50 protein-coding genes and 1 tRNA gene (2 of these 51 only partly in view) are annotated in these 57,671 nt (G+C 73.6%); 20 read left to right on the top strand and 31 right to left on the bottom strand.

The window, feature by feature from the left end; translation table 11 throughout:
* Window positions 1–389: the 5' portion of a DUF2231 domain-containing protein gene (locus O7628_RS14815; RefSeq protein ID WP_074475296.1), read on the bottom strand. It extends 118 nt beyond the left edge of the window; 389 of the gene's 507 nt are visible here — the first part of the coding sequence; the start codon lies at window positions 387–389; its stop codon lies beyond the left edge, outside the window.
* A gap of 209 nt (window positions 390–598) precedes the next feature.
* Between O7628_RS14815 and O7628_RS14810 the strand changes: the two genes are divergently transcribed.
* Window positions 599–1,216 (top strand): pyridoxamine 5'-phosphate oxidase family protein, encoded by a 618-nt coding sequence (locus tag O7628_RS14810; RefSeq protein WP_278131158.1) that lies wholly within the window; start codon window positions 599–601, stop codon window positions 1,214–1,216.
* 66 nt (window positions 1,217–1,282) lie between these two features.
* On the opposite strand, the gene O7628_RS14805 is transcribed toward O7628_RS14810, so the two are convergent.
* Entirely contained in the window at window positions 1,283–2,551 is a 1,269-nt protein-coding gene (locus tag O7628_RS14805; protein WP_278131155.1) for a serine hydrolase domain-containing protein, read from the bottom strand.
* 125 nt (window positions 2,552–2,676) lie between these two features.
* Between O7628_RS14805 and O7628_RS14800 the strand changes: the two genes are divergently transcribed.
* Window positions 2,677–3,162: a GNAT family N-acetyltransferase gene (locus O7628_RS14800; protein WP_178063021.1), complete on the top strand. Its 486-nt coding sequence runs from the start codon at window positions 2,677–2,679 to the stop codon at window positions 3,160–3,162.
* Between the two features lie 94 nt (window positions 3,163–3,256).
* Here the strand turns inward: O7628_RS14800 and O7628_RS14795 are convergent, their stop codons facing one another.
* The 10 genes from O7628_RS14795 to O7628_RS14750 form a co-directional block, all read right to left on the bottom strand.
* Window positions 3,257–3,763 (bottom strand): pyridoxamine 5'-phosphate oxidase family protein, encoded by a 507-nt coding sequence (locus O7628_RS14795; protein ID WP_278131152.1) that lies wholly within the window; start codon window positions 3,761–3,763, stop codon window positions 3,257–3,259.
* Window positions 3,747–4,871, bottom strand: a complete 1,125-nt coding sequence (locus O7628_RS14790) for a histidinol-phosphate transaminase (RefSeq protein ID WP_278131150.1) — start codon at window positions 4,869–4,871, stop codon at window positions 3,747–3,749. Before O7628_RS14790 ends, O7628_RS14795 begins: the two co-directional genes overlap by 17 nt.
* Before the next feature lie 20 nt (window positions 4,872–4,891).
* On the bottom strand, window positions 4,892–5,707 hold the full coding sequence (locus O7628_RS14785) for an SDR family oxidoreductase (protein WP_278131148.1): 816 nt from the start codon (window positions 5,705–5,707) through the stop codon (window positions 4,892–4,894).
* 54 nt (window positions 5,708–5,761) lie between these two features.
* Window positions 5,762–7,477: a tryptophan 2-C-methyltransferase gene (gene tsrT, locus O7628_RS14780; protein WP_278131146.1), complete on the bottom strand. Its 1,716-nt coding sequence runs from the start codon at window positions 7,475–7,477 to the stop codon at window positions 5,762–5,764.
* 45 nt (window positions 7,478–7,522) lie between these two features.
* Window positions 7,523–9,220: a hypothetical protein gene (locus O7628_RS14775; protein WP_278131145.1), complete on the bottom strand. Its 1,698-nt coding sequence runs from the start codon at window positions 9,218–9,220 to the stop codon at window positions 7,523–7,525.
* Window positions 9,217–10,860, bottom strand: a complete 1,644-nt coding sequence (locus O7628_RS14770) for a hypothetical protein (RefSeq protein WP_278131143.1) — start codon at window positions 10,858–10,860, stop codon at window positions 9,217–9,219. The genes O7628_RS14775 and O7628_RS14770 overlap by 4 nt, the downstream gene beginning before the upstream one ends.
* Window positions 10,860–11,960, bottom strand: a complete 1,101-nt coding sequence (locus O7628_RS14765) for a lantibiotic dehydratase C-terminal domain-containing protein (RefSeq protein WP_278131141.1) — start codon at window positions 11,958–11,960, stop codon at window positions 10,860–10,862. The genes O7628_RS14770 and O7628_RS14765 overlap by 1 nt, the downstream gene beginning before the upstream one ends.
* Before the next feature lie 2 nt (window positions 11,961–11,962).
* Window positions 11,963–12,961: a lantibiotic dehydratase C-terminal domain-containing protein gene (locus tag O7628_RS14760; protein ID WP_278131139.1), complete on the bottom strand. Its 999-nt coding sequence runs from the start codon at window positions 12,959–12,961 to the stop codon at window positions 11,963–11,965.
* Complete coding sequence (locus O7628_RS14755; protein ID WP_278131138.1) at window positions 12,958–16,497, bottom strand: hypothetical protein; 3,540 nt, start codon at window positions 16,495–16,497, stop codon at window positions 12,958–12,960. Before O7628_RS14755 ends, O7628_RS14760 begins: the two co-directional genes overlap by 4 nt.
* A gap of 184 nt (window positions 16,498–16,681) precedes the next feature.
* Window positions 16,682–16,867 (bottom strand): thiocillin/thiostrepton family thiazolyl peptide, encoded by a 186-nt coding sequence (locus tag O7628_RS14750; RefSeq protein WP_083302709.1) that lies wholly within the window; start codon window positions 16,865–16,867, stop codon window positions 16,682–16,684.
* Window positions 16,868–17,326: 459 nt separating this feature from the next.
* On the opposite strand from O7628_RS14750, the gene O7628_RS14745 reads away from it, so the two are divergent.
* The 14 genes from O7628_RS14745 (at window position 17,327) to O7628_RS14680 (ending at window position 35,753) form a co-directional block, all read left to right on the top strand.
* Window positions 17,327–17,893, top strand: a complete 567-nt coding sequence (locus tag O7628_RS14745; protein ID WP_278131136.1) for a DUF2867 domain-containing protein — start codon at window positions 17,327–17,329, stop codon at window positions 17,891–17,893.
* A gap of 67 nt (window positions 17,894–17,960) precedes the next feature.
* Window positions 17,961–18,824: an SAM-dependent methyltransferase gene (locus tag O7628_RS14740; protein WP_278131135.1), complete on the top strand. Its 864-nt coding sequence runs from the start codon at window positions 17,961–17,963 to the stop codon at window positions 18,822–18,824.
* A gap of 38 nt (window positions 18,825–18,862) precedes the next feature.
* Entirely contained in the window at window positions 18,863–20,053 is a 1,191-nt protein-coding gene (locus O7628_RS14735) for an acyl-CoA dehydrogenase family protein (RefSeq protein WP_278131133.1), read from the top strand.
* Window positions 20,054–20,070: 17 nt separating this feature from the next.
* Window positions 20,071–20,502, top strand: a complete 432-nt coding sequence (locus O7628_RS14730; RefSeq protein ID WP_278131131.1) for an ester cyclase — start codon at window positions 20,071–20,073, stop codon at window positions 20,500–20,502.
* Window positions 20,503–20,532: 30 nt separating this feature from the next.
* Complete coding sequence (locus tag O7628_RS14725) at window positions 20,533–22,107, top strand: hypothetical protein (protein ID WP_278131129.1); 1,575 nt, start codon at window positions 20,533–20,535, stop codon at window positions 22,105–22,107.
* Window positions 22,104–24,041: a TOMM precursor leader peptide-binding protein gene (locus O7628_RS14720; protein ID WP_278131127.1), complete on the top strand. Its 1,938-nt coding sequence runs from the start codon at window positions 22,104–22,106 to the stop codon at window positions 24,039–24,041. Before O7628_RS14725 ends, O7628_RS14720 begins: the two co-directional genes overlap by 4 nt.
* Window positions 24,019–25,338 carry a hypothetical protein gene (locus O7628_RS14715; protein ID WP_278131125.1) on the top strand — a complete coding sequence of 440 codons (1,320 nt, stop codon included), beginning with the start codon at window positions 24,019–24,021 and terminating at the stop codon, window positions 25,336–25,338. Before O7628_RS14720 ends, O7628_RS14715 begins: the two co-directional genes overlap by 23 nt.
* Window positions 25,314–26,612 carry a class I adenylate-forming enzyme family protein gene (locus O7628_RS14710; protein WP_278131123.1) on the top strand — a complete coding sequence of 433 codons (1,299 nt, stop codon included), beginning with the start codon at window positions 25,314–25,316 and terminating at the stop codon, window positions 26,610–26,612. The genes O7628_RS14715 and O7628_RS14710 overlap by 25 nt, the downstream gene beginning before the upstream one ends.
* Window positions 26,609–27,808, top strand: a complete 1,200-nt coding sequence (locus O7628_RS14705) for a hypothetical protein (protein ID WP_278131121.1) — start codon at window positions 26,609–26,611, stop codon at window positions 27,806–27,808. Before O7628_RS14710 ends, O7628_RS14705 begins: the two co-directional genes overlap by 4 nt.
* Window positions 27,799–30,336, top strand: coding sequence for a lantibiotic dehydratase (locus tag O7628_RS14700; protein ID WP_278131119.1), 2,538 nt, complete (start codon window positions 27,799–27,801; stop codon window positions 30,334–30,336). The genes O7628_RS14705 and O7628_RS14700 overlap by 10 nt, the downstream gene beginning before the upstream one ends.
* Window positions 30,333–31,553, top strand: a complete 1,221-nt coding sequence (locus O7628_RS14695) for a YcaO-like family protein (protein WP_278131116.1) — start codon at window positions 30,333–30,335, stop codon at window positions 31,551–31,553. The genes O7628_RS14700 and O7628_RS14695 overlap by 4 nt, the downstream gene beginning before the upstream one ends.
* Window positions 31,554–31,558: 5 nt before the next feature.
* Window positions 31,559–33,031: a TfuA-like protein gene (locus tag O7628_RS14690; protein ID WP_278131114.1), complete on the top strand. Its 1,473-nt coding sequence runs from the start codon at window positions 31,559–31,561 to the stop codon at window positions 33,029–33,031.
* Window positions 33,032–33,038: 7 nt separating this feature from the next.
* The gene (gene asnB, locus O7628_RS14685; RefSeq protein WP_278131112.1) at window positions 33,039–34,877 is read left to right on the top strand and encodes an asparagine synthase (glutamine-hydrolyzing); all 1,839 of its coding nucleotides are present in this window, start codon (window positions 33,039–33,041) and stop codon (window positions 34,875–34,877) included.
* Between the two features lie 51 nt (window positions 34,878–34,928).
* Window positions 34,929–35,753, top strand: coding sequence for an alpha/beta hydrolase (locus tag O7628_RS14680; protein WP_278131110.1), 825 nt, complete (start codon window positions 34,929–34,931; stop codon window positions 35,751–35,753).
* A gap of 286 nt (window positions 35,754–36,039) precedes the next feature.
* On the opposite strand, the gene O7628_RS14675 is transcribed toward O7628_RS14680, so the two are convergent.
* From O7628_RS14675 to O7628_RS14645, 7 genes are all read right to left on the bottom strand, one after another.
* Window positions 36,040–36,579, bottom strand: a complete 540-nt coding sequence (locus O7628_RS14675; protein ID WP_074475324.1) for a DUF4240 domain-containing protein — start codon at window positions 36,577–36,579, stop codon at window positions 36,040–36,042.
* A gap of 75 nt (window positions 36,580–36,654) precedes the next feature.
* The gene (locus O7628_RS14670; protein WP_074475325.1) at window positions 36,655–36,915 is read right to left on the bottom strand and encodes a hypothetical protein; all 261 of its coding nucleotides are present in this window, start codon (window positions 36,913–36,915) and stop codon (window positions 36,655–36,657) included.
* Window positions 36,916–36,957: 42 nt separating this feature from the next.
* Window positions 36,958–37,581 carry a hypothetical protein gene (locus O7628_RS14665; RefSeq protein WP_278131107.1) on the bottom strand — a complete coding sequence of 208 codons (624 nt, stop codon included), beginning with the start codon at window positions 37,579–37,581 and terminating at the stop codon, window positions 36,958–36,960.
* A complete protein-coding gene (locus O7628_RS14660; RefSeq protein WP_178063019.1) occupies window positions 37,578–37,892 on the bottom strand; it encodes a hypothetical protein in 315 nt (104 codons plus the stop codon). Before O7628_RS14660 ends, O7628_RS14665 begins: the two co-directional genes overlap by 4 nt.
* 6 nt (window positions 37,893–37,898) lie before the next feature.
* Entirely contained in the window at window positions 37,899–38,822 is a 924-nt protein-coding gene (locus tag O7628_RS14655; protein WP_278131103.1) for a hypothetical protein, read from the bottom strand.
* A 300-nt stretch (window positions 38,823–39,122) separates the two neighbouring features.
* Window positions 39,123–39,401 (bottom strand): hypothetical protein, encoded by a 279-nt coding sequence (locus O7628_RS14650; protein WP_278131101.1) that lies wholly within the window; start codon window positions 39,399–39,401, stop codon window positions 39,123–39,125.
* Window positions 39,402–39,427: 26 nt separating this feature from the next.
* The gene (locus O7628_RS14645; RefSeq protein ID WP_278131099.1) at window positions 39,428–39,805 is read right to left on the bottom strand and encodes a MerR family transcriptional regulator; all 378 of its coding nucleotides are present in this window, start codon (window positions 39,803–39,805) and stop codon (window positions 39,428–39,430) included.
* 72 nt (window positions 39,806–39,877) lie between these two features.
* Here O7628_RS14645 and O7628_RS14640 point away from each other — a divergent pair, with 72 nt between their 5' ends.
* Window positions 39,878–40,654, top strand: a complete 777-nt coding sequence (locus tag O7628_RS14640) for an SDR family NAD(P)-dependent oxidoreductase (protein ID WP_278131098.1) — start codon at window positions 39,878–39,880, stop codon at window positions 40,652–40,654.
* A gap of 93 nt (window positions 40,655–40,747) precedes the next feature.
* Here the strand turns inward: O7628_RS14640 and O7628_RS14635 are convergent.
* Window positions 40,748–40,824 (bottom strand) — tRNA-Thr (locus tag O7628_RS14635).
* A 118-nt stretch (window positions 40,825–40,942) separates the two neighbouring features.
* On the opposite strand from O7628_RS14635, the gene O7628_RS14630 reads away from it, so the two are divergent.
* Window positions 40,943–42,769: a metallophosphoesterase gene (locus O7628_RS14630; protein ID WP_278136314.1), complete on the top strand. Its 1,827-nt coding sequence runs from the start codon at window positions 40,943–40,945 to the stop codon at window positions 42,767–42,769.
* A 6-nt stretch (window positions 42,770–42,775) separates the two neighbouring features.
* On the opposite strand, the gene ricT is transcribed toward O7628_RS14630, so the two are convergent.
* The 6 genes from ricT to tmk form a co-directional block, all read right to left on the bottom strand.
* Window positions 42,776–43,615 carry a regulatory iron-sulfur-containing complex subunit RicT gene (gene ricT, locus O7628_RS14625; protein ID WP_074475333.1) on the bottom strand — a complete coding sequence of 280 codons (840 nt, stop codon included), beginning with the start codon at window positions 43,613–43,615 and terminating at the stop codon, window positions 42,776–42,778.
* Window positions 43,616–43,670: 55 nt separating this feature from the next.
* Window positions 43,671–44,348 carry a hypothetical protein gene (locus tag O7628_RS14620; RefSeq protein ID WP_278131096.1) on the bottom strand — a complete coding sequence of 226 codons (678 nt, stop codon included), beginning with the start codon at window positions 44,346–44,348 and terminating at the stop codon, window positions 43,671–43,673.
* Window positions 44,348–44,653 carry a hypothetical protein gene (locus O7628_RS14615; protein WP_074475335.1) on the bottom strand — a complete coding sequence of 102 codons (306 nt, stop codon included), beginning with the start codon at window positions 44,651–44,653 and terminating at the stop codon, window positions 44,348–44,350. The genes O7628_RS14620 and O7628_RS14615 overlap by 1 nt, the downstream gene beginning before the upstream one ends.
* A 1-nt stretch (window position 44,654) precedes the next feature.
* Window positions 44,655–44,984: a YbaB/EbfC family nucleoid-associated protein gene (locus tag O7628_RS14610; protein ID WP_074475336.1), complete on the bottom strand. Its 330-nt coding sequence runs from the start codon at window positions 44,982–44,984 to the stop codon at window positions 44,655–44,657.
* A gap of 122 nt (window positions 44,985–45,106) precedes the next feature.
* Entirely contained in the window at window positions 45,107–46,372 is a 1,266-nt protein-coding gene (locus O7628_RS14605; protein WP_278131094.1) for a DNA polymerase III subunit delta', read from the bottom strand.
* Window positions 46,372–48,657: a dTMP kinase gene (gene tmk / locus O7628_RS14600; RefSeq protein ID WP_278131092.1), complete on the bottom strand. Its 2,286-nt coding sequence runs from the start codon at window positions 48,655–48,657 to the stop codon at window positions 46,372–46,374. Before tmk ends, O7628_RS14605 begins: the two co-directional genes overlap by 1 nt.
* 180 nt (window positions 48,658–48,837) lie before the next feature.
* On the opposite strand from tmk, the gene O7628_RS14595 reads away from it, so the two are divergent.
* Window positions 48,838–50,046 (top strand): amino acid deaminase/aldolase, encoded by a 1,209-nt coding sequence (locus O7628_RS14595; protein ID WP_074475337.1) that lies wholly within the window; start codon window positions 48,838–48,840, stop codon window positions 50,044–50,046.
* 16 nt (window positions 50,047–50,062) lie between these two features.
* Here the strand turns inward: O7628_RS14595 and O7628_RS14590 are convergent, their stop codons facing one another.
* On the bottom strand, window positions 50,063–50,665 hold the full coding sequence (locus O7628_RS14590) for a TetR/AcrR family transcriptional regulator (RefSeq protein WP_074475338.1): 603 nt from the start codon (window positions 50,663–50,665) through the stop codon (window positions 50,063–50,065).
* 225 nt (window positions 50,666–50,890) lie between these two features.
* Between O7628_RS14590 and O7628_RS14585 the strand changes: the two genes are divergently transcribed.
* Entirely contained in the window at window positions 50,891–52,207 is a 1,317-nt protein-coding gene (locus tag O7628_RS14585; RefSeq protein ID WP_278131090.1) for a D-arabinono-1,4-lactone oxidase, read from the top strand.
* 75 nt (window positions 52,208–52,282) lie between these two features.
* Here O7628_RS14585 and O7628_RS14580 read toward each other — a convergent pair whose 3' ends face one another.
* The 4 genes from O7628_RS14580 to O7628_RS14565 form a co-directional block, all read right to left on the bottom strand.
* Window positions 52,283–53,248: a DUF559 domain-containing protein gene (locus O7628_RS14580; protein ID WP_278131089.1), complete on the bottom strand. Its 966-nt coding sequence runs from the start codon at window positions 53,246–53,248 to the stop codon at window positions 52,283–52,285.
* Between the two features lie 104 nt (window positions 53,249–53,352).
* Window positions 53,353–56,199 carry a type I DNA topoisomerase gene (gene topA, locus O7628_RS14575; protein WP_278131087.1) on the bottom strand — a complete coding sequence of 949 codons (2,847 nt, stop codon included), beginning with the start codon at window positions 56,197–56,199 and terminating at the stop codon, window positions 53,353–53,355.
* Window positions 56,200–56,640: 441 nt separating this feature from the next.
* Window positions 56,641–57,282: a hypothetical protein gene (locus O7628_RS14570; protein WP_278131085.1), complete on the bottom strand. Its 642-nt coding sequence runs from the start codon at window positions 57,280–57,282 to the stop codon at window positions 56,641–56,643.
* Window positions 57,273–57,671, bottom strand: the 3' portion of a protein-coding gene (locus O7628_RS14565; RefSeq protein WP_278131083.1) for a hypothetical protein. Its footprint extends 144 nt past the window's final position; 399 of the gene's 543 nt are visible here — the last part of the coding sequence; its start codon lies off the right edge, out of view; it ends in the stop codon at window positions 57,273–57,275. Before O7628_RS14565 ends, O7628_RS14570 begins: the two co-directional genes overlap by 10 nt.

Genomic DNA, 57,671 nt, shown 5'->3' with positions numbered 1-57,671 from the left:
CAGGCGCTCGCGCCGAGGATGGCCAGCGCGACGACCTCGATGGCGATCAGCGCGCCGCCGGCGGCCCGCGACTCGGCGTTGAGCCGGACGACCCAGACGGCGGCGAAGAGGAGGATCACCGCGAGGTTGGCGGCGGCGTGGGTGAGGCCCACCCGCTTGGCGCGGGTGCCGGTGGGGATGGCCAGCAGGTCGAACGCGCCGGCCGCCGCGGCCAGCAGGCCGCCGATCAGGCCGACGGTGATGTTCCAGTACGCCACCTCGCCGAGGAAGGCCGGGCCGCCGACGGTGTCGACGACGTCGAAGATCACGGCGGTGACCAGCAGGCCGACCGGGAACGTGATCAGCATCGGGTGCACGGGGTGCCCGAGCACCTTGAGTCGGCTCTCCATCGCGGCCTCCGTTGGTCGTCCGTGCACGGTTGCGGGCTGGCTGCTGGTTCTCGGCTGGACTGCTGTTCCGGCTCGGCTGCGCTGCGTGGGGCCGTACCCGGGACGGCCGGTGACAAACCTCGCGCTCGCGGCGCTCGCTAGGCTCGACCCGACGGCCGGGCAGCGCCGCCGGGGCCGCCACCGGGATCAACGGTTACGGGGAGGCTGACGTGACGGTGGAGATCACCTCGCACGAGGAACTGCGCGAGCTGCTGGGCGCGCCGCTGCCCCGGGCGGTGACCAAGGAGCGGCGGGCCCTGCACGAGCGGGACCGGCAGTGGCTGGCGGCCTCGCCGTTCTGCCTGGTCGCCACGGCCGGCGCGGACGGGGCCTGCGACGTCTCGCCGAAGGGCGACCCGCCCGGCTTCGCCCTGGTGCTGGACGACACGACGATCGCGATCCCGGAGCGCCCGGGCAACCGGCGGGCGGACGGCTACCACAACATCGTGGCGAACCCGCACGTCGGGTTGATCTTCATGATCCCCGGCCGGACGGACACGCTGCGGATCAACGGCCGGGCCCGCCTGGTGCGCGACGCCCCGTTCTTCGACGACATGGTGGTCCGGGGCCACCGGCCCGTCCTGGCGATCGTCGTGGAGATCGAGCAGATCTTCTTCCACTGCGGGAAGGCGTTCCTCCGCTCGGAGCTGTGGCGGCCGGAGACCTGGCAGCCCGACGCGCTGCCGTCGCGGGCCCGGCTGGCCAAGGAGCTCGAAGTCCCGACGGAGAGCCTGGCCGACCTGGAGGCCTACTACGGCCCGGCCTACGAGCGCAAGATCTACGGCTGACGCGAGCGACGGGGCGGCGGCGGCATCCCCGTTTCCGGATGCCGCCACCGCCCCGACCCGACCGGGTTACCCGACCACGCTGTGCAGGTCCTTGAGCACGGAGGCCGGCACCGGCTTGCCGAGCATGGCGCAGACGGACGCGTCGGTGGCGGCCATGGCCACGGTGTAGTAGCGGTCCCAGCCGGCGTTGGGCTCGGCGTCGAACGGCTCGGCGTTGGCGACGCTGACCACGGTGCGCCGGCCGTCGGCGGTCGCCAGGGCGATGCTGTGGTGGCCGAGGGTGTCGCCGCCGTGGCCCCACACCGTGCCGCACGCCGAGTCGAGCCTGATCAGCCCGAGTCCGTAGCCGCCCTTCATGGGGAAGTCCGCCGGCAGTTCGACCGTGGTCGTCATCTGCCTGAGCTGCGCGGCCGAGAACAGCTCGCCCCGCAGCACGGCGGAGAAGAACCGGGCGAGGTCGTCGGTGGTGGAGATGACGGCCCCGGCGGCACCGCCCCAGCCGCCGATCGGCCAGGTGGCCGTGTCGACGTAGCGGGGCTGCGGGCCGGCGAGCTTCACCCCGTAGCCGTGGGCGTAGCCGGGGCCGGTGCGGACCGCGCGCGGGTCGGCGAAGTAGGTGTGCCGCAGGCCCAGCGGCGCGGCGATGCGCTGCCGCACCAGCTCCGGCAGGCCCTTGCCGGTCAGCTTCTCGATGATCATCCCGAGCAGCGTGTAGTTGGTGTTGGAGTAGGACCAGCCCGCACCCGGGGCGAAGTTCGGCTCGTGCGCGAACGCCACGGCGAGCAGCTCCCGTGGGGTCCACACCCGCTGCGGGTCGCTCGCCAGGCCGGCCATGAAAGCCTCGTCGCCGGTGTAGCTGAACAGGCCGCTGGTGTGGTTGAGCAGCATCCGGACGGTGACGTTCCGGCCGTTCGGCACGACGCCCGGCAGATACCGGGAGACCGGCGCGTCCAGCTTGAGCTGCCCACGGTCCACCAGTTGCAGGGCGAGCACCGCCGTGAACGTCTTCGTGTTGCTGCCCGCCTCGAACTGGTCGCGGGCGGACATGCGTCGCCCGGTGGCGATGTCGGCGAGGCCGGCGGCCGTCCGGGTCACCCGGTGGCCGTCGCCGATCCGGGCCGCGTACCCGGGCGGGCCGACCGCCAGCATCCGGCGGGCGACGTCCTCCAGCACGGCGTCGCCGCCCGGCCGGGCGGCGGTGGACGCCACCGGGCGCCCGTCGGCCCCGGCCGTGGCGACCCCGGGGGCGGCCAGCACGGCTGCGGCGGTCGCCAGGATCGCGGTGGCACGCACCAGGCGGGACTGCTTGGGGGTGGTTCTCCGCGTCGTCGTCATGCATTCGAGCATGTCGACCTTTCCGGGCCGGGTCATTGCCGCCCACTGCCCGACCGTCGTCCAGGGCACACCACCGCCCATGGTGGTGCCAGCACCACCAGCCCCGCTTCCGGTAGCGTCGCGGCGTGCTGATCCGGGAGTTCACCGACACCGACTGGCCCCGGGTGTGGGAGATCGTCGCCGGGGTCGTCCGGGCCGGGGACACCTTCACCTACGACCCGGCGATGACCAGGGAACAGGCGTACGACGTCTGGGTGGAACGCCCGCCCGGGCGGACCGTCGTGGCGGTCGACGGCGACCGGGTGCTCGGCACGGCCAAGATGGGCACCAACCGGCCGGGGCCGGGATCGCACGTGGCCACCGCGAGCTTCATGGTGGCGGCCGACGCGCGGGGGCGCGGGGTCGGCACGGCCCTGTGCCGGCACGCGCTGGACTGGGCGCGCGGGCGCGGCTACGCCGGGATGCAGTTCAACGCGGTGGCCGAAAGCAACCGCGCGGCGGTCGGGATCTACCGCCGGCTCGGCTTCGAGGTGGTCGGCACCGTGCCCGGCGCGTTCGCGCACCCGGCCCTGGGCCGGGTCGGCCTGCACGTCATGTACTGCGCGTTCTGACTGTTCCCGCCAGCCGTCGGGGTCGTTGAACGACTCCCGGCAGATGCCCGACCCGGTGCGCGGCCAGTCGCCGAACCGCTTGTCGTGCGCGGGTCTACCCGGGTACGGCATCGGCGTCCGCCGCCAACGACGAGCGAGACAGCGCCACCGAGCCGTCGTCGGCGAACGTCCAGCGCGACGAGGCGAAGGCGCCGCCGGCCTGCCAACTGCGCGCCGCCGTCGGCCGCACGGCCCAGACCGTCATCCCCATGCCGTGGGCGGCGACGAGGTCGTACGCTCCGCCGCCGAGCGCGCGGTACTTCGTCGTGAAGCACTCGCCGAGCTCGACCAGGGCCTCCCGGTCGGTGACCTCGGTGGCGTGGCCGTCCAGGATCACCACGCTGCTCGCGCTCTCCAGGTGCACCGACACCCGGTCGTTGTGCCGGAGGTTGCGCACCTTGACACTGGCGCCCACCGAGGAGAACGCCAGGGTGCCCCGCCACCACACCCCCCAGACGGGCACGGCGTGCGGTCGCAGGTCCGCCCGCACGGTACACACCCAGTAGCTGGTGGCGGCGGCGAACCGCCGCTCGACCTCCGTCCAGTCAGCCGACGTCTCCATGCTGGTCCCTCCTGCTCGTCCGGCCGGCCGTGCCGACCGGCTGCTCCCCGTAGGCCCGCGCGGCGGCGACGAAGGCGTCGTTCTCCGCCGTGGTGCCGATGGTCATCCGTACCCCGTCTGCCCCGAAGGCCCGTACGGCGATGCCGTGGTCGCGGCAGTGGGCGGCGAAACGGGCGGACCGGGCGCCGATCGGCAGCCACAGGAAGTTGCCGTGGCTCGGCGGCACCTGATACCCGGCGTCGACGAGCAGCCGGCGCACGCGGTCCCGCTCGCGGACGATCGTCCGGCACCGTTCGACGACCTCGTCCTCCGCGTCGAGCGAGGCGAGCGCGGCGGCCTGGGCCACGGTGCTCGCCCCGAACGGCACCTGGACCCTGCCGAGGGCCGCCGTGACCGTCTCGGCGCCGACCAGGTAGCCGAGCCGCAGGCCGGCCAGGCCGTGCGCCTTGGAGAAGGTGCGCAGGACCGCCACGTTGTCCCGCCCCTGACGCCACAGTTCCCGGGCCAGCGCCACCCCGTCGGGAACGTCGGGTCCGACGGCGAACTCCCGGTACGCCTCATCGATGATCACCAGCACCGAGGGCGGAACCGCGGCCAGGAAGTCCCGCAGGGCGTCGGCCCCCGGTTGCGCGCCGGTCGGGTTGTTGGGGGCGCACAGGAAGACGACCCGGGTCGCCGGCCCGATGGCCGCCAGCAGCGCCGGCAGGTCGGGCGACCAGTCCTCGGCCAGCGGCACCGGTCGCGGGGTGGCCCCGACGATGCGGGCGATCACCGGATACGCCTCGAACGACACCCAGGGGAACAGCACCTCCTCGCCGGCCGCGCAGGTGGCCTGCACCGCCTGGTGGCAGAGCGTCACCGAGCCGCAGCCGACCACGACGTTCCGCGTGGCGACGTCGAGCCGCTCGGCCAGCCGGGCCACCAGGGCTGACGCCGTCGGGTCGGGATACCGTCCGCTGCGCGTCGCCGCGTCGCCGATCGCCTTGAGGACGCTGTCGGGCAGCTCGGCCCGGACCTCGTTGCCGGCGAGGTTGATCGCGACGGGCGGCATCGTGCCGGGCGCGTAGGGCGGCAGGGCCGCCAGGTCGGGCCGAAGGCGGATGGGCACGCCGAACCTCCAGGTGAGTGTCAGGCCAACGGGTCGTCGACGCCGTGGGGAACGAGGCGCAGCGTCCGGATGCCGTCCGGGAGGCCGGCGCGGGCGCGGGCCGCGAGCTCGGCCAGGTCGTCGACCCCGACGTGCAGGTACCTGCCGCTGAGCGGGTCGAGTTCGCCGCGGGCCACCGCGATGACGGCGCCGACGACGAGGTCGACGCTCACCCACTGGTTGCGCTCCAGGCAGGCCGTCATCCGTGCGGACATGTCGGTGAGGACCATGCCCGGGCTGATGTCGAAGATCGACACCCCGTGGGGGCGGAGCGGCCCGGCGAGGGTGTCCGAGAGCGCGAGCAGGGCCGCCTTGGAGGTACCGTACGCCGAGTACCGGATGTCCCGCTTCGTGGCCACGTTCGAGTTGATGTTGACGATCCGGCCGGCGCCGGCTTCGATCATCGCCGGCAGCACCGCCCGGCAGAGGTTGAACGAACCCCGCAGGTTCGTCTCCAGCACGTCCCACCAGCGGTCCGGATCGACCTCCCATGGCGGCTTCTCGTCGTGGTCGGCGATACCGGCGTTGTTGACCACGAGGTCGATCCCGCCCAGCCGGTCCGCCACCTCGTCGACCACCGCCCGGACGGCGGCGGGCTGCCGGACGTCGACCGGGCACGTGCGGGTCCGCACTCCGAACCGGGCACACTCCCGCGCGGTGTCCGCCAGTCCCGCCGGCCGCCGGCCGAGCAGCGCCACGTCCATGCCGGCGCGGGCCAGACCGAGCGCCAGGTGCCGCCCGATTCCGCGCCCGGCCCCGCTCACCACCGCCAACCGTCCACCCAGGTCTCCGGTCATCGGCTCGTCCTCCTCTCTTGCGGCCCGTCCGCCCCGACGCTCGGTCGCCCCGGATCAGCCGGTCGCTGCTTCGAGCACGCCCCGGTCATGGGCCTCCTGGAGGATCGACCGACGCTCCCGCCAGTGCGACCAGAAGGCGCCGGAGTAGCCCAGTCGGCACAGGCTGAGCAGGAACGGGTTGTCGGCGTAGTTGTTGTCGTGTTCGCTCATGCCCGCGACGGTGGGCAGCATGACCCGGTAGTGCTCCCGGGCGGGTATCTGGTCCCAGAGGAACTGCACCGACTGCCGCCAGCGCCCCGCCGGGTCCGACACCCGGGCCGGGTCTTCAGGCAGGTCCGGTGAGAAGTAGCAGACCAGGCGGAAGCCACCGTCGTCGTCGAACATGAACTGCCGCTCGTACTCGACGGGGCCCGAACACATGGCGAGCGGCTTCAGCACGATCGGCTCCCGGGCGTTGTTCGACTGCAACCCGGGCACCGTCCGCACCCCCGCGCACTGCTCGGCCATCCGGATGCCGAGCGCCGTGTACGGGAAGAGCCGCAGCCCGAGGCTGAACCCGGTGACGTGGGCGTCGAGCGCCATGAACTCGTCCACGCACCGCCGCATCGTCTCGCGGGTCTCGCCGGGCATACCGAAGAGCGCCTCGACCATGGTCCGCATGCCGTAGCGGTGACTGAGTTCCACCAGGCGCACGGTGTCCTCGAAGGCGTAGAACTGCGAGCCACCGGCGGTGACCTTCCAGCCGTCGAGGAGGTCCCGGCGGACGTGGTCGGCACCGACGTTCACTCCGGCACAACCCGCGGCGGCCAGCAGTTCGGCGAACTCCTCGTCGAACGGGGCCGGCTGGCAGTAGATCCACAACCGCAGGTCGTGCAGGGGCCCGGAGTGGTCGGTGTTCCTGCGGCGGACGATCTCCCTGAGCAGCGCCTTGCTGTGGCCGATGGCGAGGTTGAACTCGCTGTCGGTGGTGTGCAGGTCGTGCACGCCCTGAGCGACCAGGGACTCGATCTCGTCCACCACCGCCGGAATGCCCCGCCGGGCGAACTGGGTGCCCTTCGCATCCGGCTCGACGCAGTGCGAGCAGCGGTAGACGCACCCGTTCTTGGTCAGGATGCTGCCGATCCCGCTCTGCCGGTAGTAGGCGAGGTTGTCCACCTTCAACGGGTCTCCGGAGCGACGGTGGTAGCTGTCGCGGCGGTTGACCTGCCAGAGGCGGCTCTCGTTGTGCCCGGCCCGGGCCAGCGGACCCGCGCCGGCGACCGGCGGCCGGGCGGGGACCGACACGACCCGTCCGCCGCCCTCGTTGACGAGCAGGCCACCGACCGACCGCGGGTCGCGTCCCTCGGCCAGCGCATCGGCGAGGTCGCAGATGATCACCTCGCCCGGCCCCTTGACGCCGAAGTCGACCCCGAAGTAGTCGACCAGGGCGAAGGGCATGGTCGAGAAGCCGATCCCGCCCGCCACGAGCGGCGCGTTCGTCCGCTGCCGGACCGCGCGGATGATCTCCCTGTGCTCGTCGACGAAGGGACGCTGCTCCAGCGCGTACGTGGTGTCGGTGTTCCGCACCGTCACCCCCACGAGCAGTGGTTGCCGCACCGAGAAGTACTCGGCGACAACGACCTGCCAGTCGTCGCGGCGGAAGGTCAGATCGACCACCTCGACGGTATAGCCGGAGTGCTCCAGCGCGGTGGTGAGCACGTCCAGGGCGTACGGCGCGATCGGTGGATGAACCTTGTTCGGGTTCACCAGGGTGACCAAGCCCCTAGTCACAGGTACACCATCCATCCTTGGTTCGAGGATCGCTATGCGCGCCGGTCATGTCCCCGCCGGTGGAGGCGGGGCGACGGCGCGGTCCGGGGCCACGGCGACGCCGACCACGTGCGGGGTCACCAGCGGTGGGAGCGCCTCCTCCCACCAGCGCAGGCCGAGCCGTTCGGCGCAGTCCCGCACGAACCGGTCCCCGGCGGGCCGGCCACCTGCCGCCGGGACGAGCGCGCCCGGGTCCACGGACGGCAGCTGGCGGCACGCCTGCGCCAACAACCACGCCCGCCCGGCGGCATCGTCACGGTCGGTCCCGACCGTCCAGCGGTCGCCGTCGCCGACCAGCGCACGCCACAGCCCGCTGGGATGTCGCTGGCACCGCACGACGCCCCGCGCGAGGACGTCGGGCGCGGGCCCGTCGGCATCGGCGGCGATGTCCTCCGACCACCCGTCGGTCAGCCGGTCGGCTGCCCATCGGCACAGCGCCCGGGCCAGCGCCGCCGTGACGGTGGGGCCGACCCCGAGCACCGCCGGTCCGGGCATCGGCGCCGTCGTCTCCACCGCAAGCAGGGCCGCCTCGTCGCGCGCCGCCTGCTCGGCCGACGCGACCACCACCGCGCGCTCCTCGCCCTGGGCGGCCGGGGCCGGGCGACCGGCCGGGTTGACCCACAGCCGCAGCGCCACCAGGGGGCCCTGGTCCAGCCCGCGCGGGGAACAGCTGATCAGTGGCCCGAAGCAGCGGGCGGCGGAGACCACGCCAGGGAACGGCTGCCGGCGGGCCGGCACCACCGGCGCAGCCGGGTCGGTCGCGTGCGGCGCGGCCGGGCACGACGGGTCGGGATCCACCGCGGTACGCCAGATGCTGAGCCGGGTCAGGTCGACCACCACCCCCTCGGCCAGGCGGGCCTGGTCCCCGGCACCCACCTGCTGGAAGAGCTCCTGGGCGATCACCGCCGCACCGACCGCGGTGGGTACGTGCCCGAGGCTCGCGTTCTCGGGCAGTCCGACGGCCGGATGGACCAGCCGACGCCAGGCACACCGGACGCAGGCCAGCCCGGAGCCGGGGACCTGGCCCTTGAGCAGCATCGCCTGCCCACGTACGACGCCCACCCACGCCGGGGCCCCGGCCCGGTCGAGGAAACGCCACGCGGCGTCGAGCTCCGCGGCGGAGAACAGGCCCACGAGACGCATCCGGTCGGCCGGCGGGCCGGCCGGCCCCCGCAACCGGACCGACAACCCGGCGGCCCGGTGGTCGTCGACGAGTTCCCGCAGTTCTGCGGTCGGCTCGGCGTCACGCAGGACGATGTCGCCGAAGCCCGTCTCGATCATGGCGGCGGCGATGAGCGAGGCGCGTTCCGACGGCCCCGCGACGGACACGGGGCAGCTGCGGACCCGGGCCAGCGCGGCCGCCGGGTCCGGGACGACGTGCCGGAGGTACTCGATCTGCTGGCCGAACGCCCGGGTCACGGGCGAGTCTTCGGTCAGCTCGTCGATGCGGTGCCGCCGCACCACCTGGCGCTCCTCCAGAACTCCGATCAGCTTGCGGACGTAGGTGGCCTGTTCCGGCCGGAGCGCCCCGAACAGGTGCTCGGCCGGGATCCCGCGGTCCAGCAACGGGGCGATCCGCTCCACCCACCGGGCCACCGCCGAGCCGCGCAGGGTGAAGGAGCCGTCGGTGGTGCGAACCCACACCCCGTCGCGCACCGATACGTAGTAGGCATCCGCCCGCAGGCGCAGCAGCGTGTTCGTCATGAGTCGCCTCCGCCGCCCGTGGCCACCGGGTGCGTGCTGCTCTCCAGGTAGAGCGCCCGCCGGTACTGGCCGATCCCGACCAGCAGCAGGGAGGTCAGCCCTCGCGCCGCCAGGCCCAGGGCGTCGTCCAGCGGACCGGTGACGAAGCCGAGCACCGGGTGCGCCGACAGCCCGTCCCTGGTCGCGGCCACCGACAGCCGTTGGGCGAGCAGGCCGGCGAGCAGGTGCTGTGCCCGGTAGGCGAGGGCACCGCCCGGGCCCCGGTGGACGTCCGCCGCGCCGACCATGATGACGATCAGGGGCACCTGGGCGAAGTTCATGTAGGACCCGAACAGGCACTGCTGCACGAGGGCGCCCCAGTCGCCCCCGGCGGTGCGGGTGAGTCCGCGGCCGTCGCCGTGCAGCAGGTACGCACCGGCCGACAGCCCGGTGACCGACCGGGCGATCAGCAGGCACCGGGGGTGGGCGGGAACGCCGGCGGATTCGGTGGGGACCGCCCCGTCCAGCGGGGCGAGCACCTCGGCGCACCAGGTCGCCACCGCTGCGATGCTCACCGGGGAGCCCCGGTACTGCTCGCCGAGAGCCGTGCGGGCCCAGGCGTCCGCGACCGTGGGGGGAGCGCTCGCCGTGGCGGGCAGTTGGGCGTCGGCCGGTAGCCCGTCCAGCGGGACCGGCGGCAGGTCGATTGCTTCTCCGGCCGCGGCCAGGCAGGCGGCGTGCATCCGCCGAGCCCCCGAGCGGTGGTCCGGCATCCCCATCGCCCCGCGCCACGGCAGGTCCGGCACCATCGCGGTCCGGATGCCCGTGCCCGGCGCGGGCCCGCCGTCCTCCACCGTGTCGGGCGCACCGCCGATCGGCGCGGGCCGGACGTCGAGCACGACCGGCGCCGCTTCGACAGACGGGTCCAGGCCCAGGCCACGCAGCAGGGTCGGCTCGGCACCGACGAGCGACACCCCGCAGGACCAGCCCCACCGCCGGGCCGTCAGCGCGAACTGGCCCACCACCGTGCCGCTGTCCAGTGCGGCCAGCCGGTAGGAGAAGTCCCCGTACTTGAAGTAGTTCTTCCACAGGGGAATCGTGAGGACGATCCGGACGCCGCCGCCGGTCGGTGCCAGCCCCGCCGGGGGACGGCCGGCCGCAAGGCGGGCCAGGGCGTGACGATTCGCGTTGTAGTGGTAGACGCCGGCGGTCAACTCTCCGCTTCCGTCGGTGCAGACGTAGCATTCGGCCGGATAGGTGACTCCGCCGGACGGCACCGCCCGACGGAGCTGGTAGTGGGCGTCGCGGTGCACCGGAGCAGGCTGCTCGGGGCTGCTCTTGGCGGTCCCCTCCGGATACCAGCGGACGCCGGCCACCCCGTAGCTGGCCTGGAGAAACGCGCCCAGCCAAGACAGCTGTCCCGCCCGCGCCACCGTCATCGCCTGCTGCGCCCCGCCCCGGACGAGCCGGCGCGGCAGGGGCGGCAGGTCGATCTGTTCCGCCGTCTCGTACCAACGGAACGGGCTGGGGATGTTCTGCCAGTCGATCTGCCACGAATCCCCGTAGATGTCGTCGAAGCTGCCACGCAGCCGATGGACGAAGGCATCCACCTCGTCCCGGTCGAACGGCCGTACGCCCGGCTTTCCCGCACCGGTCGCCATCACCGGACCTCGGTTCCCGGCTGGACCGAGCGGATCAGCTCCGCCGCGTCCAGCCCGAACTCCTCCTCGAAGCTGCGCGCCACGAGGTAACACAGCGTGTATCGATCGGACAGGAGGAAGCCGAGCCGGAACAGATGCCAGTGGCCGTACGCCTGGGCGACCCGGGACGCCTGGAACCGGCGGTCCTCTCTGATCATTCCCTGGTAGTACGGGTTGTCGGCGATGGCACGGTGGATGCCCGCCACCGGCGGCTCGGGTGCGTCGGCGAGCCACGGCAGGTCAGGTCGGCGGTACAGCCCGTCCGGCGCCGGCGTCAGCTTGCTGAAGTCGTCCTTGCGCGGCGTCGCGTAGAGATAGAACCTGCCCTCGTCGAAGCCCTTCTGGACGGCGGGCAGGTGCGACCGCAGGCTGTTCATGTACCGCAGGGTGGGTTCGGGCAGGCCGTCGAGGTTCCCGTCCGGCTCCCGCATGATCTCCATGAGCCGGCGCAGGCGCGGGCGTAGGGCGTCCCGGTTGAGCTCGTACCGCCTGACGTGCCGCTCGCGGGCCTTCTCGGGGTCGCGGATCAGCAGCATGTACCCCTCGAAGGTGGCCAGGTACGACAGGTAGCCGGCCCGGTAGCCGAACCGGCTCACGCTCTCGGGCAGCCGGGTCGCCAGGAAGGCGCCGCTGCACGCCAGCATGTCGAAGGCCAGGGCCATGCGCAGCGCCCGGTTGCCCCGGGTCTCGCGCAGCGACGCCACCGCCAGCGGGGTGGTGTCGGTCCAGAACGACTCCGCGATGTGCAGCGCCGCGGGCCCGCCGAGCCAGTCGTGCTCCTTGTTGTACGGGCGGTACTCGAACAGGTTCTCCCGGCCCGCCTCCCCCACGGCCTCGCTGATCCGGGCCCGTAGCCGCGCCTCCACCGAGGGGCTCCGGGTACGGAACTTCAACCGCAGGTAGGAGTTGCTCTCCTTGGTCTCCCGCAGGTAGAACCAGGATTCGGTCTCGCCCCGCTCGACGGACTCGTCGAGGGTGGGAGCCGCGACGTCGAGGAGGAGGTCCTCCTGGCTGGACCAGGGGACGTTGACGGTCAGGTCGCCGAACTTGTCTGTGGTCACGGTTACTCAGCTCCTGTTCCCGCCGCCAGCCCGGACAGCTCGGGGACATCGGCGCCGCGGTCGGTGGCCGCGCGGTGCGCCAGATACGCCACGAAACACTCCCCCTGGGGGCGAACGTTCATGCGGTTGTTCGTCGTGTGCAGGTACTGGCTGACCAGGGCGGCCAGGGCCACGAAGGGCGGCGCGGAGGGCTCGACCTCGGCCGGCCACACCTCGCGCCGTTCGACGAGCGGGCGGAGCCGGCCGACAGCGTCCGCGATCAGGTCCTCCCACCGGCGGCCGAGGCCCCTGCCGAGAGGCCGGCCGCGCTCCAGGTCGCCGAGCATGCGCCGGTAGGTGTCGCGCTGGGCGTCGTACTGGTGTGCCCAGGCCCCGATCAGGGCCGGGTCCGGCACGTACGAGCGCCACCGCTCGTGGTAGTGGCGGAAGAAGACCGGGCGCTGCGCCTCGGTCAGCCCCAGTGCGCGGCTGGCCAGCAACAGGAACTGCATCGCCACGCCGAGCCGGGCCCGGCCCTCGCCCACCCGCTGGACCACCTCGCCGGCCAGCAGGGTGCTGGTGTCGAAGACGTCCTCGGCGACCGCGACGCCCCGCGGGCCGCCGTACTTGGCCAGCTCGGGCCGGTACTCGATCCACCGCAGCGTGTTGGGGGGCTCGGCCTCCAGCACGTCCGTGCCCACGCCGTGCTCCAACTCGTTGAGCCGGTGCAGCGCGGTCGCCAGCCGACCCTGGTCGGTGTCCGTGGCACCGGGGTGCTCCGCCAGATACTCGGTGACGCGTCGCTCGATCTCCGCACGCACCTGATCCCGGTGCGCGGGCAGGGTCCGGGTCCGGACCCGCACATGCGGTCCCCGTTCCCAGTGACGCAGGTAGAACTGGCGCTGCGTCAACCCACGCCGCCGCAGCTCGGCGAGCATCGGCAGCAGCAACTCGGTCAACAGTCGGTCCGCGTCGTCGTGATAGAAGACGTGACACGACAACCACACCGGTGCGGTAGTCACCCTGCCTCCGACGTCGTCTCGATGGTGAACTCGGTGACGTGCCCGCCCGGGTCGCCCGCCCGGCCGGTCGCCACCTCGGGCAGACACTCCTGAAAGGTCAGTTCGGTGGTGCCGCGCCGCAGTGTCCGCAGCCACGAACTCACGCTGGTCACGCTGGCGAAGTCGACGAGTGCGGGCTTGCGCTCACCGGAGGTGGGGAACTTCTGCAGCCGCTGGCTCCAGCTCTCCTGCTCGTCGTTGGTCCGCGGCACGAGCGGGTCGGGCACGGTCATGCTGCGGCAGAACACCTGCTCCGGCAGCCCGACGTCGGCCCGCCAGCGACGTACGGCCCGGTGCGTGTCGAGCCGGCTGAGGCCGTTCAGATCGGGCAGCTCGGACACCGGGACCTTCCAGGCCCGCCGCGCCAGCACCACGTCGTCCAGCCGTACCCGCGGATAGCGGCGGATGCCGCTGCGCTCCGGCCGACGCTGGTCCACCCGGTCCCACCAGGCAATGTTCGCCAGCGCGCCGGTGCCGAAGAAGTTGAGGAAGCGGTAGAACTGCGGGGCGAGGTCGTTGAGCAGGAAGTTCAGCGGGACCAGCCGCAGCGCCGGGCCGCTGCGGCCGTGCCGCAGGCGCAGCCGGCCAGCCGGCACGTCGACCTCCGCCCAGCACTCCTCCAGCGAGATGCCGGCGTCACCGCCCCACCGCTCCGGCGTGCCGCAGGGGTAGCGCAGGTGGCGGTCGAGCAGGGGCGGATGGATGTTGGAGTTGATGCCGAGCACCGCGCACAGGTCGGTCAACGGGGCGTTCGGGTCGTCGTGCCGCGCGATGTCGGCACGCACCCGCCCGGTGAACCCCGCCGAGGCGGGATCGGCCAGCTCGTACGCCCCGCAGAACCGGGAGATGGCCCGCGCGTACCCCACCGAAACGTCGTTGACCACCAGGATCTGGTCGGTCTCCCGCGCCCGCTGCACCTGCCAGCCCACCCGTTCCCAACGGGTCACCCAGCCCGGCAGCCCCGCCACCGCTTCCATGAGCTGCCCCCGGTCGAGCGTGCTCTCGGCCCCGTCGTGCACCGCCGCCTGGCCCAGGATCGCGTCCTGGAGCCCGCGCAGCTCCATCGGCACGGGTGCGGACAGCTCACGCAGCCGCTGCATCAGCAGGGCACGCATCTTGGGCGCGGAGAGGGCCGAGTACAGGGTCAGCAGACGGTGCGGCCCCGGGCCGAAGGCCCGGCGGACGACGTCGGCGACGATGGCCCGCACGTGCGCGTCGTCGTCGAACAGGGGGACCAGCCCGTGCAGGGTCGACAGGGCGGGCAGGTGGCGCTTCCAGGTCGCCCGGCTCTCCCGGCGCGGCTGGGTCGTCACCAGATCCTCGTAGATCAGGCTCCGTGCCGCCTCCATCGGCGGGAGCGGCACGTCGCACAGTTGCGCCAGCTCGGCGACGCAGGTCCGTACGTCGGCGAGGGCCGCTTCCCGCTGCTCGGCGCCCATCGCGCCGAAGCCGGTCTCGATGTCGCACAGCCGACCGACGACCGTGCGCAGCCGAGGATCACCACCCGGCGGCAGCAGGCGGGTGAGCCGGTCCATCGGTGCCGGCTCCTGTTCGCCGACGCCGAGATCCGCTGCCAGCACCCCCGACTCGACCAGTGCCTCGACGCCGGCCCGCAGGGCGGAGGAGTCGACGCCGGACCGCGCGGCGCAGCGCCTGTGCAGCTCGGGCACGCTGATCGGTTGGTCGGCGGGCAGCTCGAGGACGGCGGTGAGCAGGGCGTCGTCGTCGGCCCGGACGATCCGCTCGGCGCTGGCCGGCTGGTCGGTGCCGTCCCGCCCCCGGACGAGCAGGGCCACGCCGCCCCGGGCCCGCGCCACGATCGGGGCGCGGCGGAGCACCACCGCGTGCCGCAGGTCGGGGTGCCGGCACAGGGTGCGCTCGACCCAGTCGACGAGTTGGCGGGGCAACCGGCACACCGACCGCAGCGGGCCGGGCGCCGTCGTCCCCTCGGCCGCGTCGGCCTCCGGGGCATCGGTGAACACCACGGGTCGGGTGTGCACGAGCCGGCCGAACGGGGAGGGTTTCAGCGCGCTACGCGAGATCAGGTTGACGAGGGTCGCCTCGGTGGTCCGGGACCGCTTGTCGTTGGCGTCGCCGGCCGCGACGTCCCGGGCGAAGCGACGGATGTTCTGCGCTACGTTCGCCCCGGTGAGCTGGGCGCTCATCACGATCGCCGGATCCACGCCGAGTTCGGCGAGGACCGCCTGCTCGGCGTGCCGCGCCTGCTCGTACTCCTCGGCGAGTCCGCTGGTCACCTCGGCTCGGCAGGCGCGCAGGGCCCGTAGCCGGCGCGCCCCGTCGATCTCCCCGGCCGCGTCGGGAAGTGCGGCCAGCTCGGCGAGCTGTTCCTCGGTGAGGTCCGCGCCGCGGTGCAACAGGCGGCGGATGTCGAGGGTGCGTCGGCGCTGTTCCCGGTCGGTGAGGCGGGGCACCACCGCGGTGAGGGCCTCCGCCACCTGGCGGGACTCGGCGCGCCATTGGGCATCCAACGCGTCGGCCTCGTCCATCCGGTGCGCCAACCGGTGCGACGACAGCCCGGCGATCGCCGCCGCAGGCAGCGAGCACACCCGCGCGACCCCGTAGCTCGCGAGCAGGTGCCGGGCCGCGGCTCGGGGCGGGGCGGTTTCCTTCCCGGGCGGCGCCGCGGGCGATCTCTCGACGCTCGTGGGCAGCGCAGCCGGCAATGCGGTGTCGGGCGTCGTCGCCGGCCGGTCGGAGCGGTTCTGCGCGGCGGCCGGCACCCCGCCGGCGGCCGTCGGGGCCTCGGGTGCAGGGGCGGACGCCGTCGGGACGGTCGCGCGGCGGCGTTCGTGGAAGACCGTGCGTTCCTGATCGATCCGGGCGCTGAACTCCTCGACAGCGGCGACGAACGAGCGGGGACAGTCCCGGGGGACGAGATGCCCTGCGCCCGCGACGACCGCGACGTCGGCCCCGGACTGCGCCGCCGGCTGGACGGCGAGCCGCTCGGCCTCCAGCAACGCACCGTTGACCAGCAGGACGGGCAGGTCGAGGTGTTCGAGGTCGGTCCGGTCCGGCACGCGGAGCAGTCCTCGCCGCAGTTCCTCAGCGGTGGAGCTGATCAGCCGGGGCCACTTCTCACCATGCAACTGGGTGAAGTAGGCACGGCTCGGCTGCTGCTCACGCGCCATCCGGGTGAAGGCGGTCAACCAGCGTTCGAGCGCGTCGGGCGCCATGGTGAACGAGTAGCCCGAGATCACCAGCCCGTGCACCGCCCCGGCCGCCTTCTCGGCGGCCCGGAACGCGACGGCTGCGCCCAGGTAGGAGACCCCCACGAGCAGCGGTCGTTCCCGCTGGGCGTGGACGAGCGCACAGAGATCGTCGACGGCGACGGCCGTCTGGTCCGTGGCCGCCTCGTGGCGAGGTCCGTGCCCGGGGAGGTTGAACGGCACCACAGGGTGGCCCCACCACGGGGCACAGTCGCCGAAATGCGCTTCGGGCGTGCCGAGCAGCCCGTGCACCAGCACGACAGGTCGCATCGGGATGTCCTCCCAGGAACACGGATCGACGGCTCACTACGGGGAACGGCGCAGGTGTCTCGAATCAGACAGGCGCCAGCGCCCAGAGCCCTTCAGGTGGGCGCCGAGCCCGCCCGCGGCACGGCCTTGCGGCACGGCCGTTGCCGGACCGGACCGGCGGGCGGGCTCGGCCTCAGTGACTAGGTCACGAGGAGCAGCTGCAGGTGCAGATGCAGGTCGTGCAGGACGCCGAGGCGATCATCGTCTCGGTCAGGTCGTGCGTGTCGAGCATCGACTCGTCCAGGTAGTCGCTGATCTCCAGCGTGTCGATGTCCAGACCGGTCAGCTCCTCGACACCGAGCTCGGTCTGGGGGTCCACAGAAATGCTCATGGCATTGACCCTTCGGTAATGTGGGATTCATCCGAAGCCCACGACTGATAACTGTCCTCGACTCTGCAGAGATGCCAGTCGGCCTGGCGGGTGAGATAGCGCCTCATCAGGCGTCACGCGTCGACTGGGGTACCGGTCGCCTACGACCTCCCGAGGACTCGACCGATGTTACAGGCTGATCACAGGGCGTGTCTACATCGCATCGACAACCCTCGTGAACCGCTCGTAGATCACCACTTAGAACCTAGCCGCGCCTTGACTCTCATCAATCCCATGCTAGGCTCCACAGCGGGATCAAGTCGATTGTGTCAGCTTTCGCACGACAACCAGCGGAGCCTCGGTCCCCAATATTTAGACACCTTCGCTGAGACTGACATCAGTTCCGAGCAAGCCGGCTCAGCATCTCCTGCCATTCCCATGGCCAGGGGTCGACAGGCTTAATTTCACGCTCATGGGGGAATGGTGCAGATGCGCGTCCATCATATTCCGATTCCGGCCGGATCAGCGCTGGCCGCCTTCCGGGACGAGGCCCCCCATGTCAACGCCGAGGCGGTGGCGGTGACGCTTCCCGCAGGCGCGGCGGTCGATCCCCAGGAACTGGCAAGGATCGCGATGACCCGCCCCAGCGACACCCCCGACGCCCTGTTGCCGCTGGTAGATGCATGGATCAAGGTCCAGCGGATCATCCTGCGGCCCTTCGGGGTCAGCCCGAACACGATGAACCGCAAGAAGCCCCAGGAACGCCCGGTGGTGGGCAACCGCCTCGGGCCGTACCAGGTACTCGCGGTTGATGGACACGAGGTGCTGATCGGGGACCGCGACCGCTTCATCCACCACCGGATGTCCTTCATCGTGACCGACTCGAAAGCGATTCTCGGAGTCGTGCTCCGCAGCTTGAATCGGGGCGGCGACTTCTACTGGGCGATGGTCCGCAAGCATCAGACCCGCATTCTGGAGCAAACACTCACGCGCAGCCTGCAACGAGTTCTCGACGGGCAGCACGAGCAGAGACCGAAGGCGAATTGACGTCTCCAAGAAGGCCGTTTCCGAGCGGAGAATAGCTGAGCCCGAGGGAGCGATGAAACAGACAAGCATGACCGCGCACTGGATAGCTGTCGCCCGCGCCGCCGAGACACTCCGCCCAGACCCACTGTTCGTCGATTCCTTGGCGGTCGAATTCGTATCCCGCGCCGACCCCGCCCTGTTGGCCGATCTGCGCGACAATCCGACGCCCCGTTTCGACGTACTCGCGGTGCGGACGAGATTCTTCGACGACTTCCTGTCCGCCGCCGTCGGCAACGGGCTGCGGCAAGCGGTGATCGTCGCCGCGGGAATGGACAGCCGGGCCTATCGACTCGACCTTCCCACCGATCTGCGGCTGTTCGAGATCGACCTGCCCGATCTCCAGGCCGGCAAGGAAGCGCTCCTGACGGACCTCGGCCTGACCAGTCCCCGCTGCCGTCGACACGTCGTCGCCGCGGACGTGACCGGCGACTGGTCCTCCCGCCTGCGCCTCGCCGGGTTCGACCCGAGCGCACCGACGGCCTGGCTGATCGAGGGCTTCCTCTACTACCTCACGAACGAGCAGGTCGAGGGCGTGATCAGCACGGTTTCACAGTTGTCGGCCGAGGGCAGCGTCCTGGGCCTGGAACACGTCAACACGGATCTCTACCGGGCCCCCTGGATGCGGCAGTGGCTGGCGGACATGCGCCGGGAGGGCCGGCCCTGGCAGTCGGGAGTGGACGATCCGGAAGCCTGGTTGGCCCGGCACGGTTTTCGGCCACAGGTCCGCGAACCGGCCGACCTTCCGGAGGCGACGGGACGGCGCGTTCCGAAGACCCCGCCGAGACCGACGCCGGGGGCCGCCCGAACCTGGCTGATAACAGCGGAGCGTATCCGTAAGGAAACTCTGAGAGATCGGGATTCCGACGTCCGACCGAAGGGAGTTCGAACGTGAGTGCCGAGTCCGCGCCTCGCGCCGAAAGATTCCTAGGGATGGTTCGGGGCCTCTCCGAGTCGTGCGCGCGCCGCGCGGCCAAGTACGACGAGTCCGCGGAATTCCCCTACGAGAGCTTCGACGCCTTGCGGAAGTCCGGATATCTCGGCCTGACCGTGCCCGTGGAGTTGGGCGGTCTGGGCGGGGATCTGCGGGACCTGGTCGTCACCCAGGAACGGCTGGCGGCCGGCTGCGCCTCCACCGCCCTTACGGTGAACATGCACCTCTCCATGGCCGGACAGCTCGCGCGCAACTGGCGTACCACGCCGAACGATGCCGCCGAACGGATGCTGCGCGACATCGCCGTCGGCGACGTCGTCCTCGGCGGGGCCACGGCGGAACCGGGACATCCGCTGGTCCGCAGCACGGGCAGCCGGGCGTCGCGGGTCGACGGTGGCTTCGTGGTCTCCGGCCTCAAGACCTTCGGCACCGGATCTGCCGTCATGACCCACATGACCTCGATGGCCGTGCACGAGGAGCATCCCGGGGGGCCACGGCTGCTGGTGTTCCGGATACCCATCGACGCGGCGGGCGTGGAGATCCTCGCCGGCACCTGGAACACCTCCGGCATGCGGGCCACCCGCAGCGAGAACATCGCCCTGCGGGATGTCTTCGTGCCCGACGAGGCGGTCCTCCTGGCCTTCCCCGTCGGCAGCCTGGACGGCAGCCTGCTGCAGAACCTGTGGGGTTGGTCGATGCCGACCTTCGGCGCCGTCTACCTCGGTGTGGCCGTGGGTGCGTTCGAGCACTGCCTCGCCGACGTCCGCAGGCGCGGGTGGGAGGCACGGCCCTTCGTCCGGACCACGATCACCGAGTGCACGCTGCTCGTCGAGTCGGCCCGGGCGGTCCTGCGGCAGACCGCCGAGGAGGTGATGGGCAACGACCTGTGGACCCGGATGACGATCCAACAGGGGATGTCGCGGGTGGTCCTGGCCAAGGTGCTCGCCACGAACCACGCCGTAGCGGTCGTCGACCGGGTGGTCCAACTCGTCGGCTCGGCCGCGCTGCGCGCCGGTTCCGTCTACGACCGGGCGCTGCGTGATGTCCGGGCCGGAACGATGCACCCCTACAGCAACGCCGACGCGCACGAGCTGATCAGTGCGACCTGCCTCGGCATCCAGGTCGCCGAGGAGCACCCGCCCCTCCGGCCGGCGCTGGCCGACCCCTCCGACCCTCTGACGACCTCCTGAGAAAGCAGCGTGCAGACATGGACAGGGCCACCGTCACCGAACTCGTCGGCCATGTGCTGGCGGCGTTCAACGAACGAGACCTCAGCCGCCTCGACCAGTGCATAGCACCGGACTACCAGCACCCGAACCCGGCGCGGGCCCGTGGTCGGCAGGGCATGCGCGACGCGGTGGCCGACTGGTTGGCCAACGTCGAGAACACCCGCCTCGACCTCGACGACCTGCTCGTCGACGGCGACCGGGTCGCGGCCCGGATGACGTTCAGCGGCCGGCAGGTGGGCGAGGTGCTCGGCATTCCGCCGAGCGGCCGCGAGTTCTCGGTCAGCGTGCTGGACATCTTCGTGGTGCGCGACGGCATGTTCGTCGAGCACTGGGACCTGATGGACCGCTTCGCCCTCCAGCAGCAGCTCCACCCGACCGACGTGAAGGCCGATGCGACGCGCCGACCGTGACCGACCGTCCCGGCCCAGGGGAGGCACGAGGTGACCGAAAGACAGTTGCTCCTTCGCGGCGACGTCTACTACCTGCCGGTGCGCGACGGGGTGTGGCTCCGGACCACCGAGGGGTCGTTCGTGCTACGGGGACGCGGCGTCGCCGCCTGGCTGGCCCGTCTCGGGCCACTGTTCGACCGTGGGGTGGCACCTGAGCAGCTGTTCGACTCGCTGGCCCCGGCGCAGGCCCGGTACCTCCGCGACCTGGTCGATCTGTTGGAGCAGCGGCGGGTCCTGCGCAGGGAGCCGCCCGGCGCGCGGGCCGGCACCGCGGGTGAAACCAGGCGGCCCCGAGCCGAGGGGCGCACCGCCGGTCGGGCGACGGCGGGGATCGTGGTCGCCGGACCCGAGGGGTACGCGGTCCTCCTGGCCGGCGCACTGGCACAGGCCGGGTTCCGCGACGTCGTGGTACCTGCCGAACCGGATCGCCCCACGGCAGCCGAACTCGCCGGTCGCCATCTGGTCGGGCTGTTTCCCGCCGAGCAGGCGGACCCGGCACTGGTCCTGGGCGACCGGGTGGCCGCTGAGGGCATCGGCACCTGGCTGGGGCTGACCCGGGGCCGCGCCCTGCTGCTCAAGGGCCACCTGACCGGCTATCCGTCGGCGTGCCCCCGGTGTGCCTGGCGACGGCTGGCCCACCGGTCGGTCGCGCTGCCGGCCGGCGACGGGATCGGCACCGCCGCACCACTGGCCGCCGGGGTGCTGGGCCAGGAGATGACCCGGGTCCTCGTCGACGGCGACACCCGACCGCTGGCCGAGGCGGCCGTGGTCGACCTCGACACGCTCCGGATCTGGCGGTCGGCCGTGGACGTCGACCCCACCTGCCCGGCGGCCGGCCGGCACCACCGCGCCGGTCCGCTCACGCCGCGTGCCGCACCGTTCCCCGACCTGGTCTACGCCGCCCGCTGCTTCGGGCCACTCGCCTCCTGCTCTCCCGAAGGGCTGCCGCAGCTGCCGCTGACCACGCTCCGGCTGGTCCTCAACCCGTTGGGGCGAGCGGAGCCGACCGTGCGCCGGGACGGGCCGCTCCTGGTGGCGGAGACGATGGCGGAGGCCCGGGCCGAGTCGCTGTCGCTGGCCGTGGAGCGGCACCTGCCCGCCGCGCCGGGGGCGGCGGTCGGCGTCGGGGCAGACACCACCCGGGCGACGGCCCGCGCCCTCACCCGCTGGGCCGACACCCGGCTCACCGACGGCTGGTCCGACCGCGTCGTGGACCAGCCGTCGGCGGCGCGGAACCGGCTGGGCAGCCTCGCCGGCCACCTGCCGCCGGTGCGGCACCAGGCGCACCCCAGCGGGATGTGGCGAGCGTGGGCTCCCGGCGGGACTCCCCTGACCGCTCTCGACCCCGGGCAGGCCGAGCAGCGGGCGCTGCTGGCGGCGCTCGCCCGTCGACAGCATCCCGGGTGGGTCGGCGAGATCGTGCCCGGCGCACCGCCGTACACCGGCGAGCACCTCCAGCGGCACACGGCGGCGCTCGGCCTGTGGACGCGGCCGGTTCCCCTGCCGGCCTTGGTGTCCACGCACCTGGTCGGCGTCGAGGTCGGAAAGGACGGTGGGCGGCCATGAGCACGATGACGGCACACCCCATGCCGGGCAGGGCTGCGGGCCTGCGGGCCGCCATCACCCTGCTCGCCGATGATCTCGTTCGGCTGGTCGGCCCGAGCGCGGTTGCGCAGCCCGGGTCGGATCACCGGCTCGCGGTGCTGGTCGACCTTTCCTGGGACGCCGACCTGCGGACGCTGCCCCGGCAACAGTCGCCGCTGCTGCCCGTGTACGGCTGCCGGGGACGACTGGTGGTGGGCCCGCTGGTGGAGCCCGGCCGGCCGAACTGCCCGCACTGCCTCGCGCTGCGGGTGCGGGTGGCCAACCAGCCGCAGGGGGCGACGACCGATGCGGAGACCGCGTGGCGTCCGTTGTCCGGCCGCCGGGACGAGCCGGACTGGCCAGCCACCACCGGATACGTCGTCGCCGCCCTGTTGCGGGCGGAGGCGCAGCGGCTGGCCGCCGGCGAACCACCCCTCAGCCGCGACGCGGCCTTCGTGCTCGACGACGGTGGCCTGGCCGGTGACTGGCATCCGGCCATCGCCCACACGCTGTGCCGGACACCGCACTGCGTGGCGACGGCGACCCCGATCCCGCCGCCGCTGCCGGACCTCGGCACGGCGCTGCCCGCCACCGGCCCGACCTCGACCCGGCGGTTCCCGGTCACCAAGCTCGCCGACCGGCTGGAGTCCGAGTACGTCGACTCGTGGTCGGGCATCACCCGGGCCCCGAGCCTCGCGGGTGACGCCGCCCTGCCGTCCACACAGGTCAAGGTGCCCACCAGGTGGGGTTTCGAGGAGATCGCCATCGGGCGGGCCGACGACTACGTCACGGCGCGGGCCGGTGCCGTGCTGGAGGGCCTGGAACGCTACGCGGGCTGGCACTGCGGTGGACGGGACCCGGCCCGGTTCGCCGCCTTCGCCGACCTCACCGCCGCCGTCGACCCCCGCACGCTGCTGTTGCACGAGGACGACGCCTACGACCAGCCCGGGTTCGAGTACGCGCGGTTCGACCCGCACACCCGGACCGGCTGGGCGACGGCCCACTCCGTCCTGACCGGTCGGGCCGTCCACCTGCCCTTCCATGTCGCCTACTACGGCGCGACCCAGCGACCCGAGACCGGGCCGGCGTTCGTCTACGAGAACTCCAACGGCTGCGCGCTGGGCAGCGGGGTGGAGGAGGCACTCCTCGCGGCGCTCCTGGAGATCGCCGAGCGGGACGCGTTCCTGACCGCCTGGTACTCGCGTAGCCCGCTGCCCGAGATCGATCTGGGCCAGGTGGCGGAGGCCGACGCCGCCGCGCTCCGCGGCCTGCGCCACCACACCGGGCGGGAACTACGTGCCTTCCAGGCCGTCGGCCTGTTCGGGGTGCCGGTGGTGCTGCTCGTCTCGCTGGCCGACGACCCCACCCTGCCGGCCACCCTGGTCACGGCCGGCTGCGCCCTGACCGTGTCCCGCGCCCTGCGTGGCGCCGTCCAGGAGATGGCGGCGGCGGCACCGGCGATCACCGTGCTGTACCGGCAGCAGCGGCCCTCCGAGGAGGCCCTGGCCCGTCCAGCGCTGGTCCGGCACATGACCGACCACGCGCTGGTCGCCGGCCTTCCGGAGGCGCGCGGACGGTTCGACTTCCTGCTCGCTCCCGCGAACCGGCCCGCCCCGGTACGGGCGCCGCATCTACCCCGCGGGGACGTCGCCGCGGACCTGGCGGCGATGCTCGACGTGGCCCGGGCCGACGGCCAGGAGGTGTTCGTCGTCGACCACACGACCAGCGAACTGCACCGGGCGGGCCTGCGGTGCGTCAAGGCAATCGTCCCGGGTGCCGCGCCGATGACGTTCGGGCATCTGCACCGCCGGATGCCGACGGACGCGGCGATCGCACGCTTCCGGCTCCGTAACGGGGCCGGTCCCACCCTCACGGCGGACAGGGAGGTCCGGCATGAGCCACATCCGTTCCCCTGAGGCGGCCACTCCGCCGGGGATCAGTCCCCTGCCCGGCGGCCTCGGCTGGGTGGTCGCGGACCGGGAGGCCGCAGTCGGTCTGCTCAGCGACGACCGGCTGGGGGTCGTGGAGTCCACGGCGGTGATGGCGTCGCTGACTCACGGCCTGGCCGACGACGTACGCCCGATGGCGGAGGAGCTCGGGGCGTTCGCCGAACGGATCATGCTCCAGGCGTCGCCCGAGCGGCACGCCGGGCTCCGCCGCGCCTTCGGGCGGTTCTTCACCGCCGACGCCGTCGAGGCGATGGTGCCGGCCCTGCGTGCCCTGGCCGACCGGGTGGTCGGGAGGTTCGCCGCCGCGGGCGGTGGCGAATTCATGACGGCGGTCGCCTTCCGGTACGCCATCGAGTGCGGCGCCCACCTGCTGGGCCTGTCGCCCGAGGAGTTCCACCGACTGCACAAGTTGAGCCAGCGCCTCGCGCTGGTCGCCTACGCCGCGCGGCTGCCGGACCCGGCGGCGGCGGTCACCGAGGGGCACGCCGCGCTGGCCGAGATCCGCCGGTCGCTCCGCCGGGCCCGACCCCAGGCACCACCCGGGAGCGTGCTGGGCGCCTGGCACGCCGGCTGGACGGGCGGGCTCGCGGAGGAGGACTTCGAGGCCAACATCGTCATGCTGGTCCAAGCCTCGCTGGAGACCGTGGCCGGCATGCTGGGCAACGCGGCGATATTCATCCTCGGCTCCCCCGCAGCGTCCGACCCGGCGCACCGGGAGGCCATGCTCGACGAGGCCCTGCGCAGTGAACCGCCCCTGAAGACCCTGGAGCGGGTCGCCCACGCGCCGATCACGTTCGGCGACCTGCACGTCCGGGCGGGTCAGATCATCAGTGTCCGGGTAGCCGAGGCGAACCGGCCCGACGACCGGGTAGCGGGGCGGGCGGTGCTCTCCTTCGGCTGGGGCGCCTACCGGTGCCTGGGTGCCCGGCTGGCCCGCTACCAGGCCATCGAGCTGTTCGACGCCCTGCACCGGGCGGCACCCGGCGCGGTGCTCGTCGACGACGAGATCGAGCGCATCCGGCACATCAGGTTCAACATGCCGCGGCGGCTGATGGTGCGCTGCCCCGCCGAGCCCGAGCCGGATCTGGCCCGGATGCTCACGGAGAGCCTCGCGGAGCACGACCTCGACCGCCCGCTCAGCTCCGTCGAGCGGGTCATGGCGGCGGCGACGCTGGAGCAGAACGGCCACACCGTTCCCGACCACGCCACCGCTCCTACGACGATCAGGGGGTGGCTGGCGTGGGCGACGACGCACCGTGGCTGAGGCCCGTCGCCGAGCTGCTCGCCCGGTCCGATCACGGGGTGGTCGACGAGAGCGGCCGGGTTCCCTGGCGGGACATCGTGGGACGGGCGAGGGACCTCGCCGCCGAGCTGCCCCGGACGGCGCACGGCTGGGTGGTGCCCGCCGACTGCACGGTCCGCTCCCTGGTCGGGCTCCTGGCGATCGGGCTGGCCACGCCCTCGCCACGCTGGGTGCTCGGTGACCCGGCCCGATGGGGCGTCGGGCGGGCCTTCCACGATGTCGCCTGGGCGGCGGGGGCGCACTCCGCACCGCCGGACGAGGTCCGGGGGCCGACGTACGCCACGGCCACCTCGGGGAGCACCGGCAGGCCCCGGCTGCTCTTCGGCCGCCCGCACGCGCTGCACGAGGCGGTCCGCCTCTACGTCGAGGGGATGCCCGAGTACGGGCAGGCGGAGGTGTTCGCCGCGTGTTCCAGCCTGGACTTCGCGGCGGCGTTCTACGTCGTCATGGTGCCGGCGCTGCTGCGGGGCCGGGACCTGCTGCTGTTCCGACCGCATCAGTGGGCGCTGGCCGGGCGGCACCTCGCCGACCGGCCAGGCATCTGCCTGGCCCCGCCGGCGCTCGCCACGCTGACCGCCGGTGCCGCCCCGGCCGGGGCGCGCTACGACCGGACCACGTTCGTTCCGGCCGGGGGTGGGCTCACCCCGGACCGGGCCCGACGGATCTCGGTAGGGCTGCCCGGCTGCCGGTTCCTGACGATGCTGGGCTCGACGGAGACCGGTCTGCTCACCGTGCGCCGCGAGGTGGACGCGACCGGAAACCTCGGCGCGCCGTTGCCGGGCAAGCAGGTCTGGCTGGAGGATGTCGGACCCGACGGGGTCGGCATGCTCTGGACCCGGGGACCCGACACGCGGTTCGCCGCCGTCGGTGGCGAGTTGCGCGCCCGGCCCGATGGCGCGGTGAGCGCCGGCGACCTCGTACGGCCCGCTCCTGATGGCACCGGTTACCTGCTGGAGGGCCGGGTCGACGACCTGATCAAGGTCGACGGGGTGACCGTGTACCCGGCGAGCGTCGCCGCCGCGGTGCAGGCCCTCCCGGGCGTCACCGACGCCCGGGTCTCCGTGGACCGTTCCGGCCCGGTCGACCGCATCACGGTCCTCGCCGTCGGCGACGTCACCGAGGAACTGGTCCGCTCGGCCTGCGCCGGCCTGCCCAGCCCCGTGGTGCCGGCGCGGGTGCTGATCCGGGCCTCGACCGAGGCCGCCTTCAACGACAGAGGGAAGGCCCTGCTGTGACCTCAGCGACCGAGCACCCGGCGCCGGCCGACAAGCGGGCGGCGGTGGCGGCCCATGTGCTACGCCGGCCGGCGGTGCTCTACGAACAGCTGCGCCGGCAGGGCGGTCTCGTGTGGAGCGACTCCGGCGGATGCTGGCTCGTCGTCGGCTACGAGCCGGCCCGGATGGTGCTGCGTGACGAACGGTTCCGGATGCCCGGGGCGGATCCCACCTCCGAGTGGGGCGCCGGCGCCCGGCACGGCGACTTCGTCCGGAGCCTGCTGTTGTCGGCGGAGGGCGCCGACCACGACCGGATGCGCCGTACCCTCGGCCCGGCCTTCTCGCCCCGGGCCGTGCGGTCCCGGCGGGAGGCGGTCGAGGCGACGATCGACAGGTTGCTCGCCGGCATCGGCCCGGACGGCCGGTTCGACGGCGTGGCGGCGATCAGCGGCCGGCTGCCCGTCGCCGTCGTCGGTGACCTGGTCGGCGTGCCGGGGCCGGAGCGGGGCCACGCGAGCGAGCTCTGCCGGACGATCAGTCAGGGTGGTGGCCTGGTCAACGGCCCCGCCACCGAAAGCGCCGTCCGCAGCGCCCTCACCGCGCTCGACGAGCTGACGGTCCTGGTCCGGCAATGGCTCACCGAGCCCACCCCGGACTCGGTGCTCGCCGCCATCCGGGCCGCCGCAGGAACCTCGCTCGCCCTGTCCGAGACCGAGACGGTAGCCAACGTCTTCAGCCTCTACCTCGCCGGGCACGACACCTCCCGCAACATGATCAGCGCGCTGCTGCTGCGCCTGGCCACCGCACCGGAGTTGCTGGACGGCCTGCGCGACGGACGGCTCACCGCCGAGGCGGAGGTGGATCGGGTGCTGCTCACCGAGTCCCCCCTGACCTTCACCGCGCGGGTGGCGGTGCGGGACGTCGAGGTGGCCGGCCAACTGATCAGGCGCGGCGACCGGTTGCGGGTGATGCTGGGCGCCGCCAACCACGAACTGGTCACCACCGACCAGCCCGCCGGGCCGCTCGCCGGCGTCGCGTTCGGGGAGGGACGACACGTGTGCCTGGGCGCGCACGTCGCCCGGCTGGAGGGGGTCGCCCTGCTCACCGTCCTGGCCCGGCGCTGGTCCACGGTGCGCGTCGCCGGCGCTCCGCGCTGGACGCCCCACTTCCTGCACCGGGGTCTGGAGCGGCTACCTCTGGAGGCGACATGGTGTTAGGCCGGGCACCCGCCCCGACCGGCGTACGGGTCGGGCCGGTGATGGTCCGTCGCCGCTGCCGGATGGGCCCACAGCTCCTGCGGGACCTCACCGACGAACGGGTCTGGGCGGCGGCGGCGCGTACCGCCGAGGCCGAGGACGCCTGCCGCTCGCGGGGCGCGGCGGCGGCGGACGTCATCGGTGCTTTCGTGCCGCTGGCGGCACCGGCCGAGCGGCGTCGCCTGCTCCGCGCCAGGCGGGACGCCTACAACGGTCGTGCGCTGACGACCCTGGCCGGGGACATGCTCGATGTCGGAGCGGTCGCCGCGTACGAACGGGCGCGCTCGGAGCTCGACCGGCGGCGGGCCGAGCTGCGGACGGCCCTGGCGGAGTTGGACCACGCCACCCGGGCGACCATCCACGACCGCCTCACCGAACCGGACTTCGCCGCCTCGGTCGAGCTCTCGGTGCCCGGTCTGCTGGCGGAGATCCGCCGCAGCGGGCGTCGGCACCGGCCGGGGTCGGCCCGGGAGCGGCGGCGTCTGCTCACCGTGTTCCGGCTGCTCCAGCGCGCCGCCACCAAACCGTCGCCGTTCGCCCGGCTCGCCGAGGCCGCGCTGCTCGTCGCCGGGGCCGGCCGACGGCCACCCGACCGGCACGTGCGGGTCGACCGGCGGGCACTCGACTGGGTCCAGCACTGGGTTCGTGGCCCGGGCCTGCGGTCGGTGGCACCGGACCAGGTGTGGGTGACGACGAATCCCACCGTCACCGTCGACGAGCCGGCCCCCGGCCGGGTGAGCTGGCTGATGACCGGCGGACCGGCGGACGACCTGCGGAGCGCAGCCTGCCCCGACCAGCTGGCCCACCTGCTGCGCCGGCTGCGCTCCCCGCACCGGCTCTGCGACCTCTCCCCCGACGGCACCGTCCCGCAGCAGCTCTCCGCGCTCCTCCGCAGTGGGCTCCTCGAGGTGGGACTGCGTCCGCCCGGGCACGGACGGCAGGTCCTCGACGGCGTACTGTCGGCGCTGCCGGCCACGACCGACGGCGGCACCGGCGAGCTGCGCGCGGCACTGCGCCTGCTGCGCGACATCGAGGCGGACCCCTCTCCCGCGCCGGGTGCGCTGACCGCCCCCGCCCGGGTGGGCCTCGACCGACTCGCCGCGGCCTGCGGGGTCAGCACCGGGGGAGCGGACCGCCTGCTGGTCACCGAGGACCTCGTACGGGTCGTGGACGAGCCCGCCCCACCCCTCGACAAGGAGGTGCTGGCAGACCTCGGACGGGTCCAGCTGATCGCACCGCTGCTCGCCCCCGAGCTGCCCTTCCAGCTTGCCGGCATGCTGTGTTTCCGGGAGCGGTTCGGCACCGGATCCGTTCCGCTCCTGACCGCGTACCGGTGGTTCGTCGAGTCCGGCCGCGCCGCGGCGGACACGATGATCGCCGAGTCGACCCATCCGCTGCTGCGCCGCGCGCTGGGGCTCCGCGCCGACCTGACCGACCGGCTGCGGACGCTCGTGGCCCGCGCACCGCAGGCCGACGAGGTCCGACTCGACGGCGCGGAGCTCGACCGCGTCGCCGCCGCCCTGCCCGACGAGCTGCCGGACTGGTCCTGCGCGGCGTGGCCGGTGCAGCTCGCCGGCGACCGCATCGTGCTCAACGGCCTCGGTTGCGGGTACGGTCGGTTCGCCGCCCGGATCGCCGCCGGCCTGGTCGACGCACCGGTCGGACTGCTGCGGGAGTGGGCCGGCGCGGCGGACGTCGCGGAGCCGGACGCGCTGGCGGTGGACGTCACGGCACGGTTCGGCGCGACCGCCAACGAGCGGCCCCGGCTGCTGCCCTACAGCCTGGCCTTTCCCGGGCACGCCCTAGAGTGCGACCCGGAGGCCCGGATCGACCCGGGCGACTGCACGGTTCGGGTCGACGAGGAGCGCGGCAGGCTTCTGTTGCACAGCCCCGCGCTGCCGGGACGGGCGCTGCTCCCGGTCCCCCAGAACGCCACGCTGACGGCGCTGGCGCCACCGTTCTTCCGGTGGCTGCGCAGGCTGGGCCCGGCGACGGGCAGCACGCTGGCGTTCTGGGACCATGTCGACGGCAGCCTCGGCGCGGACGCCCCCGGGCTCCGCCACTATCCGCGGCTGGTCCTCGGCCGGCTCGTGCTGGCCCGCCGGACGTGGAAGGTGCCGCAGGCGGCGCTCCCCGGTGGGGCCGACGACGACGCCGCCAGGATGGTGGCCTGGCACCGGTGGTGCGCCGAGACCGGGGTGCCCCGGCGGTCCTTCGTCCGGGCGGTCACGCTGCCCGACCCGTGGGACGTCGTCCGGGGCCGCGCGTCCAGCGAGTGGGTTGGCCAGGCCCGGTCGCGGTCGGGCGGCGCCGTGCGCAAGCCCGTGTACGTGGACCTCGCCCAGCCGAAGTGTTGGCCGGAGGGGATCGCCGCCGTGTTGACCTTCGCCGAGCCGTTGCCCGACCCGGCCGCGCCGGATCCCGGGACACACCCGACGGAGTACGTGATCGAGACGTCCCAGTCCCCACGGCGGAGGAGCAGGGTATGAACGAATCGTCCACCCTCGACGTGGAACCGGTCACCGCGGACCGGAACGTGAAGAGGTACTTCGCCGGCACGCACCGCACCCGGCATCCGGCGGACACCTGGCGGCTCGCCGAGCGGCTCTTCACGCGCTGCGGCCTGACCCGGGTGGCCGACGTGACCGGCCTCGACGTCATCGGCATCCCGGTGTGGGTCGCCGTCCGGCCGATGGCCCGTACGCTCAGCGTCAGCCAGGGCAAGGGCGCCACCGACCTGGCCGCCAAGGTCTCGGCCGCGATGGAGGCCATCGAGCTGTGGCACGCCGAGGAGCTTCCGGCGACGACGCCGGGGCCGGTGGGCGTGGCCGCCTCGTCCCTGCGCCTGCCGTACGACGTCATGTCCCTGCAACGCGCCGCCCGGAGCCTGCTCACGCCGGACGTCCCGCTGGACTGGGTGCCTGCCCGGGTGGTCGGCGAGGACCGGGAGACGCTGGTGCCGCTCGCCTGCGTGGCCATCTCGTCCCTGGCCGCACCGGCGTGGTCCGTGCCGCTGTTGCGGGTTTCCAGCAACGGCCTGGCCAGCGGAAACTGCCCGGCGGAGGCGGCCCTGCACGGGCTGTTCGAACTCATCGAGCGGGACTGCACGTACGACCTCGGCGACCGGCCCGTGTCCACCCGGACGCATATCGACCCCGAGACGGTGACGGACCCGGACTGCCACCGCTTGATCGGGCAGATCACCTCCGCCGGGGCGTGGCTGGAGCTCGTCGACAACACCCGCGACCCCGCCTTCCCCTGCTTCGTCGCCTATCTGTGGTCCCCCGAGGACCCGTCGATCTATTCGGGGTCCGGCTGCCACACCGACCCGGCGACGGCCCTCTCCCGCGCGGTCACCGAGGCCGCGCAGAGCCGGTTGACGGTCATCAACGGCACCCGGGACGACGTCCGGGGCAGCCTCTACCGCTCGCACCGCTGGGACACGCATCGGCCGGTCACCCCACCCGACCGGCTCCGTTCGTGGGACCAGACGCTGGCCGCGTTGCGAGTCCGCCGTTTCGGCTCCGTCGACGAGGAGTACCGGTGGTGCTCGCGGCAGGTCCGCCTGCGAACCGGCCAGCCCGTGCTGGAGGTGCCGTTGTCCCCGTCCGACGAGCCGCTGTCCGTGGTCCGGGTCATCGCTCCCGGGCTGCGGTTCGGCACCGGCGACGAATGCCCCAGGCCCGTTCGACCGGAGGAATCCTGATCACGATGGCGACCCATGTCTTCGCCGGCCCCACCATCGACGCCGACGACATCCGCCGGATCGTGCCCGACGCGGTGCCGCACCCGCCGGTGCGCCACGGCGACCTGCTGCGGCTCCGGCCCGGGCCGGCGGACACCGTCCTGATCCTGGACGGGCTCTTCTTCCAGGCGCCCGCCGTCCGGCACAAGGAGATCCTGCATCTGGTCCGCGAGGGGGTGCGGGTCGTCGGCGCCAGCAGCATGGGCGCGCTGCGCGCCGCCGAACTGCACCCCTATGGCGTCGTCGGCGTCGGCCAGGTCTTCCAGTGGTACGCGGACGGCACGGTCGTCGCGGACGACGAGGTCGCCGTCGCCCACCTCGACACCGACGACGGCCACGCGCAGCTCTCCGACGCCCTGGTCTCGATCCGGTACGGCCTCCTGTCGGCCATCGGCGAGGCACTCGACCAGGACGAGGCCGACGGCCTGCTGGCGCTGGTCCGCGACCTGCCGTTCCCCCGCCGAAGCTGGTCGGCCCTCTGGCGGCTGGCCGAGCACGGCGGCCTGGCGGCTGCCGCCGGCCGGATGCGCGGGTGGCTCGACGCGCACCCGGACCAGCGGGACGTCAAGCGGCTCGATGCGGTGCGGGCCCTGCACCTGGTACACGACGGGACCCCGGTGGCCGCGGCGCCGGTCGACGTCGCGCGCTACGCCACCCTCGACACGGTCTACCTCGCGGACTGGCGCTGGGAGAACGAGGGCACCGAACTCGGCGGCCGGGTCGTGACCGACTACCACGCGCTGGGGTTCCTCCGGCTCTTCCTGCCGGCGTATCCCTCGCTGCACCGCCGGGCGACGCTCGACGCGATCGCCCGGGACGGGGCTCCGGAGGGCAGCGGCGACGCCGGGGCCACGCTCGTCGGGCGGGCGCTCGACGCGGCCCGGGCCCGCAGGGTGCTGGGCTCCGACGACGGGCCGACGACCGGCATGCGCGAATGGTTGTCGGCGGAGGAGCAGGCCAGCCTCCCCGATCGGGAACTCGCCGTCCGGGCCCTGGTGCGTTCCTTCCGGACCGAACCCGGCGTCCGCACCGGGCACCGCGTCCCGTCCCTGCTGGCGGCGCAGCCGGCCCTGCTACGGCTGGCCCGGACCTGCGCCGCCGCCGCGGGTGCCCTCAACGAGACGGCCATGCGGCGCAACAGCGGATTCCAGGTCGAGCACATCCGTCATGACCTGGTCGAAACCTTCTTCCGGGACCGCTGGGACTGCCCCGACCTGGAGATCGCCTGCTGGGACCGGGGGCTGACCGGGCTGGCGCAGCTGCACGAGCTCGGCCGGTACTTCCTGCTCCTGGCGCGCTCCGGCAAGCTGCCGGAGGAGACGCTGAACGCGGTGCCGGGCTGGCCGGACGGGCACCGGACGCCGGGAGACCCGGCCGGTCCCTCCGTTCCCGCCCCTGCCACGAACGCCCTTCCCGGGCCCGCCACGAACGGACGTTGAGATCGCCATGTGTGGAATCACCGGATGGATCGACTTCGGGCGCGACCTACGCACCGCGAGCGCCGCGATCGCGTCGATGACCGCCACGATGTCCTGCCGGGGGCCGGACGCCGAGGGCACCTGGATCGGCCCGCACGCCGCGCTCGGGCACCGGCGGCTCGCCGTCATCGACCTGGAGAACGGCACGCAGCCCATGCTCGACGACCCGGACCGCGACCCGACGGCCGTCATCACCTACAGCGGCGAGGTCTACAACTTCCAGGAGCTACGTGACGAGCTCGCGGCCCGCGGGCACCGGTTCCGGACCCGCAGTGACACCGAGGTCGTCCTGCGGGGCTACCTGGAGTGGGGCGAGGGGCTGCCCGAACGGCTGGTCGGCATGTTCGCGTTCGCCGTCTGGGACAACCGCGACCAGCGGCTCCTTCTTGTCCGGGACCGGCTGGGGGTCAAGCCGCTCTACTACTACCCCACGCCCCGGGGAGTGCTCTTCGGCTCCGAACCGAAGGCCATCCTCGCCCATCCCGAGGCCCGCGCCCAGCTCGGCACCACCGGGCTACAGGAACTCATGACCTGGGTTAACACGCCCGGCCAGGCGATCTTCGAGGGGATGCGGTCGGTCCTGCCCGGTCACGTGCTGAGGTTCGACCGGACGAGCACGTCGGAGACGGCCTACTGGCGCCTGCCCGCGACGGCGCACCATGACGACCGGGCGACGACCGTCGAGACGGTACGGCGGTTGCTGAGGCGGGCCGTCGCGGGACAGACCGTGGCCGACGTGCCGCTCTGCTCGCTGCTGTCCGGCGGACTCGACTCCAGCACCGTCACCGCGTACGCAGCGGAGGCGCTGGCCGAGCGGGGGGAGGGCCCGCTGCGGTCCTTCGCCGTCGGCTTCTCCCGCCCCGGCATCCCTGGCCAGGATCCGGCCGAGGACGCGTCGTTCGCCGCCAAGCTCGCCGCCACCGTCGGGACCGCCCACGAGACCATCACGCTCAATGCCGCCGACCTGACCGATCCGGCCGCGCGCCTCGCGGTGCTCCGCGCCCGCGACCTGCCGCTCGGGCTGGCCGACATGGACACCTCGCTCTACCTGCTGTTCCGGACGGTGCGCCGGCACTCGACCGTCGCCCTGTCCGGCGAGGGCGCGGACGAGCTCTTCGGCGGGTACCCCTGGTTCCACGACCACGGTGCCACGACTGCGGACACGTTCCCCTGGATGCATCACAGCGCACCCATCGACGTCAGCGGGCCGTCGTTCCTCGACCCGGACCTGCCCCGCCGGCTGGCACTCGACGACTACCGGGCCGACCGGTACGCCGAGGCGGTGCGCGAGGTCCCGGCGCTCGCCGGCGAGAACGAGCTCGACGCGCGCATGCGCCGGGTGTCCCACCTGTTCCTCACCCGGTTCATGCCGATGCTGCTGGAACGCAAGGACCGGATGAGCATGGCCGTCGGGTTGGAGGTCCGGGTGCCGTTCTGCGACCACCGGCTCGTCGAGTACGTGTTCAACGTGCCCTGGTCGACGAAGTCCTTCGACGGGAGGGAGAAGAGCCTGCTCCGCGCTGCGGTGGCCGGAACCGTGCCGGGCTTCGTGCTGGACCGGCGGAAGACCCCGTATCCGGCCATCGTGGATCCGGCGTACGACCAGGCGATGCGGCAGAAGCTCGGTGACCTGATGGCGGATTCGAACGCGCCGGTCCGGCCCCTGATGGAACAGTCCAGCGCCCGCGCAGCCTATGCCCTGGTCGAGCAGGCGGAGCCGAGTCAGCTCCAGTTCCTCCGGCTGGGTTTCGAGTCCCTGTTGCGGATCAACGACTGGATGCGCGAATACCGCGTCGAGCTGCTCTGAGGCTTTCCGGAGGCGGTGCCCCGCCAGCAGACCCGACCGAAGGAGGACGACATGCCCCAGCCCCGGTTCTGGAAGTTCGACGGCACGCAGACGACGATCTCGGTGCGGACCTGGGACCACGAGGATCCCCGTTACGTAGCCATCGTGGTGCACGGCTACCCGGAGCACGCCGGCCGTTACGCCGACGTCGCCAGCCGGCTCGTCGCGCACGGCGCTGCCGTGTACGGCCCCGACCACATGGGGTTCGGGCTGTCCGACGGCGAACGCGCCTACGTCAAGGACCTTGAGGACATCGTCACGGATGTGCGCACCGTGGCCGAGCAGGCACACGCCGACCACCCCGGAAAGCCGCAGATCGTCATCGGCCACTCGGTCGGTGGCCTCATCGCCGCCCGGTACGCCCAGCGTTACCCGGACGCCGCGACGGCTCTCGTGCTCGTGGCACCGGTCCTCGGCACCTGGCAGACCGCGACGATGCTGCTCTCGTTCGAGGAGTTCCCGACACAGGTGCACGACATCGGGCCGATGCTGTCCAGGGACGGCCAGGTGGGCGCGGACTTCAACGACGACCTGCTGGTCTGGCACGGCCCCTTCCGCCGGGTGACCCTTGAAGCCATCGCCCGAATGTTGACGGTGGCCAACAACGCCGGTTCCCTCGGCCCGCTGCCGACCCTGTGGTTGCACGGTGACGAGGATGCTCTGGTGCGCCTGGACGACACCCGGCAGGGGATCGAGCTGATCGGCGGCGAGGAGCTGCACCAGCGGCGATATCGCGGGGCCTACCACGACCTGTTCCACGAGACGAACCGGGAGCAGGTCTTCCGCGACATGATCGGCTTCATCGACCAGTTCGTCCCCGAGCCGGACGGACGGTGATCGCGCAGGCGGACGCGTCGGTGGCGGCCGTGACCACCGTGTGGGGGCGGTCCCAGCCGGCGTTGGGCTCGGTCCCAGCCGGCGTTGGGCTCGGTCCCAGCCGGCGTTGGGCTCGGCGTGGAACGGGCTCGGCGTTGGCGACGCTGACCACGGTGCGTCGGCGGTCGCCACGGCGATGCTGTGGGTGGCCCAGGGTGTCGCCGCCGTGGCCCGCACCGTGCCCGGCGCGTTCGCGCACCCGGCCCCGGGCCGGGTCGGCCCGCACGTCAGGTACTGCGCGTTCTGACTATTCCCGCCAGCCGTCGGGGTTGTTGAACGACTCCCGGGAGATGCCCGACCCGGTGCGCGGCCAGTCGCCGAACCGCTTGTCGTGCAGGTGCGCGAAGAGGTAGCAGAGGCTCTCGCACTCGGCGTCGGTGACCGCCAGGGCGGGGTTGGCCCGCACCGCCTCGTAGAACTCGCGGCCGAGGGCGACGATGTGGCCCCGGGCGTAGAGGAAGCCGTCGTCGGAGCCGTCGGTGACGGCGTGGACGTCGGCGCGGTCGAGGTCGTAGAGCTTCCGCTCGACCACCCGGTCCAGGGCGGTCAGCTCCTCGCTCGACAGGTCGGCGGCGAGGGCACAAAGCTGTTCGACGAACGGGCTCAACCACTCGTCGAGGGCGTCCGGGTCGACGTCGTCGGCCGCCGGGTCCCGCTCCCGCAGGGCCCGGCGCAGCGCCGCCGGCTCGGGGCCCAGCCGCTCCCACGCGGCCTCCACCATGGCCCAGAACCGGGCCTCGTCCTCGACACCTGGCAGCTTCGCGACGCCGTCCACCGAAACACTCATGGGCCGCAGGCTAGCGGTAGGCCCCGACATCCTGTCCGGCCACCGGCGGCGGGGCAGTCACCGGCGACGGGGCGGTCACCGGCGGCGGGCCAGCAGGTCGGCCACGGTGGCCGGCGAGTACACCCGGCCGCGGGCGAGCACCGCCACGACCAGCGGGGCGAGCACCGCGACCAGGCCGAGCAGCGCGGTCTGCTGGTCGGCCGACACCGGCAGCCCGAAGGCGACCAGCAGGCTGAGCACGGCAGCGCCGGCGGCGGTGACCCCGCCGACGGTCAGCAGCGGCTCGGAGGCCGCCGACGCGTGCGCGGGAACGGGGACGGGAACGGACTCGGGCATGGCGGGCCTCCTGCGGGCTCCGTCGCGGACAGTGTCGATCGTTCATTCGGTCACGCAGGCGACGATGCGCTGCGCGCCTCCGGCGGTGACGACTGTGACGACCTGCACCGTCGTACCCTCGGGGCACCAGGGCCCCGGCGGGCCGCTCGGGCCGACCGGCCCGGCCTCGCCCTGCGGCCCCCGCTCCCCCGGCGGGCCCGCCTCGCCCCTGGGCCCCTCCGGGCCGGACGTCCCCGGTGGGCCGGCCGGACCACCCGGGCCGCTCGGGCCAGCCGGACCGCTCGGGCCGCTCGGGCCGCTCGGCCCCGGCGGGCCCTGGTCACCGCGTGGCCCCGGCGGGCCGGTGGGACCGCCGGCGCCGTCGAGGCCGGGGACCCCCGGTGGCCCCGGCGGACCGGCCGGTCCGGGATTCCCGGGTACGCCCTTCAGGTCCTCCGGGTCGACGACGCACGTCCCGCCGAGTTGCCGGACCTGCTGGCACAGTTGCTCGGCGCCGGACAGGGCGGTGGCCGCGCGGTGCTGCTGCTGCACGGTCTGCCGTCCCATCGACGCCGCCCACCAGCCGATCGTGGCGGCGATGAGGGCGGTGGCCGCCACGGCGACCACCGCGCGGCGGCGGCCGAGGCGGTTCATCCGTAGTCGTAGCTGAAGGGTCTCGTCGGTCACGCATCACCGCCTGGCTCGTGCGGACGCAGTCTCGTCAGTTCCCGCAGCAGGGAGTCGGCATGGTCCTCGGCCGCCCGCCGGGCGGACCGCGCCTCGTCCACGGCCTGCTGGAGGGTGTCGAGCCGGGCCTCGGCGGCCGAGCGGCGCACCTCCGCCTCGTCGGCGCGCCGCTCGGCCCGGTCGATGGCCTCCTGGTACTCCCTGCGGTCGGCCCGGTTCGCGTTGAGGAGGTACAGGACGACCATGACGAGCAACCCGCCGGCTCCGACCGCGCCGAGACCACCGGGCGGGACGAGAGTCGCCAGGTCCACACGACGTCAGCTCGACAGCCGGGCGGTCAGCTCGTCGACGACCTTGCGGGCCATGTCCTGCGGCACCGCCGCCGCGATGGCCGCCGGGGTGAGCCCGGCGGTCGCCAGCGCCTCGGCGAGCCGCTGCGGGGACAGGCCGGCGAGCACCCCGGCGATGATGGCGGGCTCGTCCGTCCAGTCCTTGCCCTGGAGGGTGGTGACCCCGGCGACGACGCCGTCGAGGCGGGCCATCAGGTAGTCGAGCTTGGCGACGACGCTGTTGCTGGCCGCCGCCGGTCCGGCGCCGTCCGGGTCGACGGCCCGGCCCATGCTGCTCCCGCCGTAGAACGTGCCTAGGTAGACCTGGTGGATCTCGTTCTCGGCCTTCTCGCTCATGTCGTCCTCCGGTGCAGGTGGGGTGATCAGTCCGATTTCGGTCAGGTAGCGGCGGAACAGCGGGGTCTGGTCCCGGCCCGCCTTGGTCGAGTCGCGGAAGAAGCTGAAGTGGGTGTGCCAGAGGTGGGAACTGTCTCCGGTGCTGCGCTTGCCCAGCCGGTCCCACCGCTTGACCGTCTTGCCGTCGGGGGAATAGATGATCTCTCTGAGGTCCCGCGTGTCGGCCGTGCCGGCGGTGCACTGCCGCACGCACCAGACCGAGAACGAACGCAGGTCGTGGGTGCTCCCGCCGGACTTCACGCTGAAGCCGCCGACGTCCAGACCGGACGCGTCGAGGGTCAGCCCCGAACTGTCCCGGGTGGACTCCACCACGGAATAGTCACCGGGCACCACGCGGTCGGAGCCGCAGTGGTAGCCGCCCCGGTGGGAGGCGTCGCCCACGATGCCGACCTCGGCAGGTTCCAGATCCTGTGGGCGTGAGGTAGTGGGGTCGAGGTCCAGGTGGGCCAGGAGCAGGCTGCGGACAGCCATCAGGTTCGCCGGGGCCCGGGTCATGGGCGCTCCCTTCGGGTGATGGGGAGCCGGGCCAGATGACTACCGAGTGCGATACCCTCCGTTAGGCACAAGCCCGACCAAGTGGTGCACAACGGCGGGCATTTGACCCAAGAGTAACTAGGTCATCACGCTTTCACCAGGGCAAACGCCCCACCTTCGGATAGTGCGACCCAAGCCGACCGCCCGGACGCCCAGTCACCGCCCGTGTCGGTGACAGGGCCGCATCAGCCGGACCCGCTTGGAGATCTTGTCGTAGGCGATCTCGTCGGAGCCGTCGTCCCGGCGGCCGGGACGCCGCGCCTAGGCCGACGTCGCCGGCGGACGCCGCCGCCTCCAGGCGTGAGCGAGGGCGAGGGCGACCAGGCCCAGGAGGGCGAGAGCGCCCGCGACGGCCACGCACACGGCGAGCCGGCGTTCGGCCGCCGCGACGTTCGCCGCGTGCTGCCGCAGCAGCTCGGGCGTCGGGTCCTGGTAGGGCAGCGACATCCCGGCCACCTGGAACAGGGGCAGGCACGGCAGCAGGCAGGCGGCGAGGAGCAGGAGAATCCCGACCGACAGGGCCAGGCGCGCACGCGACATCGCGCCAGACTCCCACAGCCCGGCCCTCACGGCTGGGGGTGGCTGTGGTTGCCCCGTGGGCTGCGCTGGCCGGCGAGGTACTGCTCCAGGGTCTCCCGGCGGGCGCGAATGCGTCGCTCCTGCTCCAGCAGGTCGTCGCGGACCCGTTGGGCCTGGCGAAGCACGTCGGCGCAGGCGGTCTGGCCGCCGTCGGCGGTGACGCAGGGCATGATGTCGCGCAGGATCTGCGAGGAGAGCCCCGCGGCGAGAAGGTCCTGGATGAACTCCACCTTCTCGATCGCCTCGGGTCCGTAGTCGCGGTATCCGTTGGGGAGGCGCTCGCTGCGGATGAGCCCCTGCTCCTCGTAGTAGCGCAGGGCCCGGGTGCTGGCCCCGGTGGCGTGGCTGAGCTCTCCGATACGCACCGGTTCGTCGCCCCCTCCGGCCGCTGGCGCCGACTTGACCTTCACGCTGACGTCAACGTTTAGGTTAGCCGCATGACCACGGCATCCGACATGAAGGGCCGCTCCGCCCTGATCACCGGCGGATCGAGCGGCATCGGCGCGGCGATCGCGGAGCAGCTCGCCGGGCACGGGGCAGACCTGGTGCTGGTGGCCCGCGACGCCGAGCGGTTGGCGAAGACCGCCGCCGGCCTGCGCGAGCGACACGGCGTCGCCGTGCTGAGCGTCCCCCTCGCCCTCGACGAACACGACGCTCCCGTCCGCCTGATGAAGACCGTGCAGGACGCCGGCATCGAGGTGGAGCTGCTGGTCAACAACGCGGGCATGAGTTCGCTGGCCACGGTGGCGGACAGCGACCCCGCCACGCTGCGTCGACTGGTGGACCTCAACGTCGGCGCTCTGACCGAGTTGACCACGCTCGTGGTGACCGGGATGGTTCAGCGGGGGCACGGTTCGGTCATCAACGTCGCCAGCACCGGGGCCTACACGCCGGCACCCGTCCTGGCCGCCTACGCGGCGTCGAAGGCCTACGTCCTCTCGTTCACCCAGGCACTGTGGGCCGAGACCAGGGCCAGCGGCGTCCGGGTGGTGGCGGTGAGCCCGGGGCCGACCCGGACACCGATGAACCCCCGGCCGGGCGGCGGGAAGCGCCAGCCGGCCCAGGTCGCCCGCACCGCGCTCGCCGCCCTGGAGGGAACCGGACCTGCCGTGGTCGACGGGCGGCGCAACAAGGTGACGGCGTTCATGATCCGCATGGTGCCGCCACGGCTCATGGCCCCGTTCGCGCTGCGGATGATGGCGCGCGGCCGCTGACCTCACGTCGTCGCCGTCGCACCGACCGGGCCCTCCCGCACGGGAGGCCCGAAAAACAAGGCCCTGACCAGCGCTGAGCTGGCCAGGGCCTCCTGGAGCCGCCTGACGGAATCGAACCGTCGACCTACGCATTACGAGTGCGTCGCTCTAGCCGACTGAGCTAAGGCGGCAACGACCGCCAAGTGTACGGCACGCCCCGGCCGCCGCCACAGCGGGATGCCGCCCGCAACGGGCGGCGCAACGGGACCCGCGACGGCGACGGCACCGGGCCCCGCCCCGGGCACCGGCATCCCGGACATCCGGCCCGTCCCTGCCCACACCCGACAGCGGATCGGCCCCGCCCGGACTACGCTGCGGCTGGTGACCGACGATCGCACCCCCGTCGACGGCCCGGCCCCTCTCGATGATCCCGACGACGAGCGGGCCTTCGCCCGCACGGCCCGCCGGCCGCGCAGCATCGACCCGCCGGAGCTGGGCTTCACCCCGCGCAGGCCGGTGCCGTGGCTCGCGCCGCTCCTGCTGATCAGCACCGGCCTGCGGACGCTGCTGGCGATGCTGTTCGGGGCGTACCTGGACAAGCGGGAGTTGCAGAACTCGCTGGAGGCCCGCATCGAGCGCCAGGTCGGGCCGGACGGCGGGCTGTGGCTCGACTACGTGGCCGACCTGGGCGACGGCTTCGACGCCACCTACTCGGTGGCGTACCTGCTCGCCCAGCCGGAGCTGACCGTCGACGGGCACCGGCTGCCCCGGGCACAGACCCTGGTGATGGGGGGCGACCAGGTCTACCCGTCGGCGTCCTACGAGGCGTACGAGGACCGCTGCAAGGGGCCGTACCAGGCCGCGCTGCCGGTGACGCCGCCCGAGCGGCCCACCCTGTTCGCGGTCCCCGGCAACCACGACTGGTACGACGGGCTCACCGCCTTCCTGCGGCTGTTCGTCCGCTCCCGGGACCGGCACTTCGGCGGCTGGGGCACCGGCCAGTCCCGCTCGTACTTCGCCGCCGAGCTGCCCGCCGGCTGGTGGCTGCTGGGCCTCGACGACCAGTCCGGCTCGTACCTGGACGACCCGCAGCTCACCTACTTCGACACCGTCGCGAAGCGGCTGGGGCCGGGGAGCCGGGTGATCCTGGCCGTGCCCGCGCCGACGTGGGTCAAGGCCGTCGACCACCCCACGGCGTACGACTCGATCGACTACTTCGTCCGCACCATCGTCGCGCCGACCGGGGCGCGGGTGCGGCTGCTGGTCTCCGGGGACCTGCACCACTACGCCCGGTACGCCGGCCCGGACCGGCAGCTCGTCACCTGCGGCGGCGGCGGGGCCTACCTGTACCCGACCCACCACCTGCCGGAGCGGATCGAGGTGCCCCCGCGCGACACCCTGTCCCGGCGGGCCAGCCGCAGCCTCCCGTACGACCTCGCGGCCACCTTCCCCGACCGGGCCCGCTCCCGCCGGTACGGCTGGGGCGTCTTCGCCCGGCTGCCGAGACGCAACCCGGGTTTCGGCACCCTGCTCGGCACGGTGCACACCCTGCTCATGCTGGCCATGGCCGGGGTGGCGGCGGGTCGGGCCGGTGGCACCGAGCAGCGGCTGCTGAGCGTCCCGCTGGTGGCGATGCTGCTGGTGACGATGCTCGGCGCGGTCTTCTTCGCGAAGCCGCCGAGCGCCGGCGGCAAGCGGCAGGTGCGGCACTGGATCCTCGGCGTCGCGCACGGGCTGGCGCAGGTGGCGCTCGCCGCCGCCGGCACCTGGGCCTGGCTGGCGGTGCCCCTGCACGACTGGCCGTGGCCACTGCCGGTGGCCGCCGCGGCGGTGGTGTACGGCCCGCTGATCGGCCTCCTCGCCAGCGAGCTGGTGGCGGCCTACCTGCTGGTGGCGGGGGCCTTCGGGGTGAACGTGAACGAGCTGTTCGCCGGTCAGGGCATCGAGGACGCCAAGGCGTTCCTGCGGATGCGCATCGACCCGGACGGCACGCTCACCATCTATCCGATCGCCGTGGACCGGGTCTCCCGCGGCTGGCGGCTGAACCCCGACGACTCCCCGACCGCCTCCTGGCTGGCCCCGAAGGATCCGCTGACCCCGCGCCTGGCCGAGCCACCGGTCGTGCTGGCGCCCTGAGCCGGCTCAGGCGTCGTAGCGCTGGTCGTGGGCCTGGCGGGAGCCGCAGACGGCGGCGCGGGAGCACATGGAGCGCGTGCCGTCGGCGTCCAGCCGCACGGTCACGGCGTCCCTCGGGACGCTGTGGCCGACGACCCGGCCGTCCCCCTCCGGGGTGCTCACGCGGGTGCCGATCGCCGGGGCGGACTCGGCGAACTTGGCGTAGAGCGGGTGCTCGTATTTCAGGCAGCACATCAGCCGGCCGCAGGCCCCGGAGATGCGCAGCGGGTTGAGCGGCAGGTCCTGGTCCTTCGCCATCCGGATCGTCACCGGCTCGAAGTCGGTGAGGAAGGTGGCGCAGCACAGGTCGCGCCCGCAGGAGCCGATGCCGCCCTGCACCCGCGCGGAGTCGCGGGCGGAGAGCTGGCGCAGCTCGACCCGGCAGTGCAGGGTGGCGCCCAGGTCGCGCACGAGGGACCGGAAGTCGACCCGGTGCGGGGCGGTGAAGTAGACGGTGGTGCGGTCCCCGCCGCCGTCGGCGGTGGCGAGCACGTGGTCGACGGCGACGACCTTCATCGGCAGGCCGTGCTCACGGATCAGCCGCTTCGCGGCCACCTTCGCCTCGGCCTTGCGCCGCCTCAGCAGCTCGTCGCGGCGCAGGTCGTCGTCGGTGGCGAGGCCGGCGAGCCGGGGGAAGCCGTCGGTGTCCTCACCGACCCACTGCGCGGCCCAGACGCACTCCGCCACCTCGGGGCCGTCGTCGGTGGGGACCAGCACCCGGTCGCCCACCTGCGGGCGGAACTCGCCCGGATCGAGGTAGTAGAGGCGCCCGTACCGGTTGAAGCTGACCGCGCAGAGCATGCCCATGCCTTCACCCTACGACGCGGTGCGGCCCGGCACCCAGCCCCGCGTCACCACGCGGTCACCGGACCCGCAGCGGGGAGCCGTGGTAGGGGCCGCCGACCGTCGACCCGCGCCAGGTCGTCTCCGCGAGGCTCGGCGACCACTGGCGCAGCAGCGTCTCCGCCCCGTCGTAGGCCACGCCGAGCACGGCCAGCACCCGGTGGGCGATGTCGGCCGCCGCGAGCAGCCCCGCCGCGCCCGGCCCGGTGTCGCCGGCGGGGGCGGGTGCGGTGGCGGCCCGCACCCGGACCGCCTCGGCGGAGCCGAGCACGTCGGCGAGCGCGCGGGCGAGCGCGAGGCGGCTGCCCTCGACCCAGTCGGCGAGGGCGTCGGCGTAGCCGGCCGTGGCCTCCAGCCGGCCCACCAGACTCTCCGGCCCCTCGTCGAGGTGGCGCAGCAGGGCGGCGCGGGCCTGGTCGTAGGCCGAGGCGGCCGGCCCGGACCAGGCGGCGGGGTCGGTGAGGGTGCGGCACACCTCGTCGTACGCCCGGACGAGCCCGCGCACCGCGTGGCCGGCACCGGTCAGCGGGGCGGGGTGCAGGTCGAGGAAGCCCCGCACGGCGTCGCCGGGGAGCACCTGCATGCGGCGCAGCAGCGGCCAGAGCCGGTGCCCCTCGGGCGCACCGCCGACGAGCAGCGTGTCGACGCGGTCGAGCAGGTCGAGCCCCGGCTCGGCGAGGCGGTCGAGGGCGTCCATCACCGCTCCCGGCCGAGCCGGCGACGGACGGCGTCGTCGACCCCGGTGTAGCGGTCGGCGGCGCTGCGCACCGCGGACGCGGCGGCGGCGAGCCGGGACGCGGCGACGGTTGCCTCGCGGGCCCGGTCGCCGGTGGCGTCGGTCCACCGCCGGTGCAGGGCCCGGCCGATCTCGCCGGGCCGGCCGGGGACCTGCGCGCCGAACGCCGGGTGCGGCGGGTCGGTGGCGGTCACGGCGCGGGCCAGCGTCTCCAGGGTGGCGCTCGCCTCGTCCAGCCGGGCGGCGAGGGCGCGCAGCTCGTCCACGTCAGGCCCCCGCGAGGGGCCGGTAGGCGGCGAACGTCTCGTTGTGCAGCTTCTCCCGGGCCCACTGGGCCGCGTCGGCGGCGGCGGCCACGGCGGCGCGCACGGAGGCGGCCACGTCGCGGTGGTGGCGCTGGTGCAGGGGGCCGAGAAAGCGCACGTCGGTGATCCGGCCGTCGGCGGTGACCGCGACCTCGACCAGCCCGTCCGGGGAACGCACGGTGACCTCCACGGTCGACACCGCCTGGTCGAACTCGGCCTGCAACGCCTCGATGCGGCGGTAGCGCCGCACCGCCTCCTCGATCCAGGCCTCGTCGATCTCCCCCCGAGGCATCGCGGACTCCTCCCGGCAGTGCACTCACTGAGTGTGCCGCCACGGTCACCACGGCATCACCGGACCGTACCGCACACCAATCGGGCCTGTCGATGCCCTGTGGACGGAGCAGGGGTGGGCGGTCAGCCCTTCCAGAGGGCGAGCATCATCGCCTCCACGGCGATGCGCGGCTTGACGTTGGCCTCGATGGCGGCGCGGCACTCCAGCACGGCCTCCAGCCGGCGCAGCGCCCCCTCGGCGTGCCACTTCTGCCCGCCCGCCTCGGCCAGCGCGGCGGTGTCGGTGTGCACGGGGGCGACGGGCGCGCGCAGCGCCGCGACGAGGGCGTCGCGGTAGAAGCCGGCGAGGTCGACCAGGGCCCGGTCCAGGGCGTCGCGCTGGGCGCGCGTGGCGCGCGACTTCTGCCGTTTCTCCAGGTCCTTGAGCTGGCCCTGGGCGCCGCGCAGCGCGCCGGCCGCGCCCCGGCCGGTGCCGCCCGCGCCGAGCGCCGTCTGCAACGCGGCCTTCTCCGCCTCGTCGAGTTCGGCGACGGACGCGGCGGCCTCCGCCTCGGCGGACTCGATCAGCGCGGACGCCGCGTCGAAGGCGGCGCCCACCCCGGTGAGCCGGCGCGGCACGGCGAGCACGGCGTCGCGCCGGCTGCGGGCCTGCGGGTCGCCGGCGAGCCGCCGGGCCCGGCCCACGTGCCCCTGCGCGGCCGCCGCCGCCCAGCGCGCCACGTCCGGCGCGATCCCGTCCCGGCGGACCAGCACCTCGGCCACCGCCTCGGGCGCGGGCTGCCGCAGCGGTACGACCCGGCAGCGCGACCGGATGGTCACCGACACGTCGTCGGGGTGGGTGGACGGGGCGCAGAGCAGGAACACCGTGCGCGGCGGCGGCTCCTCGACGGCCTTGAGCAGCGCGTTGCCGGCCGCCTCGGTGAGCCGGTCGGCGTCGGAGATGATCACCACCTGCCAGCGCCCGCCGGACGGGGTGCTGGCCGCCCGCAGCACCAGCGCGCGCATCTCGCCGACGCCGATGCTGAGCCCCTCGGGCGCGACGAGCCGCACGTCGGCGTGGGTGCCGGCCATCGTGGTGTGGCAGCCGGGGCAGGTGCCGCACCCGGTGCCGGAGGCGCACTGGAGAGCCGCGGCGAAGGCGCGGGCGGCCACCGAGCGGCCCGAGCCGGGCGGCCCGGTGAAGATCCACGCGTGGGTCATCCCGGCCCCGGGGTCGGCGGCGGGCTCCGCGCCGGGGGCGGCCTGCCGGAGCTGGGCGGCGGCCGCTGCGGCGGCCCGGCGCAGCGTGGCGACCGCCTCGTCCTGGCCGACCAGGTCGGCGAAGACGCCAGCGGCGGCGGCTTCCGGCCGCGCGGCTTCCGGGGCGGCGGCTGCGGAGACGTCCGGCATCAGGTGCGGTGCTCCATCGTCACCAGCTCCGAGTCGGATAACTCGGGCTGCACCGAGGTGTCGGGCCCCTGGGCGGGCCGGGGGTGCACGATCCCGGCCGGGTCGACCAGGAACTCCGCCACCCGGCGGGCGACCAGCCCGGCGGTCTCCTCGACGGGGCGGGACGCGTCCAGCACCAGGTAGCGCTTCGGGTCGTTCGCGGCGAGGTCGAGGAAGGCGTACCGGACCCGCTCGTGGAAGGCGACGGACTCGGCCTCCAGCCGGTCGGCCCCCTCGTTGCGGGCGGCCACCCGGGACAGGCCGGTGTGCGGGTCCACGTCGAGCAGCACCACCAGGTCGGGCTTGAGGCCGCCGGTGGCCCAGGAGGAGAGCCAGGAGACCTCGTCGACGGGGAGCGTCCGCCCGGCCCCCTGGTAGGCCAGGGACGAGTCGACGTACCGGTCGCTGATCACCACCGCGCCCCGGACCAGCGCCGGCCGGACGACGGTGGCGACGTGGTGCGCCCGGTCGGCGGCGTAGAGCAGCGCCTCGGCGCGCGGGGACGGGCCCTCGGCGGTCGCGTCGAGCAGCAGCGCGCGGATCCGCGCGCCGACCTCGGTCGCGCCCGGCTCCCGGGTTACCACCACCTCGCGCCCCTGCCCGCGCAGCCGCTCGGCGAGCGCGGCGAGCTGGGTGGACTTGCCGGCCCCCTCGCCGCCCTCGAAGACCACGAAGAGCCCGCTGGAGACGAAGTGCTCGGCCGGCATCAGCGGGCGGCCCCGGATCGACCCCCACAGGTCGGCGAGGACCGGCACGCCCTTCTTGTCGTCCATCTGGCCGAAGGCGCTGATCCCGGCGAAGATGCCGGCCGCGCCGGCGGCGAGCAGCAGCAGCCGGGTGGAGGAGACGGAGATGCCGAGGTCGGCGATGGTCAGCTTGCGGGAGCCGCCGACCCCGACGAGGAGGCTGCTCAGCGCGATGGCGAGGATCAGCACCAGCCGGGTGCCGATCTGCACCACCGCGAAGACCCGGCCGCGCACCTCGTCGGCGACCTCGCCGCCGAGCAGCGTGGTGCCGGCGAGGAAGGCCATGCCCGCGCCCGCGCCGACCAGGATCGCGCCGAGCATCGCCATGGACAGGTGCACGGCGAACGCGAGCACCACCACCGACGCGCTGGCCAGCACGATGCTCATGCCGAACCAGCGCCGCCGGGACATCTCCCGCACGATCATCGGGCCGAGCCCGATGCCCAGGGCGAGGCCGATGAACATCGCGCCGAAGAGCAGGTAGAAGGCGGCGTCACCGGCACCGAGCGAGGCGGCGAAGAACTTGGCCGTGCCGATCACGATGCCGCCGCCGGCGAACGCGCCGAAGATGCCGAGCACCAGGCCACGGACCAGCGGGGTCTGGCCGATGTACTTCCAGCCCTCGGTGAACTGGCGCATGACGCCCTGTTCGGTGCGCTCGGCCTCGCTGGCCTGCGCCTGGCTGATCTCCTTGATCCCGAAGGCGACGACCAGGGCGGTGGCGAGCCGGGAGAACGCGTTGAACCACAGCGCGAGCTGCGCCGGCTCGGCCCAGGACGGCATCTCCCCGCCGGTGGCCGCCCGGACGCTGCGGTCGAGCAGGGCCAGGCCGAGCGCGGCGGCGATCGGGGTCAGCCCGTACGTGGTGATCAGGGTGAGCTGGTTGGCCGCCTCCAGCCGGGCGCGCGGGATGAGGTTGGGGACCGCGGCCTCCTTGGCCGGGATCCAGAGCAGGGTGATCGTCTCGATCAGGAAGGTGGCGACCGCCGCCCAGCCGACCACCAGCCCGCCGCTGGCCCCGGTGAGCGCGAACAGCGGGATGGAGGCGAACAGCAGGAAGCGCAGCACGTCGCAGATGACCATGGTCCAGCGCCGGTCGAACCGGTCGGCGAGGACGCCGGCCACCGGGCCGAGGATCAGCGCGGGCAGCAGCCGGATCGCGATCAGGGTGCCGAACGCGGCGCCCTGGGCGGTGCTGCCGGAGACCTGGGCGGCGGCGAAGACGGAGGTGGCGAGCAGGCCGAGCCAGTCGCCGAAGGAGGCGGCGCCGAGCACGATCCAGAGCCGGCGGAACGGTCGGATGCGCAGCACGGAGCGGATCGCGGCGGCCCCGGACCGGTCGGCCGGCTGCGTCCCGGCCGGCGGGGCGCCCGCCTGGGCGCCGGTGCGGCCGGTGTCCTCGGCGCCGGGCGGGCCGGCCGACGGCGACTCGCCGGGCGACTCGCCGCTGTTCTGGCTTTCGATGGCCGTACCTCCACGTGCCGGCCCAACGTTGGGCATCCCGGTGCAACACTCTAGTCCCGGTCGGGGGACTTCCCGCCCGTGACAGTGCCTGCTCGCCGAGCCTAGGCCGCAGCCGCCACCCGTCGCCGCCGGTGTCCCCGGGCCGCCGGGCGGAAGCACGCCCCGGCAGACGCGAGGCTCTTTCACAATTGACCGATCGACAGTTAGCGTGCACACGTGACCAGCGAAGGCGACAAACTGCGCGAACGCCTGGAACGGGCGACCGCCCACCTCGACCCGCCGTACGCGGTGGTCGACCTGGCGGCGTTCGACGCCAACGCGGCGGCGCTGCCCACCCGGGCCGGCGGCAAGCCGATCCGGGTCGCCAGCAAGTCCGTCCGGTCCCGCGAGCTGCTCCGCCGGGTGCTGGGCCGCCCCGGCTGGCGCGGGGTGATGGCGTTCACCCTGCCCGAGGCGAACTGGCTCGTCCGGGCCGGCGTGACCGACGACGCGCTGGTGGCGTACCCCACGGCCGACCGGGGGGCGCTCGCCGAGCTGGCCGCCGACGAGGGGCTGGCCGGGGCGGTCACGCTGATGGTCGACGGGACCGACCAGCTCGACCTCGTCGACGCGGTGTGCCCGCCGGGCCGCCGGCCCGCGCTACGGGTCTGCGTCGACCTCGACGCGTCCTGGCGGCCCCTGGGCAGGCGGGTGCACGTCGGGGTGCGCCGCTCGCCGGTGCACAGCGCCCGCGCGGCCGGCGCGCTCGCCGCCGCGATCGCCGCCCGGCCGGGCTTCCGGCTGGTCGGCCTCATGTCGTACGAGGCGCAGATCGCCGGGCTGGGCGACGCCCCGCCGGGCCGGGCGGCCCTCGCCGCCGCGATCCGGGCCGCCCAGCGCGGGTCGTACCGCGAGTTGCTGGCCCGCCGGGGCGCGGCGGTGTCGGCGGTACGCGAGCACGCCGACCTGGAGTTCGTCAACGGCGGCGGCACGGGCAGCGTGGCGGCGACCAGCGCCGATCCCGCGGTCACCGAGGTCACCGCGGGATCGGGCCTGTACGGGCCGACGCTGTTCGACGCGTACCGGGCCTGGCGGCCCACCCCGGCCGCGTTCTTCGCCTGCGCCGTGGTCCGCCGGCCGACGCCGGAGCTGGCGACCGTGCTCGGCGGCGGCTGGATCGCCTCCGGCCCGCCCGCCGGCAACCGGCTGCCCACCCCCTGGCTGCCGACCGGCCTGAAGCTGCTCGGCGCGGAGGGCGCCGGCGAGGTGCAGACCCCGCTGACCGGCCCGGCGGCGGCCGGCCTGCGCGTCGGCGACCGGGTGTGGTTCCGGCACGCCAAGGCCGGCGAGCTCTGCGAGCGCGTCAACGAGCTGCACCTGGTCGACGGCGACCGGATGGTCGGGACCGTCCCCACCTACCGGGGGGAGGGTCACGCCTTCCTCTAGTCCCGCCGCCGCCCGTTCAGGCGGTGGGGGCGGGGGCCGGGGTGGTGACGCCCGCAGCGGCGGCGGCCGACGCCTCCACGTGCCGGTGCAGGTATTCGCGGATGAGCGCCTTCGCCTCGGCGAGCACCCGCTCGTCGCCCTCGGCGTTGCGCCGGAACGCCAGCTTGATCAGGGCGTCGGCGGCCTCGACGGCGATCTCCAGGCAGAACCGCAGGCGCGGCTCGTCGACCATGCCGAACCGCTCGGTGAGCACCCGGGCGAGCTGGTCGGCGATGACGCCGTTGTTGTCCCGCTGCTCGTCCAGCAGGTGCAGGTCGACCACGTCGCCGAAGTGCAGGGTACGGAACCCGGGGACGGTGCGGTGCATCGTGATGTACTCGTCGATCCCCGCGTCGACGCCGTCCCACCAGTGCGTCAGGTCGTCCGAGGCGAACCGCTCGTCGAGCCGCTGGAGGTAGGATTCCATCGTGCGCAGGGTCAGCGCCTGCACGATCGCCCGCTTGTCCGGGAAGAACTGATAGACCGACCCGATCGCCACCTCGGCGCGCTCGGCGAGCAGGGTCGTGGTCAGCCCCTCGTACCCCACCTCGTCGACGAGTTCGGCGCAGGCGTCCAGCATCCGCTGGACCCGCGCGACGCTTCGACCCTGGACCGGCACCCGGCGCAACGGCCCGGTCGTGGCGGCTGGTGTGGACACTCGGCGCCACCCCCCTTCGACAGATGAACATATCTGCACGTCACGAGTACGTGACTACCGGTACAACGAGCGGACCTGGATTGCGGTATTTACCAGGCACAACGTTCCTGATATGAAGACATCTCACATTCACGTCGAGGAGCGCGCATGGGCAGCACGACCCCGCCGAGCCCCCACTGGCGCAACTGGGCCGGCAACCAGCGCAGCACCGCCACCACCATCCTCCGCCCCCGTACGATCGCCGACGTCGCCGCCGCCGTCCAGGCCGCCGCCGCTGCCGGCGAGCGGATCCGGCCCGTCGGCAGCGGCCACTCCTTCACGGCCGTGGCGTGCGCCGACGACCGCCGGATGGAGCTGACCGACCTCGACACCGAGACCCGGGTCGACCGCGACCGACGCCTGGTCACCGTACCGGCAGGGATGCCCCTGCACCGACTCAACGCCCTGCTCGCCGGGCACGGGCTGGCGCTGCCCAACCTCGGCGACATCGACGCGCAGACCGTCGCCGGGGCGATCTCCACCGGCACCCACGGCACCGGCGCGGCGTACGGCTGCCTGTCGACCTTCGTCGAGGCGCTCACCCTGGTCACCGGCACCGGGGAGGTGCTGCGCTGCTCCGCTGGCGAGCACCCGGACGTCTTCGCCGCCGCCCGTGTCTCCCTCGGCGCCCTCGGCGTGCTCACCGAGGTGACGCTGCGCGTCGTGGACGCCTTCGTGCTGCGCGCCCACGAACGCCCCGCCGCCCTCGACGACGTCCTCGCCGACCTGCCGTCGCTGGTCGCCAAGCACGACCACGCCGAGTTCTTCTGGTTCCCCTACACCGACCGGGTGCAGCTCAAGACCAACGACCGGGTCCCCGCCGACGACCGGCCGCTGCCCCGCTGGCGGGCCTGGCTCGACGACGACTTCCTCGCCAACACCGTCTTCGCCGGCCTCTGCCGGCTCGGCCGCGCCGCGCCGCGCCTGGTGCCCGCGATCAACGCGGCCTCCGCCCGGGCGCTCAGCGAACGCACCTACACCGGCCGCTCCGACGCGGTCTTCTGCACCCCGCGCCGGGTCCGCTTCATGGAGATGGAGTACGGCCTGCCGCGCGCCGCCCTGCCCGAGGCCCTGGCCGAGGTGCGCCGCATCGTCGGCAGGCTCCCGTTCAAGGTGCAGTTCCCGGTCGAGGTGCGCTTCACCGCCGCCGACGACATCTGGCTCTCCCACGGGTACGGGCGCGACTCGGCGTACATCGCCGTCCACCAGTACCTAGGCGCGCCCTACGAGCCGTACTTCCGGGCCGTCGAGGAGGCCGCCGCCGGGCTGGGCGGCCGCCCCCACTGGGGCAAGCTGCACTGGCGCGACGCGGAGTCGCTGGCCCCCGCGTACCCGAAGTTTGCCGACTTCCGCTCCCTCCGCCACCGCCTGGACCCGCAGGGAGTCTTCGTAAACCCCCACCTGACAACTCTCCTGGGCCCCTGACAGGCACCCCTCGCAGATCTTGGAAGAAACTGGCCCCTGGAGGGGCCGGAATCTTCCAAGATTGTCTCGACGGCGTCAGCCGGGCCAGCCGGCGGCACGCAGGGCGGCGCGCAACTGGTCCACCACCTCCTCGGGGCGGTCGCGGACGGCCCAGGACGGGAAGCGGAGCACCCGGTCGCCGTCGATCCAGAGCGCGTTCTGCCGGCGCATGTCGGCCCACGCCGCGCGGGGGTCGAGGTGCTGACCACCGTCGACCTCGACGTGCACCCCCCACTCGTCGAAGTAGGCGTCGAGGTAACGACGCCGCCCGGTGGCGTCGCACCGGACCTTCTGCCGGGTCGGCTCGGGCAGCCCCGCGCCCCGGACGAGGCCCAGGAAGCCCAGCTCGGCAAGGGAGTGTGCGCCGCCGGCCGCGTCTGCGGCGGTGCCCAGGATCAGCCGCCGGCGGCGGGCCCGGGGCAGCCGGTCGAGCACCTGCCGCAGGTCGTCGCCCCCGACCAGGCGTTGCTGAAAACCGGCGGCGATCACTGCCCTGGCCTCGTCGTCGCTTCCGGCCCACTGCGCGGCGTCGACGATCGACCGGGCCGGCATCGTGCGGCGGGGCTGCCCGATGGCGTACACGTCCTCGTCCGGTAGGCAGGTCGTCCGGTGCGCCACGACTCCCGGCGGCAGCGGCCCTCGCCGACGGTCGGCCGGCAGCAGTAGGTGGACGGGGCGACCGGGGAAGCCACGCAACCCACCCGCCTGGGCGGCGGTCAGCCCACCGAGCACCGCCGCCGGTCCGGCGGCGAGCACGCCGATCCACCGGAGCTGATCCGCGCCCACCGGACCGTTGTGGGTCACGAACACCGCCCGGTGCACCTGCCGCCAGCGGTGGCTGTCGACCCGGTGCCGGATCGCCTTGCGGGACAGATGCCGCAGCGCCTGGCTGAGACTGATCACCTCATCCTGGTGGAAGAGCAGCCAGGTCAGCTCGTCGGCGTCGTCGCCCGGCAGCGCCCGCCGCCACCCCGCCCAGCCCCGCCCGCCACGAAAACCCACGGCAGAAACCCTGCCGCACGGCCCGCCATCCCCGCTGCCCCTGTGGACAACGGCGAGATCATGGAAGAAGGTGGCCCCTCCAGGGGCCGGAATCTTCCAAGATCTCAGGTGGTGGCCTTTCTGGGGGGTGTCGCCTTCTTGGCCGGGGTGGCCTTCTTGGCCGTCGTGGCCTTGGTGGCCGTCGTGGCCTTGGTGGCCGTCGTCTTCGTGGCGGCGGCGGTCTTCTTTGCCGCCGCCGTGGTCTTCTTCGCCGTCGTCTTCTTCGCGGCCGGGGCCTTCTTCGCCGCCGCCTTCTTCTTCGGGGCCGGGCCCTTCGCCCGCTTCTCGGCGAGCATCTCGGAGGCTTCCTCGACGGTCAGCGCCTCCGGGGTCTGCCCCCGCCGCAGGGACGCGTTGAACTCGCCGTCGGTCACGTACGGGCCAAACCGGCCATCCTTGATCACCAGCGGCTTCTCGGTCAGCGGGTCGACGCCCATCTCCCGCAGCGGCGGCGCGGCGGCCCGACGCTGGCGGGTCTTCGGGGCGGCCAGCAGGGCCAGCGCCTCGTCCAGCGTGACGGTGAACATCTTGTCTTCCGAGTCCAGCGAGCGGAACTCGTCGCCCTGCTTGACGTACGGGCCGTAGCGGCCGTTGTTGGCGAGGACCTCCGCGCCGTCGGGGGCCACCCCGACCAGCCGGGGCAGGCTGAGCAGCTTCAACGCCTCGTCGAGGGTGAGCGAGTCCGGCGACTGCGTGCGCAGCAGCGACGACTTGCGCTCGCCGCTGGCCACGTACGGGCCGAACCGGCCGGACTTGAGCAGGATCGGCTCGCCGGTCGACGGGTCGTCGCCGAGCTTGCGCTCGCCGCCCCCGCCGAGGAACAGCTCGTGCACCTTCTCCGGGGTCAGCTCGTCGGGGGCCAGCCCCTCGGGGATCGGCGCCCGGTCGCCCTGGCCGCCGCCCTCCTCGCCCTCACCGTGGGCCGCCGGCTCCTCGCCGGGCGCGCCCCGCTGGAGGTACGGCCCGTAGCGCCCCACCCGGACGACGACCTCGCGGCCCTCGTCGTCGGTGTGCAGGGGGATCGAGTTGACGCTGCGTGCGTCGATCTCGCTGAGGTTCTCCGTCACCAGCTTCTTCAGCCCGCCGGCGTGGGCGATGGTCTGGTCGCCGGCCCCGTTGGCGCTGCCGAAGTAGAACGCGGTGAGGAAGTCGACGGCGGCGTGGTCGCCACCGGCGATCTCGTCCAGCTCGTTCTCCATGCTGGCGGTGAAGTTGTAGTCGACCAGCCGGGGGTAGTGCCGCTCCAGCAGGCCGATCACCGCGAACGCCAGGAACGACGGGATGAGCGCCTGGCCGCGCTTGCTGACGTACCCCCGGTCCTGGATCGTCTGCATGATCGACGCGTAGGTGGAGGGGCGGCCGATGCCCAGCTCCTCCAGCGCCTTGACCAGCGACGCCTCCGTGTACCGCGACGGCGGCTGGGTGTGGTGGCCCTGGGCGGCCAGCGCGTCGGCGGTCAGCGGCTGGTCCTTGACCAGGTTGGGCAGCCGGCGCTCGGCGTCCTCGGCCTCGGCGTTCTCGTCGTCGGAGGACTCGACGTACGCGCGCAGGAAGCCCGGGTCGGTGATCGTCTTGCCGGTCGCGCCGAAGTCGGCCTCCTCCTGCGCGGAGGAGACGGCCCGGATCCGCACCGAGACGCTGGAGCCGACCGCGTCGGTCATCTGGGAGGCGATGGTGCGCCGCCAGATCAGCTCGTAGAGCTTGAACTCCTCGCCGGACAGCTCCCGGGCCACCTCGCCCGGGGTGCGGAAGTTGTCGCCCGCCGGGCGGATCGCCTCGTGCGCCTCCTGCGCGTTCTTCACCTTGCCGGTGTAGCGGCGCGGCTCCGGCGGCACGCTGCGCTCGCCGTAGAGCTCGACGATCTGCCGGCGGGCCGCCGCGATGGCGGTCTCCGACAGGTTCACCGAGTCGGTACGCATGTAGGTGATGTAGCCGTTCTCGTAGAGCCGCTGCGCGGTGCGCATCGTCTGCTGCGACGAGAACCGCAGCTTGCGGGCCGCCTCCTGCTGGAGGGTGGAGGTGATGAACGGCGCGTACGGGCGGCGGCGGTAGGGCTTCTCCTCGACCCGGGTGACCGTGAACGGCCGCCCCGCGAGGCGGGCCGCCAGCCCGCGCGCGCCGCCCTCGTCGAGGTGCACGACGCCCGCGCCGGGCCGCACCTTGCCGGTGGTCGGCTCGAAGTCCTTGCCGGTGGCGATCCGGTCGCCGTTCAGCGCGACGAGGGTGGCGTTGAAGGTGCGCGGCCCCTCGCCCGGCCTCGCCACGGCGAGGGTGGCCAGGATGTCCCAGTATTCGGCGGTGCGGAAGGCCATCCGCTGCCGCTCGCGCTCGACCACGATCCGGGTCGCCACGGACTGCACCCGGCCCGCCGAGAGCTTCGGCATGACCTTCTTCCACAGCACCGGGGAGACCTCGTAGCCGTAGAGCCGGTCGAGGATGCGCCGGGCCTCCTGGGCGTCGACCAGGTCCCGGTCGATCTCGCGGGGGTTGGCCACCGCCGCCTGGATCGCCGGCTTGGTGATCTCGTGGAAGACCATCCGCTTGACCGGCACCTTGGGCTTCAGCGTCTCCACCAGGTGCCAGGCGATCGCCTCGCCCTCGCGGTCCTCGTCGGTGGCCAGGAAGATCTCGTCGACCTCCTTGGCCAGCTTGACCAGCTTGCTGATCTGCTGGCGGCGGTCGGGCGAGACCACGTAGAGGGCGTGGAAGCCGTTGTCGACGTCCACCCCGAGCCGGGCCCACGGCTCGCCCTTGTACTTGGCGGGCACGTCGGCGGCGTTGCGTGGCAGGTCGCGGACGTGACCGAAGCTGGCCTCCACGACGTACCCCGGGCCGAGATAGCCCGAGATCGTCTTGGCCTTCGCCGGTGACTCGACGATGACCAGACGGGTGGTCCTGGCGTTGCTCGGCACGTCTCCTGCGACCTCACTCCTGCTCGTGGCCGGCCGATCCGGGGCGCGGACCACCCGCGGTCCGCCGGAACCGCCGGCGGTCCGGATGTCCAACGTAACGCGCCGTCCGGGTTCCGGGTTTCGCGGGCGGCAAACCGCCCACGCCGCTTCCCGGGGCACCGGCGACGGTCTTGCCGGACGGCGCCACCGTACACCGTGGGTAGGCCCTCGGGCGGGCCACTGTGACGACGCCGCCTCTCGGTGGACGCCCGACCAGCCGCTCCGCCGCCGTCGCCCGACGGCTGGAGTGTCCTTGATCGGACACCCGGGGGAGGCCCGACCGGCGACGTCCCGGCCGGCTCGGGGCGTGCCGCCCCGCCCGGCTCAGCCGGCGGCGGGCCAGTCGGCGGCAGGCCAGTCGGCTCAACCGGCGGCGGGCCAGTCGACGGCGGGCCAGTCGGCTCAGCCGGCGGCGGGCCAGTCGGCGGCGGGCGCGGCGGGTGGGCGGTCGCCGATGAGGTCGGCGAGGCGGGCCAGCCGGCGGCGGCCCGTGATCCGGTACGCCGGCCCGCCCGCCTGCGCGTCGAGCAGCACCGCCGGCAGGCCGACGGCGGCCAGGGCCGCGCCGGCCGGTTCCCGGCAGTGCTCGTCCGCCGCGCCGAGGCGGAGCAGGAACCCGGGCGGGTCGGCCGCACCGGCGGCGGCCACCCAGAGCCGCAGCCGGCGGCCGTTGAGGTGGAACCCGGCGGGCGGCCGTTTCACCTCACCCGCAGGCTCGACGGACGACGCCGGGTCGCGCAGCCAGGCCAGCGCGAGCGGCGCGAGGGTGCTCGCGTACGAGGTGCGCACCAGGTGCCGGCCGTCGGGGGTCGCCTCCCAGGTCGCGGCGATGCCGCGCCGGGACAGCTCGGCGACGAGCACGTGCACCCGCCAGGCGGCGTCCAGCACGATCGACAGCCGGGCGGTGCCGCCCATCCGCGACACCTCGCCGGGCCCGGCGAGCAGCCCGGCCAGGTCGGCGACGGACGGGTCCGCCGCCTCGGCGCCGAACAGGGAGAGCTGCCGCACCGGGTCGGGTGGTCGGTCGGGGGACGTCAGCGGCACTCCGGGACCTCGTCGAAGGCCTGTCTGAGCTCTTCGGAGTCGAGCCGGCTGGTGTCCAGCGCGCTGGCGTCGTACTCCTTGTCGAGGGTCTCCACGGCCGCGCGCACCCCGTCGTAGAAGGCGGTGGCCTCGCCGGTGCCCAGCCCGTCGATGGTGTCGCGGGCCCGGCCGTACGCGTCGCGCACCTTGCCCAGGGACGCCTGGAAGCGGGCCGAGATCTCCTCGCCGTGCTCGGTCTCGGGGACGCCGGCCTGGTCGATCTTGCGACGGGCGGTCTCGCTGGCGTCCGCCGCGCCGGCAAAGAGCCGCACCAGGTTCTCCTTCGCCTGCGCCGGGGTGGTCTGCGCGGTCATCTGCTGCTGGGTGCTGCTGGTCAGCTTGTTGATCTC

This window comes from Micromonospora sp. WMMD956 (assembly GCF_029626125.1).
In the GTDB taxonomy this organism is placed as follows: Bacteria; Actinomycetota; Actinomycetes; order Mycobacteriales; family Micromonosporaceae; genus Micromonospora; species Micromonospora carbonacea.
Note: the sequence above shows the minus strand (reverse complement) of the source record. Positions and strands in the feature narration are given on the sequence as shown.

Coding starts and splice junctions, on each gene's coding strand:
- O7628_RS14805 (WP_278131155.1), bottom strand. CDS start 2,551: ATGACGACGACGCGGAGAACCACCCCCAAGCAGTCCCGCCTGGTGCGT.
- O7628_RS14795 (WP_278131152.1), bottom strand. CDS start 3,763: ATGGAGACGTCGGCTGACTGGACGGAGGTCGAGCGGCGGTTCGCCGCC.
- O7628_RS14785 (WP_278131148.1), bottom strand. CDS start 5,707: ATGACCGGAGACCTGGGTGGACGGTTGGCGGTGGTGAGCGGGGCCGGG.
- O7628_RS14775 (WP_278131145.1), bottom strand. CDS start 9,220: ATGACGAACACGCTGCTGCGCCTGCGGGCGGATGCCTACTACGTATCG.
- O7628_RS14770 (WP_278131143.1), bottom strand. CDS start 10,860: ATGGCGACCGGTGCGGGAAAGCCGGGCGTACGGCCGTTCGACCGGGAC.
- O7628_RS14755 (WP_278131138.1), bottom strand. CDS start 16,497: ATGCGACCTGTCGTGCTGGTGCACGGGCTGCTCGGCACGCCCGAAGCG.
- O7628_RS14750 (WP_083302709.1), bottom strand. CDS start 16,867: ATGAGCATTTCTGTGGACCCCCAGACCGAGCTCGGTGTCGAGGAGCTG.
- O7628_RS14745 (WP_278131136.1), top strand. CDS start 17,327: ATGGTGCAGATGCGCGTCCATCATATTCCGATTCCGGCCGGATCAGCG.
- O7628_RS14740 (WP_278131135.1), top strand. CDS start 17,961: ATGACCGCGCACTGGATAGCTGTCGCCCGCGCCGCCGAGACACTCCGC.
- O7628_RS14735 (WP_278131133.1), top strand. CDS start 18,863: ATGGTTCGGGGCCTCTCCGAGTCGTGCGCGCGCCGCGCGGCCAAGTAC.
- O7628_RS14730 (WP_278131131.1), top strand. CDS start 20,071: ATGGACAGGGCCACCGTCACCGAACTCGTCGGCCATGTGCTGGCGGCG.
- O7628_RS14720 (WP_278131127.1), top strand. CDS start 22,104: ATGAGCACGATGACGGCACACCCCATGCCGGGCAGGGCTGCGGGCCTG.
- O7628_RS14715 (WP_278131125.1), top strand. CDS start 24,019: ATGAGCCACATCCGTTCCCCTGAGGCGGCCACTCCGCCGGGGATCAGT.
- O7628_RS14700 (WP_278131119.1), top strand. CDS start 27,799: ATGGTGTTAGGCCGGGCACCCGCCCCGACCGGCGTACGGGTCGGGCCG.
- O7628_RS14695 (WP_278131116.1), top strand. CDS start 30,333: ATGAACGAATCGTCCACCCTCGACGTGGAACCGGTCACCGCGGACCGG.
- O7628_RS14690 (WP_278131114.1), top strand. CDS start 31,559: ATGGCGACCCATGTCTTCGCCGGCCCCACCATCGACGCCGACGACATC.
- asnB (WP_278131112.1), top strand. CDS start 33,039: ATGTGTGGAATCACCGGATGGATCGACTTCGGGCGCGACCTACGCACC.
- O7628_RS14680 (WP_278131110.1), top strand. CDS start 34,929: ATGCCCCAGCCCCGGTTCTGGAAGTTCGACGGCACGCAGACGACGATC.
- O7628_RS14675 (WP_074475324.1), bottom strand. CDS start 36,579: ATGAGTGTTTCGGTGGACGGCGTCGCGAAGCTGCCAGGTGTCGAGGAC.
- O7628_RS14670 (WP_074475325.1), bottom strand. CDS start 36,915: ATGCCCGAGTCCGTTCCCGTCCCCGTTCCCGCGCACGCGTCGGCGGCC.
- O7628_RS14655 (WP_278131103.1), bottom strand. CDS start 38,822: ATGACCCGGGCCCCGGCGAACCTGATGGCTGTCCGCAGCCTGCTCCTG.
- O7628_RS14650 (WP_278131101.1), bottom strand. CDS start 39,401: ATGTCGCGTGCGCGCCTGGCCCTGTCGGTCGGGATTCTCCTGCTCCTC.
- O7628_RS14640 (WP_278131098.1), top strand. CDS start 39,878: ATGACCACGGCATCCGACATGAAGGGCCGCTCCGCCCTGATCACCGGC.
- ricT (WP_074475333.1), bottom strand. CDS start 43,615: ATGGGCATGCTCTGCGCGGTCAGCTTCAACCGGTACGGGCGCCTCTAC.
- O7628_RS14620 (WP_278131096.1), bottom strand. CDS start 44,348: ATGGACGCCCTCGACCGCCTCGCCGAGCCGGGGCTCGACCTGCTCGAC.
- O7628_RS14610 (WP_074475336.1), bottom strand. CDS start 44,984: ATGCCTCGGGGGGAGATCGACGAGGCCTGGATCGAGGAGGCGGTGCGG.
- O7628_RS14605 (WP_278131094.1), bottom strand. CDS start 46,372: ATGCCGGACGTCTCCGCAGCCGCCGCCCCGGAAGCCGCGCGGCCGGAA.
- tmk (WP_278131092.1), bottom strand. CDS start 48,657: ATGCCCAACGTTGGGCCGGCACGTGGAGGTACGGCCATCGAAAGCCAG.
- O7628_RS14590 (WP_074475338.1), bottom strand. CDS start 50,665: ATGCTGGACGCCTGCGCCGAACTCGTCGACGAGGTGGGGTACGAGGGG.
- O7628_RS14585 (WP_278131090.1), top strand. CDS start 50,891: ATGGGCAGCACGACCCCGCCGAGCCCCCACTGGCGCAACTGGGCCGGC.